Origin of the sequence: Mangrovibrevibacter kandeliae (assembly GCF_024519155.1) — a bacterium.
GTDB classification, from domain to species: Bacteria; Pseudomonadota; Alphaproteobacteria; order Rhizobiales; family Rhizobiaceae; genus Mangrovibrevibacter; species Mangrovibrevibacter kandeliae.
In genome coordinates this window covers 1-55691 of the sequence record NZ_JANIFJ010000009.1, presented here as the reverse complement: position 1 = coordinate 55691, position 55691 = coordinate 1, and the positions used below count along the sequence as shown (strand labels likewise).

General features: G+C 69.4%; 55 protein-coding genes and 1 tRNA gene (1 of these 56 running past the window's edge). 32 read left to right on the top strand and 24 right to left on the bottom strand.

Annotated elements, in window-relative coordinates:
* Together NPA30_RS18210 and NPA30_RS18205 are read left to right on the top strand one after the other, a co-directional pair.
* Positions 1 to 64 carry the end of a hypothetical protein gene (locus tag NPA30_RS18210; RefSeq protein ID WP_256804225.1) on the top strand. Its footprint begins 494 nt before the window's first position, so 64 of the gene's 558 nt are visible here — the last part of the coding sequence; its start codon lies beyond the left edge, outside the window; it ends in the stop codon at positions 62 to 64.
* Positions 65 to 227: 163 nt separating this feature from the next.
* A tRNA-Ile gene (locus tag NPA30_RS18205) sits at positions 228 to 303 on the top strand.
* 381 nt (positions 304 to 684) lie between these two features.
* Here the strand turns inward: NPA30_RS18205 and NPA30_RS18200 are convergent.
* Positions 685 to 1683: a bile acid:sodium symporter family protein gene (locus NPA30_RS18200; RefSeq protein WP_256804224.1), complete on the bottom strand. Its 999-nt coding sequence runs from the start codon at positions 1681 to 1683 to the stop codon at positions 685 to 687.
* A 65-nt stretch (positions 1684 to 1748) separates the two neighbouring features.
* Positions 1749 to 2735 carry a threo-3-hydroxy-L-aspartate ammonia-lyase gene (locus NPA30_RS18195; RefSeq protein ID WP_256804222.1) on the bottom strand — a complete coding sequence of 329 codons (987 nt, stop codon included), beginning with the start codon at positions 2733 to 2735 and terminating at the stop codon, positions 1749 to 1751.
* 197 nt (positions 2736 to 2932) lie between these two features.
* Here NPA30_RS18195 and NPA30_RS18190 point away from each other — a divergent pair, with 197 nt between their 5' ends.
* The 6 genes from NPA30_RS18190 to dgcN all read left to right on the top strand — a co-directional run bounded on the left by NPA30_RS18190 (position 2933) and on the right by dgcN (position 9132).
* The gene (locus tag NPA30_RS18190; RefSeq protein WP_256804221.1) at positions 2933 to 4039 is read left to right on the top strand and encodes an ABC transporter ATP-binding protein; all 1107 of its coding nucleotides are present in this window, start codon (positions 2933 to 2935) and stop codon (positions 4037 to 4039) included.
* 61 nt (positions 4040 to 4100) lie between these two features.
* A complete protein-coding gene (locus NPA30_RS18185; RefSeq protein ID WP_256804220.1) occupies positions 4101 to 5231 on the top strand; it encodes an ABC transporter substrate-binding protein in 1131 nt (376 codons plus the stop codon).
* A gap of 61 nt (positions 5232 to 5292) precedes the next feature.
* The gene (locus tag NPA30_RS18180; protein WP_256804219.1) at positions 5293 to 6117 is read left to right on the top strand and encodes an ABC transporter permease; all 825 of its coding nucleotides are present in this window, start codon (positions 5293 to 5295) and stop codon (positions 6115 to 6117) included.
* A complete protein-coding gene (locus NPA30_RS18175; protein ID WP_256804217.1) occupies positions 6114 to 6962 on the top strand; it encodes an ABC transporter permease in 849 nt (282 codons plus the stop codon). The genes NPA30_RS18180 and NPA30_RS18175 overlap by 4 nt, the downstream gene beginning before the upstream one ends.
* Positions 6962 to 7975: a LacI family DNA-binding transcriptional regulator gene (locus NPA30_RS18170; protein ID WP_256804216.1), complete on the top strand. Its 1014-nt coding sequence runs from the start codon at positions 6962 to 6964 to the stop codon at positions 7973 to 7975. Before NPA30_RS18175 ends, NPA30_RS18170 begins: the two co-directional genes overlap by 1 nt.
* Before the next feature lie 143 nt (positions 7976 to 8118).
* Entirely contained in the window at positions 8119 to 9132 is a 1014-nt protein-coding gene (gene dgcN / locus NPA30_RS18165) for an N-acetyltransferase DgcN (RefSeq protein WP_256804215.1), read from the top strand.
* 94 nt (positions 9133 to 9226) lie between these two features.
* Here dgcN and NPA30_RS18160 read toward each other — a convergent pair whose 3' ends face one another.
* From NPA30_RS18160 to rbsK, 10 genes are all read right to left on the bottom strand, one after another.
* On the bottom strand, positions 9227 to 10207 hold the full coding sequence (locus tag NPA30_RS18160; protein WP_256804214.1) for a type II secretion system F family protein: 981 nt from the start codon (positions 10205 to 10207) through the stop codon (positions 9227 to 9229).
* Positions 10208 to 10216: 9 nt separating this feature from the next.
* Positions 10217 to 11218 (bottom strand): type II secretion system F family protein, encoded by a 1002-nt coding sequence (locus NPA30_RS18155; RefSeq protein WP_256804213.1) that lies wholly within the window; start codon positions 11216 to 11218, stop codon positions 10217 to 10219.
* A 35-nt stretch (positions 11219 to 11253) separates the two neighbouring features.
* Positions 11254 to 12672 carry a CpaF family protein gene (locus NPA30_RS18150; RefSeq protein WP_256804212.1) on the bottom strand — a complete coding sequence of 473 codons (1419 nt, stop codon included), beginning with the start codon at positions 12670 to 12672 and terminating at the stop codon, positions 11254 to 11256.
* A 265-nt stretch (positions 12673 to 12937) separates the two neighbouring features.
* Positions 12938 to 14185: an AAA family ATPase gene (locus tag NPA30_RS18145; protein WP_256804210.1), complete on the bottom strand. Its 1248-nt coding sequence runs from the start codon at positions 14183 to 14185 to the stop codon at positions 12938 to 12940.
* 14 nt (positions 14186 to 14199) lie between these two features.
* Positions 14200 to 14994, bottom strand: coding sequence for a Flp pilus assembly protein CpaB (gene cpaB, locus NPA30_RS18140; RefSeq protein ID WP_256804209.1), 795 nt, complete (start codon positions 14992 to 14994; stop codon positions 14200 to 14202).
* Positions 14995 to 15007: 13 nt separating this feature from the next.
* Entirely contained in the window at positions 15008 to 15286 is a 279-nt protein-coding gene (locus NPA30_RS18135; RefSeq protein ID WP_256804208.1) for a hypothetical protein, read from the bottom strand.
* Positions 15267 to 16757: a type II and III secretion system protein family protein gene (locus tag NPA30_RS18130; protein WP_256804299.1), complete on the bottom strand. Its 1491-nt coding sequence runs from the start codon at positions 16755 to 16757 to the stop codon at positions 15267 to 15269. The genes NPA30_RS18135 and NPA30_RS18130 overlap by 20 nt, the downstream gene beginning before the upstream one ends.
* Positions 16758 to 16900: 143 nt before the next feature.
* Positions 16901 to 17491, bottom strand: coding sequence for a hypothetical protein (locus NPA30_RS18125; RefSeq protein WP_256804207.1), 591 nt, complete (start codon positions 17489 to 17491; stop codon positions 16901 to 16903).
* 12 nt (positions 17492 to 17503) lie between these two features.
* Entirely contained in the window at positions 17504 to 17992 is a 489-nt protein-coding gene (locus NPA30_RS18120; protein WP_256804206.1) for a tetratricopeptide repeat protein, read from the bottom strand.
* Between the two features lie 160 nt (positions 17993 to 18152).
* Positions 18153 to 19076, bottom strand: coding sequence for a ribokinase (rbsK, locus tag NPA30_RS18115; protein ID WP_256804205.1), 924 nt, complete (start codon positions 19074 to 19076; stop codon positions 18153 to 18155).
* A 164-nt stretch (positions 19077 to 19240) separates the two neighbouring features.
* Here rbsK and NPA30_RS18110 point away from each other — a divergent pair, with 164 nt between their 5' ends.
* Positions 19241 to 20479: a flavin monoamine oxidase family protein gene (locus NPA30_RS18110; protein WP_256804204.1), complete on the top strand. Its 1239-nt coding sequence runs from the start codon at positions 19241 to 19243 to the stop codon at positions 20477 to 20479.
* Between the two features lie 198 nt (positions 20480 to 20677).
* Entirely contained in the window at positions 20678 to 22321 is a 1644-nt protein-coding gene (locus tag NPA30_RS18105; RefSeq protein WP_256804203.1) for an inorganic phosphate transporter, read from the top strand.
* 83 nt (positions 22322 to 22404) lie between these two features.
* On the opposite strand, the gene NPA30_RS18100 is transcribed toward NPA30_RS18105, so the two are convergent.
* Entirely contained in the window at positions 22405 to 23235 is an 831-nt protein-coding gene (locus NPA30_RS18100) for a metallophosphoesterase family protein (RefSeq protein WP_256804202.1), read from the bottom strand.
* The gene (locus NPA30_RS18095) at positions 23235 to 24197 is read right to left on the bottom strand and encodes a diacylglycerol/lipid kinase family protein (RefSeq protein WP_256804201.1); all 963 of its coding nucleotides are present in this window, start codon (positions 24195 to 24197) and stop codon (positions 23235 to 23237) included. The genes NPA30_RS18100 and NPA30_RS18095 overlap by 1 nt, the downstream gene beginning before the upstream one ends.
* Before the next feature lie 179 nt (positions 24198 to 24376).
* Between NPA30_RS18095 and NPA30_RS18090 the strand changes: the two genes are divergently transcribed.
* The 5 genes from NPA30_RS18090 to NPA30_RS18070 all read left to right on the top strand — a co-directional run bounded on the left by NPA30_RS18090 (position 24377) and on the right by NPA30_RS18070 (position 31168).
* Positions 24377 to 24898, top strand: a complete 522-nt coding sequence (locus NPA30_RS18090; RefSeq protein ID WP_256804200.1) for a GbsR/MarR family transcriptional regulator — start codon at positions 24377 to 24379, stop codon at positions 24896 to 24898.
* Positions 24899 to 24907: 9 nt separating this feature from the next.
* Positions 24908 to 26044, top strand: coding sequence for an efflux RND transporter periplasmic adaptor subunit (locus tag NPA30_RS18085; RefSeq protein WP_256804198.1), 1137 nt, complete (start codon positions 24908 to 24910; stop codon positions 26042 to 26044).
* Positions 26045 to 26048: 4 nt separating this feature from the next.
* Positions 26049 to 29192, top strand: a complete 3144-nt coding sequence (locus NPA30_RS18080) for an efflux RND transporter permease subunit (protein WP_256804197.1) — start codon at positions 26049 to 26051, stop codon at positions 29190 to 29192.
* An 89-nt stretch (positions 29193 to 29281) separates the two neighbouring features.
* On the top strand, positions 29282 to 30616 hold the full coding sequence (locus NPA30_RS18075) for an FAD-binding oxidoreductase (protein ID WP_256804196.1): 1335 nt from the start codon (positions 29282 to 29284) through the stop codon (positions 30614 to 30616).
* A gap of 204 nt (positions 30617 to 30820) precedes the next feature.
* Positions 30821 to 31168, top strand: a complete 348-nt coding sequence (locus tag NPA30_RS18070; protein WP_256804195.1) for a hypothetical protein — start codon at positions 30821 to 30823, stop codon at positions 31166 to 31168.
* Positions 31169 to 31254: 86 nt separating this feature from the next.
* On the opposite strand, the gene NPA30_RS18065 is transcribed toward NPA30_RS18070, so the two are convergent.
* Positions 31255 to 32037, bottom strand: coding sequence for an SDR family NAD(P)-dependent oxidoreductase (locus NPA30_RS18065; protein WP_256804194.1), 783 nt, complete (start codon positions 32035 to 32037; stop codon positions 31255 to 31257).
* A 122-nt stretch (positions 32038 to 32159) separates the two neighbouring features.
* Here NPA30_RS18065 and NPA30_RS18060 point away from each other — a divergent pair, with 122 nt between their 5' ends.
* On the top strand, positions 32160 to 32768 hold the full coding sequence (locus NPA30_RS18060) for a TetR/AcrR family transcriptional regulator (RefSeq protein WP_256804193.1): 609 nt from the start codon (positions 32160 to 32162) through the stop codon (positions 32766 to 32768).
* A gap of 4 nt (positions 32769 to 32772) precedes the next feature.
* Here the strand turns inward: NPA30_RS18060 and NPA30_RS18055 are convergent, their stop codons facing one another.
* The 5 genes from NPA30_RS18055 to ilvD form a co-directional block, all read right to left on the bottom strand.
* Positions 32773 to 33735 (bottom strand): substrate-binding domain-containing protein, encoded by a 963-nt coding sequence (locus tag NPA30_RS18055; RefSeq protein ID WP_256804192.1) that lies wholly within the window; start codon positions 33733 to 33735, stop codon positions 32773 to 32775.
* 62 nt (positions 33736 to 33797) lie between these two features.
* Positions 33798 to 34802, bottom strand: a complete 1005-nt coding sequence (locus NPA30_RS18050; RefSeq protein WP_256804191.1) for an ABC transporter permease — start codon at positions 34800 to 34802, stop codon at positions 33798 to 33800.
* A gap of 4 nt (positions 34803 to 34806) precedes the next feature.
* Positions 34807 to 36342 (bottom strand): sugar ABC transporter ATP-binding protein, encoded by a 1536-nt coding sequence (locus NPA30_RS18045; RefSeq protein ID WP_372338857.1) that lies wholly within the window; start codon positions 36340 to 36342, stop codon positions 34807 to 34809.
* A gap of 359 nt (positions 36343 to 36701) precedes the next feature.
* Complete coding sequence (locus NPA30_RS18040; RefSeq protein WP_256804189.1) at positions 36702 to 36875, bottom strand: hypothetical protein; 174 nt, start codon at positions 36873 to 36875, stop codon at positions 36702 to 36704.
* A 23-nt stretch (positions 36876 to 36898) separates the two neighbouring features.
* Complete coding sequence (gene ilvD / locus NPA30_RS18035; RefSeq protein WP_256804188.1) at positions 36899 to 38728, bottom strand: dihydroxy-acid dehydratase; 1830 nt, start codon at positions 38726 to 38728, stop codon at positions 36899 to 36901.
* Positions 38729 to 38895: 167 nt separating this feature from the next.
* Between ilvD and trhO the strand changes: the two genes are divergently transcribed.
* Complete coding sequence (trhO, locus tag NPA30_RS18030; RefSeq protein ID WP_256804187.1) at positions 38896 to 39816, top strand: oxygen-dependent tRNA uridine(34) hydroxylase TrhO; 921 nt, start codon at positions 38896 to 38898, stop codon at positions 39814 to 39816.
* Positions 39817 to 39872: 56 nt separating this feature from the next.
* Positions 39873 to 40271 carry a (R)-mandelonitrile lyase gene (locus NPA30_RS18025; RefSeq protein WP_256804186.1) on the top strand — a complete coding sequence of 133 codons (399 nt, stop codon included), beginning with the start codon at positions 39873 to 39875 and terminating at the stop codon, positions 40269 to 40271.
* Between the two features lie 62 nt (positions 40272 to 40333).
* Here NPA30_RS18025 and NPA30_RS18020 read toward each other — a convergent pair whose 3' ends face one another.
* Positions 40334 to 40981 carry a DUF2161 domain-containing phosphodiesterase gene (locus NPA30_RS18020; protein WP_256804185.1) on the bottom strand — a complete coding sequence of 216 codons (648 nt, stop codon included), beginning with the start codon at positions 40979 to 40981 and terminating at the stop codon, positions 40334 to 40336.
* Positions 40982 to 41443: 462 nt separating this feature from the next.
* Between NPA30_RS18020 and NPA30_RS18015 the strand changes: the two genes are divergently transcribed.
* The 6 genes from NPA30_RS18015 (at position 41444) to NPA30_RS19575 (ending at position 44854) form a co-directional block, all read left to right on the top strand.
* Positions 41444 to 41749 carry an STAS domain-containing protein gene (locus NPA30_RS18015; RefSeq protein WP_256804184.1) on the top strand — a complete coding sequence of 102 codons (306 nt, stop codon included), beginning with the start codon at positions 41444 to 41446 and terminating at the stop codon, positions 41747 to 41749.
* Positions 41746 to 42111, top strand: coding sequence for a response regulator (locus NPA30_RS18010; RefSeq protein WP_256804183.1), 366 nt, complete (start codon positions 41746 to 41748; stop codon positions 42109 to 42111). Before NPA30_RS18015 ends, NPA30_RS18010 begins: the two co-directional genes overlap by 4 nt.
* A gap of 109 nt (positions 42112 to 42220) precedes the next feature.
* Entirely contained in the window at positions 42221 to 43060 is an 840-nt protein-coding gene (locus NPA30_RS18005; RefSeq protein WP_256804181.1) for an Hpt domain-containing protein, read from the top strand.
* A 22-nt stretch (positions 43061 to 43082) separates the two neighbouring features.
* Positions 43083 to 43547 carry a chemotaxis protein CheW gene (locus NPA30_RS18000; RefSeq protein WP_256804180.1) on the top strand — a complete coding sequence of 155 codons (465 nt, stop codon included), beginning with the start codon at positions 43083 to 43085 and terminating at the stop codon, positions 43545 to 43547.
* A gap of 94 nt (positions 43548 to 43641) precedes the next feature.
* Positions 43642 to 44031, top strand: a complete 390-nt coding sequence (locus NPA30_RS17995; RefSeq protein WP_256804177.1) for a response regulator — start codon at positions 43642 to 43644, stop codon at positions 44029 to 44031.
* 160 nt (positions 44032 to 44191) lie between these two features.
* Positions 44192 to 44854, top strand: a complete 663-nt coding sequence (locus NPA30_RS19575; RefSeq protein ID WP_306228997.1) for a cold-shock protein — start codon at positions 44192 to 44194, stop codon at positions 44852 to 44854.
* A 51-nt stretch (positions 44855 to 44905) separates the two neighbouring features.
* On the opposite strand, the gene NPA30_RS17980 is transcribed toward NPA30_RS19575, so the two are convergent.
* Positions 44906 to 45898, bottom strand: a complete 993-nt coding sequence (locus tag NPA30_RS17980) for a ring-cleaving dioxygenase (RefSeq protein ID WP_256804175.1) — start codon at positions 45896 to 45898, stop codon at positions 44906 to 44908.
* Between the two features lie 165 nt (positions 45899 to 46063).
* Here NPA30_RS17980 and NPA30_RS17975 point away from each other — a divergent pair, with 165 nt between their 5' ends.
* Both NPA30_RS17975 and eutC read left to right on the top strand, forming a co-directional pair.
* Positions 46064 to 47425, top strand: coding sequence for an ethanolamine ammonia-lyase subunit EutB (locus tag NPA30_RS17975; protein WP_256804173.1), 1362 nt, complete (start codon positions 46064 to 46066; stop codon positions 47423 to 47425).
* 3 nt (positions 47426 to 47428) lie between these two features.
* On the top strand, positions 47429 to 48229 hold the full coding sequence (gene eutC / locus NPA30_RS17970) for an ethanolamine ammonia-lyase subunit EutC (RefSeq protein ID WP_256804170.1): 801 nt from the start codon (positions 47429 to 47431) through the stop codon (positions 48227 to 48229).
* 31 nt (positions 48230 to 48260) lie between these two features.
* On the opposite strand, the gene NPA30_RS17965 is transcribed toward eutC, so the two are convergent.
* Entirely contained in the window at positions 48261 to 49160 is a 900-nt protein-coding gene (locus NPA30_RS17965) for a sugar kinase (RefSeq protein WP_256804168.1), read from the bottom strand.
* Positions 49161 to 49331: 171 nt separating this feature from the next.
* On the opposite strand from NPA30_RS17965, the gene NPA30_RS17960 reads away from it, so the two are divergent.
* The gene (locus tag NPA30_RS17960) at positions 49332 to 50153 is read left to right on the top strand and encodes a VOC family protein (RefSeq protein ID WP_256804166.1); all 822 of its coding nucleotides are present in this window, start codon (positions 49332 to 49334) and stop codon (positions 50151 to 50153) included.
* A 201-nt stretch (positions 50154 to 50354) separates the two neighbouring features.
* A complete protein-coding gene (locus tag NPA30_RS17955) occupies positions 50355 to 51101 on the top strand; it encodes a cell wall hydrolase (RefSeq protein WP_372338856.1) in 747 nt (248 codons plus the stop codon).
* A 233-nt stretch (positions 51102 to 51334) separates the two neighbouring features.
* Here the strand turns inward: NPA30_RS17955 and NPA30_RS17950 are convergent, their stop codons facing one another.
* Positions 51335 to 52252 (bottom strand): zinc ABC transporter substrate-binding protein, encoded by a 918-nt coding sequence (locus NPA30_RS17950; RefSeq protein WP_256804165.1) that lies wholly within the window; start codon positions 52250 to 52252, stop codon positions 51335 to 51337.
* Between the two features lie 100 nt (positions 52253 to 52352).
* Here NPA30_RS17950 and NPA30_RS17945 point away from each other — a divergent pair, with 100 nt between their 5' ends.
* The 4 genes from NPA30_RS17945 to NPA30_RS17930 all read left to right on the top strand — a co-directional run.
* Positions 52353 to 53243 carry an ATP-binding cassette domain-containing protein gene (locus tag NPA30_RS17945; RefSeq protein ID WP_306228996.1) on the top strand — a complete coding sequence of 297 codons (891 nt, stop codon included), beginning with the start codon at positions 52353 to 52355 and terminating at the stop codon, positions 53241 to 53243.
* Complete coding sequence (locus NPA30_RS17940) at positions 53236 to 54045, top strand: metal ABC transporter permease (RefSeq protein ID WP_256804164.1); 810 nt, start codon at positions 53236 to 53238, stop codon at positions 54043 to 54045. Before NPA30_RS17945 ends, NPA30_RS17940 begins: the two co-directional genes overlap by 8 nt.
* Positions 54042 to 54446 carry a Fur family transcriptional regulator gene (locus NPA30_RS17935; protein WP_256804163.1) on the top strand — a complete coding sequence of 135 codons (405 nt, stop codon included), beginning with the start codon at positions 54042 to 54044 and terminating at the stop codon, positions 54444 to 54446. The genes NPA30_RS17940 and NPA30_RS17935 overlap by 4 nt, the downstream gene beginning before the upstream one ends.
* A gap of 330 nt (positions 54447 to 54776) precedes the next feature.
* A partial coding sequence (locus NPA30_RS17930) for a CHASE3 domain-containing protein (RefSeq protein ID WP_256804162.1) occupies positions 54777 to 55691 on the top strand: 915 nt, incomplete at its 3' end.

Genomic DNA, 55691 nt, shown 5'->3' with positions numbered 1-55691 from the left:
CGCCGAGATCCGCTTCGCCCAGCGCGGGGGCTGCCCGGTGATCAGCGTGCGCGAGCGTCGATAGCGGATCGAGCCGAAGCGGCGATGACCTCCGGGAGCGGGCGGGGTATCGACCGCTCCCGATCGCCTGCTCCGGGGCGACGGTCCACATCGTGTGGCGAGCCCCGGCGCCGCGCCCGCCGTCCGCCCTTGAGGCCCTGTCGCAATTCGGCTACGCGGGAAGAGTGGGGCCTGTAGCTCAATGGTTAGAGCCGGCGGCTCATAACCGCTTGGTTGCAGGTTCGAGTCCTGCCGGGCCCACCAGCTTTGCCCGCTCTTGCACGAGCGCGACCACCGCCGGGCGCGCCCAAGGCATCCCGCACTGCGCGCCGTTGTCGATGCCCCGGTGTCGCGCGCGATGTCGGCCGCAGGCGGGTCATCAGCCTCCCGAGGCGATCGACCGGGGCGGGTTCGATCACCGGGCTTGAGCCCCGCCGCCGCCCCACCCCCTGGAAGGGTCTGCGGACGCGTGAGATCGACAGGCGAAGGCGGCCCAGCGAGAGCGCTGTGCGCGCCAAAGTCTGGTTCATGCAGGCACGAGGGTGAACCGGAAGCAAACGCGCCGCGGTCGACGACAGACGACGCGGCAGCGGTCCGACCGTCGCTGCTCGCGATACGGTCGACAGTGTCGGCCGAATCGCCGCCTCAGGCCTCCGACGGCCGCGCCGCGGCGACGTCGTCCGCCTCCCGCGCGTAGCGGGCGGCGATGAACGAGACGATCAAGAGCTGGAAGAAGTGGAACAGCATGATCGGCAGGATGATCAGGCCGACATCCGGCCGGCCGGCGAAGATCACCGGCGCCAGCGGCACGCCCGTCGCCAGCGACTTCTTGGAGCCGCAGAACTGCACCGCGATCCGGTCTTCACGCGGCAGTCCGAACAGCCGCGTGCCGACCGTCACGAGGGCATAGACGACGAAGAAGAGCAGGATCACGCCGACCGCGATCTCGACCACCACGACGGGATCGTTCTGCGTCCACACGCCTTCAGCCACGGAATCGCAGAAGGCGCCGTAGACGATGGCGAGGATGATCGCCCGGTCGGCGAGCTTGATCCAGCGGCCGTTGCGCTGCGCCCAGCCGGCGAGCCAGCGCCGGCCGATCTGGCCGAGAAGGATCGGCACCAGCACCAGGAGGACGACCTTGGTGATGGTCGGCAGGAGCGGGAAGGGCGCTCCGCTCGACTGGAGATACCAGGCCATCAGCAGCGGGGTGAGGAAGACGCCGAGCAGGCTCGACAGCGTGGCGTTGAAGATCGCGACGGGAATGTTGCCGCGGGCGAGCGACACCATGGCGACGGAGGAGGAGACGGTCGACGGCAGGGCGGCGACGTAGAAGAAGCCGATGATGGCCGCATCCGGCAGCGCCTCCGGCAGGACCGCTTCGATCGCCAGCACCACCAGCGGAAAGACCGCGAAGGTCGTGACGACGATGGCCAGATGCGCCTTCCATCGCCACAGGCCGGCCCGCATGCGCTCGGGCGCCAGCGTCAGCCCGTAGAGGAAGAAGACGCCGCAGACCCCGTAGGTGGTGATCCACTCCCAGTGCAGCAGGCCGCCGGTCTCGCCCGGCGCGGGCCAGGCGAGGGCCAGCAGCACGGCCGCCGCGAGAGCGAGCACGAACGGGTCCAGCTTGGGCAGGCGCATCGGGGTCCTCATGTACACAAAAGCGATTGCGGCGCCGCGCCGGCGCCGGTTCGAGAAGAGCCGCGTCAGCCGGCGAGCAGGCGGGCGTAGCTCGCGACGTCGACGTTGCCGCCGCTGACGATGATGCCGACGCGCTTGCCGCGGCAGTCGACGGCGCCGGAGAGCGCAGCGCTCGCGGCGAGGCATCCGGTCGGCTCGACGACGAGCTTCATCCGCTCGGCAAAGACCCGCATGGTCTCGACGAGGGCGGAATCGGGCACGGCGACGATGTCGGAGACGAGCCGCTGGATCAGCGCGAAGGTGAGCTTGCCGAGATGGGTCGTCAGCGCCCCGTCCGCGATCGAGCGCGGGACGGGAATGGTGACGATCTCGCCCTTCTGGAAGGACTGGCGCCCGTCGTCGCCGGCTTCCGGCTCGACGCCGATGACCCGGCAGCCCGGCGAGAGTTCGGCTGCGCTGAGTGCGCTGCCGGCCAAAAGCCCGCCGCCGCCGACACAGACGAGCAGCAGATCCAGCGCGCCGACCTCCTCGAAGAGCTCGGCCGCGGCGGTGCCCTGGCCGGCGATCACGTCAGGATGGTCGAAGGGCGGGATCAGCGTCAGCCCGCGTTCGCTGGCGAGGCGCGCCGACAGCGCCTCGCGGTCCTCGCTGTAGCGGTCGAAGGTGACGACCTCGGCGCCGTAGTCGCGCGTGGCGGTGAGCTTCACGGCCGGAGCGTCCAGCGGCATCAGGATGGTCGCCGGCGTTTCCAGTATACGCGCAGCGAGCGCGATCGCCTGCGCATGGTTGCCGGACGAGAAGGCGAGGACGCCGCGCCTGCGCGTGGCAGGGTCGAGTGAGGCGATCGCATTGTATGCACCGCGAAACTTGAAGGCTCCGGCACGCTGCAGGTTCTCGCACTTGAAGAACAGCGTGCCGCCCACGCGCTCGTTCACGAGCCGCGAGGACAGGACGGGCGTTCGATGCGCTACGCCCTCGAGGCGCGCGCGAGCGGCCGCGACGTCTGCAAACTCGGGGAGCGAAACGGCTGGCGAAGGCTGGATCGATGTCATGGCAGCGTCCATCGGGTGCGGCGGGCCGCGAGGCGGCTGGACCGGCAGTGTATACCGTTCAGCCCTTACGCCGACTGGAAGCGCGCGACAACCGTGGCCGCTCCCCATTCTGTCATACGATCGTTGAACAGCGCCGCTAGAGAAGCACCGCCGCCCACAGGCACCGGAGCAAACTGCACAGCTGTGCAATCACCAGCATGAGCGACCCTGCCTTTCTTCAGATTCGCGACCTGACCGTCGGCTACGGCGGGAACCGGGTGCTCGACGCGCTGAGCCTCGAGGTGTGCGAGGGCGAGTTCGTCGCGCTGCTCGGCGCGTCGGGCTGCGGCAAGACCACCCTGCTGCGCACGATCGCCGGCTTCGCGGATCCCAGCGAGGGCGAGGTGGTGCTGGCCGGCTCGGACATCACGCGCCGCCCGCCCGACCGGCGCGGCATGGCCCTGGTGTTCCAGTCCTACGCGCTCTGGCCGCACATGACGGTGGCGCAGACCATCGGCTATGGATTGAAGCTGCGGCGCGTGGCGAAGCCGGAGATCGCGCGGAGAGTCGCCGAGATGCAGGCGCTGCTCGGGCTCGAAGGGCTGCAGGAGCGCAAGCCGGCGCAACTGTCCGGCGGCCAGCGCCAGCGCGTCGCGCTCGGCCGGGCGCTGGCGATCGAGCCGCAGGTCCTGCTTCTCGACGAGCCGCTGTCCAATCTCGACGCGCGCGTGCGGCTCACCTTGCGGCACGAGATCCGCGCGCTCCAGTCACGGCTCGGCATCACCGCCGTCCACGTCACCCATGACCGCGAGGAGGCGATGGTGATGGCCGACCGCATCGTCCTCATCGACCGGGGGCGGATCGCGCAGGCGGGCACGCCCGACCGTGTCTACAATCATCCGGCCTCGGCCTTCGTGGCGGCCTTCATGGGGGCCGAGAACGTCCTCGAGCTGCGCGGTACCGTGACCGGTCAGGACGTCCACCTCGCCGCCGGCGCGGCCAATGCCCCGGCCGCGGTGCCGGTTCACGGCCGCAACCTGACATCGGGGCGCTTCGAGGCTCGCTTCCGCAGCGAGGCGGCGGTGCTGCTGCCGGCCGATGCCGCGCCCGTCGATGGCGCGCTCGACCTCGTCGGGGTGGTGCGGACGGTGAGCTATCCCGGCGGCCTGTGGCGTCATCTGGTCGTCATCGGCGACCGCGACATTCACGTCGACGCTGCGGTCGCGCACCCGCCCGGAACCCCGGTCACCGTTCGCGTGCCGTCGAGCGCGCTCTTCCTGTTCGATGCGGCGCCGACCGCATCTCCTCCTCCCAGCTCGCCGTGACCAGCGGGATCAGCCGGGAACAAGCGTCCGCGTTCCAATCCAGACAATCCGGAGCATGTCGATGAAGATTGCACTGAAGGCCGTCCTGATGCTCGGAGCGATGTCGCTCCCGGCTCCCGCCGCCGAACTCACGGTCATCACCGCCGGCGACCAGAACATGGTGGACTACGTCAACCAGTATCTCGGGCCGATGTTCGAAAAGGAAAACCCGGGCGACACGGTGCGCGCCGTCGGCACCGGTCCCGGCGATGCGGGGTCGCAGAAGATCCTCGAGCGCTTCGAGGCGCAGAAGGGCAACGACAGCTTCGACACCGACGTCGCGGTCGTGCACGAGAAGTTCGTCGGTCCGATGCTGAAGGAGAGCCTCCTCAAGGACTACCGCAGGGACATTCCGACCGGCGACCTCGTCACCAGCGACAAGGCCAGGATGGCGCTCGGCACCGACGTCGACGGCTACGTCATGCCGATGTTCTCGAGCCAGACCGCGATCGCCTACAACCCCGACCTCGTGCCGAATCCGCCGAAGACCTATGCCGAGATCGCGGACTGGGCGAAGGAGCATCCGGGGCAGTTCGGCTACAACGGCATCAAGGGCGGCGCCTCGGGCGTCAGCTTCGTGATGGGCTGGATCTATGCCTTCGGCGAGGGCGACGCCAAGACGCTGATGAACGGCCCATTCGAGGAGAGCGAAACCAGGAAGTGGGACAAGGCGCTCGCCTCGCTCAAGGACTTCAACACCTCGGCCACCCTGACGCCGGGCAATGCCGGCACGCTCGACATGCTGTCGCGCGGCGAGATCGCGATGGGTCCCGTCTGGGTCGACATGTTCTATTCCTGGCAGGCCGACGGAAAGCTGCCGCCGGGCTTCAAGCTCGTGCTGCCCGCGCCGGGGATGCCGGGCCAGCCGATGCACTACGTGATCCCGGCCAAGGCCGCCCATCCGGACCTCGCGGAAAAGTTCGTGGCGCTCGCCACCAGCCCGAAGGTGCAGGCGGAGGGGATCGTCAAGCGCTTCAACTGGTACCCCGGCATCGACGCCGACAAGGTGAAGGCCGAGCTCGACGAGAAGACCTGGAACAAGCTGTTCATCGACGTCACGCCCGAGGATCTCGCCAGGAACGGCAAGCCGTTCCCGATCGCGCCCTACAACAACGCGATTCTGGAAGCCTATGAGCGACAGGTCGCCAACTGACCGAGCCGATCCCGCGCCTCCGGCCCCTGTGGCCGGAGGCGAGGGACCCGTGCGCCCGCCGATGTCCCAACGTCTCCTCGCCCTCGCGCTCGTCCTGCCGGCGCTCCTCACCATCCTCCTGTTCTTCGTCGCGCCGCTCGGCGCCTCGGTCACCGGCGCCTTTTCGCTCGACGGCGACTTCACTCTGTCCAATTTCGGCAAGTCGTTCGAGCTCTACAGCTCCGACATCCTGTTCACCCTGTGCATCGCCGGGCTGTCGACCGGGGTCATCGGAGCCCTGGCGGTGTCGATCGGCGGTTACCTCACCTTGGGCGAAAATCCGCTCGCCGTCGCCGTGCTGCGTTGGCTCTATCGCTGGCCTCTGTTCATCCCCTTCATCGTGGTCGGACAGATCCTGAGGACCTTCCTCGCCAGGAACGGGCTCATGAACAACATCCTGATCGCCGGCGGGCTCCTGACCCCGCTGCAGACGACGAGCTTCCTCGACTGGCGCGGCATCGTCATCGCCTTCGTGTGGAAGCAGACGCCCTTCGTCGCCCTCCTCGTCGCCGGAGCGATGGCCTCGGTGGACAGGGGCACGCTGGAGGCGGCGCGCAATCTCGGCGCCTCGCGGCTGCGCATCCTGCTCGAGATCCTGCTGCCTCAGGTCTATACGACGCTCGCAGTGGGGCTGATCCTGTCCTTCGTCACGATGATGTCGGTGCTGTCGGTGCCGCTGATGATCAACGCCCAATCCCCGACCATGCTGACGGCCGACATCGCCTTCCGCATCAATGCCTATGGCGACTACGGCGTCGCCAATGCCCTCGGGCTGATCAGCCTCCTGATGACCGCCGGAGCGGCGGCGATCTATCTGCGTCACGCGGCGCGGGAGCGGGCGCGGTGACCGGCCTTTCCGCCAGAGGCGCGCGTGGCGCAGGACAGGTCGCGGATGCACTGCGCTGGGTGCCGCGCACGTTCGGCCTCGCGCTGCTGGCCTTCGTCATCTTCGGGCCGCTCGCGAACCTCGTGCTCTGGGCCTTCGCCGAGAAGTGGTATGTCCCGCACGTCTTGCCGCTCCAGTACGGGTTCGAGTTCTGGGGCCGGGTCTTTGCGCCGCGCGGCGGGGCGCTCGTCTCGCTCGGCAACAGCGTGACGATCGCCGTCCTGACCGTGATCGCGGCGCTGGCGCTGGCGGTCCCGGCCGGCTACGCGCTCGCCCGGCTGCGCCTGCCGCTCCGCGGGCTGGTCCTCGTCGTGTTCCTGATCCCGCAGGCGTTTCCGAACCTGCCGGTCTACGTGAACATCGCCCGGGTGTTCTACGAGATCGGCCTGAACGGGACGATGACCGGCGTTGTGCTCGTCCACGTGACCCACAGCTCGGTCTATGCCGTCTGGATCGCCACGGCCGCCTTCGCGGCCGTCGATCCGGAACTCGAGCAGGCGGCGCGCACGGTCGGCGCCTCGGCGCTGCGGGCCTTCGTCGACGTGACGCTGCCGCTCGCGCTGCCGGGCCTGGCGGCGGCCGGCATCTTCGTCTTCCTGGAATCGCTGGACGAATTCACCGGCAGCTACTTCGTCGGCGCGCCCGATGTCATGACGCTGCCGCTGCTCCTCTACACGGCGGGTGCCGGCGGCAACTACCAGATCGCCTCGATCACGGCGCTGCTGCTGATGATCCCGTCGATCCTGTTCATGTTGTGTGTCGAGCGCTTCCTGCGCGCCGACGTCCTGGCGCGGGTGGGACGGTGATGAGCGACGACAGCGACAGGGCCCGGACCGGTGGCTACGTGAGTGCCCAGCAGGTGGCCAGGCGCGCCGGAGTCTCGCGCTCGGCCGTGTCGCGCGCCTTCACCCCCGGCGCCAGCATCGGCAAGGAGACCCGCGACCGGGTGCTGCAGGCGGCGCAGGAGCTCGGCTACCAGGTCAACGACCTCGCGCGCGGCCTGCTCGCCAAACGCTCGACCATCGTCGGCCTCGTCGGCACCAAGCCCGAGGCCGGCTTCCGGGCGCATCTCGTCGCCGCACTTGCCAAGGCGCTCATCGCACGCGGCTCGGTGCCGGTGCTGGTCAACACCGGCGACACGCCGCCCGAGGTCGAGGCAGCCCAGCGCATCCTGCTCGGCTACCGGGCGGAGGCGACGATCGTCATGTCCGGCTCGCCGCCGGCGCCGCTGATCGCCGATGCCCGGCGCAACGGCCAGCCGGTGGTCTTGATCGGCCGCTCCGATCCGGAGGTCGACGGCATCCTCGTCGACAACGCCGCCTGCGCCGCGCGCGCCGCCACCCATCTGGCGCAGCGCGGTGCAAAGCGCCTCGGCCTCCTCGGTTCGGCCTCCGGCACGCAGAGCATCGTCGAGCGGGAGACGGCGTTCCGCGAGGCGGCGGCCGGCCTCGGTCTCGAGGTCGTCACCGCGCGCGGCACCGACACCGACTATGCCGGCGGGCGCCAGGCGATGGCCGAGCTCCTCGCCGGGCCGCGGCCGGACGCGGTGTTCTGCGTCAACGATCTCCTGGCGCTCGGCGCGGTCGATGCCGTGCGCATCGGCGCCGGCCTGCGGGTGCCCGAGGACGTCGCGATCATCGGCTTCGACGATATACCGGAGGCGTCCTGGGACGCCTATCGCCTCACCACCTTCGCGCAGCCGCCGGAGTTCGTCGCCGCCGAGGCGGTCCGACTGCTCGACCGGCGTCGGGCCGACCCTCATGCCGCGCCGCTGACCCTGCGGATCGACGCGGACCTGAGACTGCGGGCGACCGCCTGATCTCTCGGCAGGAGGTCGGCTGAGCGCCGGGGTGCGGCGGATGCGTCTGCCGCCCGTCGCGGCGTGGCGCCCTTATCGACAGCCGCCGTGTTTCATGTACGGTTTTGCGGAAGACCCCACGTCGATCTGCCGGAGTGCCACTCGTGATCCTGAAGACGCCCTACCTCATGTTCCTCGGCGACGTGCCCGACGCGCTGGCCGCCAAGACGGCGCAGGGCGTCGTCGACTGGCGGCGCGAGCAGTGCCTGGCGCAGTTGCGCCTGCCCGGCTGCGGCGCCGATCTCGGCCTGCCGGAGATGGGTGTCGCCGAGGCAGTGGCGGCCGGCGCGAAGACGCTGGTCGTCGGCGTCGTCAATGCCGGCGGCGTCCTGCCGGACCACTGGATCGCCACCATCGTCGAGGCGCTGGAGGCGGGGATGGACGTCGCGAGCGGCCTGCACGTGCGGCTGCGCTCGCTACCGGCCGTCGCCGCGGCCGCCGACCGCACCGGCGGACAGCTCGTCGACATCCGCGAGCCGGGCCGCAGCTTTCCGACCGGCAAGGGCGTCAAGCGCACCGGCAAGCGGCTGCTTGCGGTCGGCACCGACTGCTCGGTCGGCAAGAAATATGCCGCCCTCTGCCTCGAGCGCGACATGCGCGCCGCCGGCTTCGACGCCGACTTCCGTGCGACGGGCCAGACCGGCATCCTGATCTCCGGCCGCGGCGTACCGCTCGACGCGGTCGTCGCCGACTTCATCGCGGGGGCCGCCGAGTGGCTGACGCCGGATGCGGCGGCCGATCACTGGGATGTCGTCGAGGGGCAGGGCTCGCTGTTCCACCCGTCCTTTGCGGGCGTCACCCTCGGTCTCCTGCACGGCACGCAGCCGGACGCCTTCGTCGTCTGCCACGAACCGACCCGCACGAAGATGCGCGGCGTCGAGACGCCGCTGCCGACGATCCGTCAGGTCATGGACGCGACGGTCCTGCTCGGCCGGCTGACCAATCCCGACATCCGCTGCGTCGGAATCTGCATCAACACCGCCAAGCTCGGCGAGGACGAGGCGCGCGCCTGCCTCGAGGCGGCTTCAGCCGAGCACGGCCTGCCGGCGAGCGACCCGATCCGCTACGGCACGCGGCCGATCGTCGAGGAGGTCGGGCGGGTCTTCGCCCGTCCCTGATCCGACCCGGCGAGGCCGGCAGGCTGGAACGCGGTTCGGCGTGACCCTGAACCGCTCCAGCGCCTGATCGCTCGAGGACCGCTATCCCGCCGGATCAATGGTGCTGCGAGTGCATCACCTGGATGACGGCCGGGGTGATGACGACCGCGAACAGGACCGGCAGGAAGAAGACGATCATCGGCACCGTCAGCTTCGGCGGCAGCGCCGCGGCCTTCTTCTCGGCCTCGGCCATGCGCTGGTCGCGATTCTCCTGGGCGAGAACGCGCAGCGCCTGGCCGATCGGCGTGCCGTAGCGCTCGGCTTGGATGAGGCTGGTGACGACGCCCTTCACCCCGTCGAGCCCGGTGCGGGTCGACAGGTTCTCGAAGGCCTTGCGGCGGTCCTGCAGGTAGGAGAGCTCGGCGGTGGTCAGCACCAGCTCCTCTGCGAGCTCGGGCGACTGGACGCCGATCTCCTCCGAGACGCGGCGGAAGGCGGCCTCGATGCTCATGCCGGACTCGACGCAGATCAGCATCAGGTCGAGCGCCTCCGGCCAGGCCCGGCGGATCGAGGTCTGGCGTTTCTTGGTGCGGTTGGCGAGCAGGATCACCGGCAGGTAGTAGCCGAAGGCGGTGGCGGCGAGGATGGCGACCAGCTTGGGCAGCAGCGAGATCTGGCCGCCGAGGATGCCGACCGTGTAGATCGTCGATGCGACGAGGAAGACGCCCGGCACGATGACGCGTGCCGCAAGATACCGCACCACCGGGCTGCGGCCGCGATAGCCGGCGCGGCGCAGCAGTTGCGCCGTCTCGGTGTCCTCCACCTGGCCGGCCATGTTGAAGCGCTCGACGATCACCTGATAGAGCTTCTTCGGGGGCTCGCGCAGCAGGAACTGCTCCTTGGCGCGATCGAGGCCGGCGCGCTCGCGCACGCGGATGCGCTCGCGCTCCGCGTCCAGCTGCCGCATGCGCTCGGTGAGGCGGTCGCGGCCGAGATAGGGCCAGGCGACGATCAGCGCGGCGCCGATGCAGGCGAGCGCGGCGAACAGCGAGACGAGTCGCTGCGGTTCGAGGGCGGCGAGAGCGGACGGGAGCATCGGTCGGCCTCAGAAGTCGAAATTGATCATCTTGCGCATCACCAGGATGCCGATCGTCATCCAGACCGCGCAGCAGCCGAGCACGATGTGGCCAAGCGTCTCGGTGCCGAGGAGCTCGATGTAGGCGGGGCTGGTCAGCCAGACGAGCGAGGCGACCACCACCGGCAGGGCGCCGATGATGCCGCCGGAGGTCTTCGCCTCGGTGCTCATCGCCTTGATCTTGGCCTCCATCTTCTTGCGCTCGCGCAGCACCTTGGAGAGGTTGCCGAGCGCTTCCGACAGCGAGCCGCCGGTGCGCGACTGGATGCCGACGACGATGGCGAAGAAGTTCGCTTCCGGCAGCGGTACCCGTTCGGCGAGACGCGCGACCGCCTCGTCCATCGGCATGCCGAGCGTCTGGTCTTCGACCATCGTCTTGAACTCGCCGCGCACCGGTTCGGCGGCCTCGTTGGCAACGATCTTGATGCAGTCGACCAGCGGCAGCCCGGACTTGATGCCGCGGGAGATGACGTCGATCGCCGTCGGGAACTCCTTTGTGAAGCGCTTGAAGCGGCGGCCGCGCCGCATGCCGACGAAGAGATGCGGCAGGAGCAGGCCGCCTGCGATGCCGAAGCCGAGACAGGCGAGCGCCTGCAGCCCGCCGACAGCCGCGATCGCGGCGCTGACCACGCCAGCCATCGCACTGATCCCCACATAGGTCTGCTTCGACCAGTCGAGCTGCGCCTGGCGCAGGCGGATCACCAGGCTCGGCTTGCCGCGCTGGCGCGCCTTCGACTTCTGCTTCTCGTCGAGCTCCTTCAGCGTCTCCTGGATGGTCCGCTTGCGGGTCTTCTCGCCGGCGCGGGCGGGTGCGGCAGCGGCGCCGCCGAGCGTGCCGGCCTGAGCGATCGCCGAGAACCGGCTGTCGAAGGCCTTCGGCCGCGCGAAGAGCGGGGGCGCCACGACACCGAAGGTGCAGAGCACGCCGATGCCGATCAGGACCGAGAGGAGGAGCGTTGGGTTCAGGGCCATGTCAGCGGCTCTCCCGCGTCCGGTGCCGGGCGTCGTCAGGCCGCATTGTCGACATCCTCGGCGGCATCGATGGCTGCGGCGAGGCGCTGCTCCTCGCCATAGTAGCGGGCGCGGTCCCAGAAGGCGGGACGGCCGATGCCGGTGGAGCGGTGGCGGCCGACGATCTTGCCGTTCGCGTCCTCGCCGAGGATGTCGTAGACGAAGAGGTCTTGGGTGGTGATGACGTCGCCTTCCATGCCGACCACCTCGGTGACGTGGGTGATGCGGCGCGAGCCGTCGCGCAGGCGCGCCGCCTGGATGATGACGTCGACCGAGCCGACGATGATCTCGCGCACCGTCTGGGCCGGCAGGGTGAAGCCGCCCATGGCGATCATCGATTCCATGCGCTTCAGGCACTCGCGCGGCGAGTTGGCGTGGATCGTGCCCATCGAGCCGTCGTGGCCGGTGTTCATCGCCTGCAGGAGGTCGAACACCTCGGGGCCGCGAACCTCGCCGACGATGATCCGCTCGGGCCGCATGCGCAGGCAGTTCTTGACGAGCGCCCGCATGGTGATCTCGCCTTCGCCCTCGATGTTCGGCGGGCGGGTCTCGAGGCGGACCACGTGCGGCTGCTGCAGCTGGAGTTCGGCCGAGTCCTCGCAGGTGATGATGCGTTCGTCGCGGTCGATGTAGCGCGTGAGGCAGTTGAGCAGCGTCGTCTTGCCCGAGCCGGTGCCGCCGGACACCACGACGTTGCAGCGCACCCGCCCGATGATGCGCAGGATCTCCGCGCCCTCCGGCGAGATCGAGCCGAACTTGACGAGCTGATCGAGGGTCAGCTTGTCCTTCTTGAACTTGCGGATGGTGAGCGTCGGCCCGTCGATGGCGAGCGGCGGGGCGATGACGTTGACGCGGCTGCCGTCGGCCAGGCGGGCGTCGCAGATCGGCGAGGATTCGTCGACGCGCCGGCCGACCTGGCTGACGATGCGCTGGCAGATGTTGAGGAGCTGTTGGTTGTCCTCGAAGTGGATGTCGGTCTCCTCGACCTTGCCGCCCACCTCGATGAAGACGTTGTCGCAGCCGTTGACCATGATGTCGGCGATGTCGTCACGGGCGAGCAGCGGCTCGAGCGGGCCGTAGCCGAGCACGTCGTTGCAGATGTCGTTGACGAGCGCTTCCTGCTCGGCGACCGAGATCTGCAGCTTCTTGGCGCCGATGATGTCGTTGGCGACCTGCACGATCTCCTCGCGCGCCCGCTCGATGGGCATCGTCGACAGGAGCGCGACGTCGATCGAATCGACCAGCGCGTCGAAGATCGAGCGCTTGATCTCGTAGTGCTTGTCGGTGCGACCGGAGCGTTCGCTGCGCGGCGCGCGCGAGACGGCGAGATCGGCAACGGCGGGTTCGACGGGCGGCGCATCGGCCAGCTGGCGCACCGGGCACGGGACGGTGTCATCGGGCTTCTTGCCGAACATGCAAAACTCCACATCACGTCGTCGGGGCGGCGGGGGCCGGCCCCGTCCGGGGGCGCAACATCGGTCGAACGCCGATCCGGCCGAGACGATCGCAATGTAACGAATCGGTCCCAATACCGGCTGAAGCCGAACGCTCGGATTTTATGGAGTTACAAGATGATAGCGCGGGATGCCGAAGCGCTGTCGCGCATCGGGCACGAAGCGGCCGACGGGTGCGGTTGATCCCTGCGCGCCGACCGGCGGTCGTATCGCGCCCTTGCCCGTCTCAGCGCTTGAGAAGGCGCTTCAGTCCACGCCGCTCCACCTTGGCCTCGCGCGCCACGACGAGGCCGAGGCCGAGCTCGGCGAAGGCGCGGGCGGGACTGGAGCGCGGTGCGACTTCGCCGATCATCTGGCCGTTGTTGGCGGCACCGCCGAACAGCTTCGCGTCGAAGGCGATCTCGGCCTGCAGCTGCAGTCCCACGGCTTCGGCGAAGGCGGCGGGCTTGATCTCGGCCCGCTTCGGCAGCCCGATCTGGTTCAGGACCAGCTTCGGCGGGGCGTCGTGCGGCCGGGCGTTCTTCAGGAACTCAAGGATGCCCTTGAGATTGCGCATGCTCGCAAGGTCGGGCGTCGCCGTGATCACCACCTCGTCGGCGTCGATCAGCCGCCGTCGCACCCAGGACGTCCACATGTGCGGAAGGTCCAGTACGGTCAGCCGCGCGCTGGACCGTGCCAGTTCGGCGAGTTCGTCGAACTCGGTCTCCCTGAGATCGTAGGCCCCGCCGAGCGCCAGAGGCGGTGTCAGGAGGTTGAGCCGCTCGGTGCGCATCGTCATCAGGCGGTCGAGCAGAACGTCGTCGAGGCGGCCGGCCTCGTGGATCGCGTCCAGGATGCCGTGCGGCGCCTCGATGTTGAAGTCGAGCCCGACAGTGCCGAAGGGCAGGTCGAGATCGGCGAGCAGGACGTCGCGGCCGACCTCGCCGGCGATCGCGAAGGCGGTGTTGTGGGCGACGGTCGAGGAACCGGCGCCGCCGCGCGTGCCGATGAAGGCGCAGAGCTTGCCGAGCCGCTGCGCGCCCGACTCGCGATAGAGACGGGCGATGGTCCCGACAAGGCCGACCACGTCGACGGGGGCGACGACGTAGTCGCTGACGCCGCGCTCCAGGAGATCGCGAAACAGGGTCACGTCGTTGCGGTGGCCGACGACGAGGACGCGCGTGCTGGTGAGGCAGTGCTCGGCGAGGGCCTCCAACTGCCCGAACAGCGTCGCCTCGTCGGCAGAGGACTCGGCGATGATGAGATTGGGAGTCGGCGAGGAGCGGTAGAGTTCGATCGCCGCCGGCAGGCCGCCCATCTGCACGCTCATGCGGGTGCGCTGCATCCGCCGGTCCGACGCGGCCGCACCGGCTGCGTTGGCGACGCCGGAGGTCTCGCAGAAGGCGCCGATGGTGATCTGCGGAATGACGATGGAGCCCGGTGCGGTCTCGCTCGGGCGGCTGGCGGGCGTGCTGTCCTCAGGCTTCGGCGACATCTCGTTCTCCGCCCTCACGGGGCCGCAGGCGCGCCGTGCCGGCCGACGGTCACGGTCTCGACGGCGCCGTTGCGGTGAACCCGCACCGTGCGGGGCGCTCCAGTCGGCCCGGAACCGTCGGCGAGCGAGCGCAGCGACAACGACAGATTTCCGGCCGCCTCGGCCGCGGTGACCACCTCGACCTGGCGCGGGTCGAGCTCGAGCGTCGCCGTCTTGCCGAGCACCACCTTCTCCGGATTGGCCGGATCGAAGTGCTGGGTCTGGTCGACGGCGAGCACCTTCACGTTGCTGAGCACGGTGCGGCTGACCGGCCCGCTGGTGGCGACGTCCCCGCGGGTCTCGGTCAGAACGACGTCCACCCGGTCGTTGGGCAGGACGAAGCCGCCGGCGGTGTTCTCGGCGGAGATGCGGACCGCCGTCGCGCGCATGCCGGCGGGCAGGATCGCCGACATGAAGCCGGAGCCGACGGGCGCGAGCTTGTCCTCCCGGATCGGCTCGCCGTCCTGGAACTGACTGCGCACGATCGATCCGGTCAGCTCGGCCATCGCTTCCGGCTTGTTGGTGCGCGTGATGAAGCCGGCCGGGACGGAGTCGGCCGGCCAGGCCTTCCACTGCAGGTTCGCCGTGCCGAGCGCGGTGCCGGCGGCCAGCGCGCCCGAGGCGACGAGGACGTCGGCCATCGGCGGCGGCGGCGCCGGTTCGGTCACCACCACGGTCTCCGGCTGCGGAGCGGGCGAGGGGCTCAGCGTGAACCAGATGGCGAGGCCCGCTGCGGAGAGGGCGACGATGAGGAAGACGAGGCGCATCATCGGCGTGTCACCCTCACTGGTCCGGCGCCGATGCAGCCGCCGCGGCGGCCGGGGCGGCGCTTCCGCTGCCGGCCGTGTAGCCGGAATAGACGCGGGCGGCGACCTTGCCATCGGTGCGGATCGTCGTGGCGTCGCGGTAGGGCGGGAAGGCGTTCGTCGTGTGGATCGCGAGGTTGGCCGCAGGGGCGTCGCCCGCCGACAGCGCGATGCTGTCGCGCTCGCTCATGTAGTCCGAACAACCCGTCAGCAGCCCGGACGCGAGGACGGCGAAGCTAAGGCTTGACCACCGCATAGGGGCCGGCTCCTTCCAGGTCGAGAATGTGGCCGAACGGGCCGGTGATGCCGGCGCCGGTGCGAATTTTCTTCGCCATGTCCTTGTCGACCTCGAGCAGGCCCAGCGCGAACAGCTCGACGTCGTTGGAGGGGCGCGTCGCGTCGAGCGGCGAGTGCAGCTCCTCGCCGGGCCGGGCCGGCCGCACGAGATGCGGCGTCACCACCACGACGAGGTCGCTCTCCTCCTTCTGGAAGCTCGTCGAGCGGAACAGCGCGCCGAGCACGGGCACGTTGCCGAGCCAGGGCATCTGCTCGATCGTCTTGGCGTTCACCGTCTGCAGCAGTCCCGCCATCGCGAAACTCTGCCCGTCGCGCAGCTCGATGACCGTCTGTGCCTTGCGCGAGGTGAAGCCGGGATTGCCGTTTACGGTCACGGCGGTGTCGATCTCGCTGACCTCCGTCATGACGCGGAGGTTGATCAGGTCGCCGTCGAGCACGGTCGGCTGGAAGTCGAGGCGCACGCCGTAGGGGCGATAGTCCGTCTGGGTGCCGGAGGAGCCGTTCGACGCGGTGACCACGGTCTGGATCGGCACCTCGCCGCCGGCGTGGAACTCGGCCTTCTCGCCGCTCACCGTCGTCAGGTTCGGCTGCGCCAGCCGGCGCACGAGACCCTTCTTCTCCAGCGCGTCGATGATGATGTCGAGCCGGTAGCCCGCGGTCTCCAGCACCTGGGCGACCAGCGTGCCGAAGGGCGTGCCCTGCGAGTTGCGGGGCGCGTTCTGGCCGTAGGTCGAGACCAGCTGGCCGGAGTCCTCGTCGACGTTCACCGACAGGCGCGAACCGATCGTGGAAGGGCCCGGCACGCCGCCGGAGACGCGGAAGTTGACCCCGAGATCGCGCCCGGCGGTCCGGCGGGCTTCCAGCACCCGCACTTCCAGCGACACCTGCTGCGAGCTGGAGACGGAGAGGGCGTTGATCACCGGATCGTTGGAGAACTGCTGGGCGATCTCGATCGCCCGTGCGACGTCCGGCGCATCGCGCACGAGGCCGCTGAGATGGATGCGGTTGTTCAGGTTGCGCACGGTGACCTGGGACCCGGGCACGGCGGCGCGGATGGCGGCCGCGACGTCGCTCATGTCGACGCTGACGCGGGTGTCCACCACCCCGAGCAGGGTGTCGCCCCCGTCGAAGATCGAGACGTTGGTGACGCCGTTCGCCTTGCCCTGGATGTAGAAGGCGCGGTCCGACAACGGCACCACGTCCGCGATGTTCATGTCGCCGACGACGAGGTTGGCGAAGGGATGGTCGGTCTGGATGGTGATGGTGGTGCTCGGCCGCAGCACGACGTTCGACACCGCGGCATTGCCGAGGGCGATGACGCGTTCCTGCGCGAATGCGGGAGCGCAGAGGACCGGCAGGAGGGTGAGTGCGGCCGCGGCGAGGGCGCCGCGCAGGCGGCGCCTCGTCTGGTTTGCCTCGCGCTGCCCCATCGATCGCACGCTCGCATTCCTCGGCTGGCGGCCCGAATCCCGGCAGGGAGGCCGCGTCGAACCCTGAGACAGGTTCGACATCTTGCTCCCATACCTGCCGGAACTTGGTTAAGGTCCCGTCAATGCTCGGCTTTTACCCGCGGCTACCTGACCTTACGGTAGGCGACGGAGCCGTTCGGCAACTCCCGGCGCTCGAAGCGGGGGGCGGTGTCGGGTTCCGGCGCGGCGTCCGACGCTGCGGGCGCGGCGATCGAAGCGGTGTGCGTGGGGTCCGGCTGCCCGACCTCCGCCATGGTGACGATGGCCGCCGACAGCGACTCGTCCATCCGGGCGCTGGTGTCCTGGAGGATGCCGACGCTGTCGTCGACCGAGCTGCGCAGCGCCCCGAGGGTCTGCGACAGGCCGCCGATGTGGTCGTCCATCCGGTCGATGCGGATGCGCAGGCCCGTGTCGACGCGGTCGAGCTGGCCGGTGACGTGGTCGCCGAGCCGCTTCTCGATCCCGTCAAGGGTTGCCAGGCGCCCGTCGATCTCGCGCAGTTCGTGCAGCGGACGCCAGGCGAGGAAGAGCATGACGACGGCGGTGACGCTGGCGGCGAGGCACGCGCCGCTCGCCACCATCAGCATCTGCGGCCCCAACGATCCGGCGGGCGCCTTCGGCGTCTCGACCCGCGCCTCCACCGTCGGCGCCGAATAGACCGCGACGGCATCCATCCACATCGGCTTGGCGTTCATTCGGCTGTCTCCTCAGCTCCGCCCCGTGAAGGAGGCGGTGTTGCGCAAGAGCTGCATGTTGTTGGCGATGGTGACGTTGTCCGGCGCGAGGTCGAAGGCCCTCATGAAGTAGCCGCGTGCGCCGACGAGATCGCCGCGCAGCATGTGCGAATAGCCGAGATTGTTGTAGTATTCGGGCCGGTTGCCGATCATCGTGCCGAGCGCCTTGTAGGCGGTGTCGGCGGTGTCGAACCGGCCGAGCTGATCGGCGGAGGCGGCAAGGCCGAGCCAGGCCGTCGGCTCCTTCGGGTAGACCTCGGCTGCCTTCTTGAACAGGGCGTAGGACTTCCCGTAGTTGCCGGAGCGGTATTGCAGCTTGCCTTCGGAGACGAGGTCGCCGGTCCTGACCGAGCCGACGGTGGTGTCGGTGTCGATGGCGAGAGCACCGATCGTGTCGGACGACTGGCATCCCGACAGGGCGACGAGGCCGGCGAGCGCCAGCAGCATGCGTGACTTCGGCATAAGCGGTCCCCGGGTGAGAAGACGAACGCGAGACTGGGTCCCTCTCACGCGTGCCGCAGGTCCTGCCGGAGCAGGGCGCGCGGCTCACAGTCCAGCAGTTTCGCACCCAGCCGTTAAAGCCGCGTTGATGTTAACGGCGTCTTGAACGCACGATCGTAAGTCATTGCGACGAAAGGAAACGCCCGAAGTCGTCGCGCGTCGGATAGGCGCTCTGCGCGCCACGGCGCGTGACCGAACACGCCGCGTAGGCGCAGGCGCGGGCGAGCGCCTGCGTGTCATCGAGGCCGGCAATGCGGAAGTGGGCGAGGGCGCCGATGAAGGCGTCGCCGGCGCCGGTGGTGTCGACGGCGCGGACGGCGACGGGCGCGACCGGCCGGCTTCCGTTTCTGCCGACCTCCAGCGCGCCGCGCGCGCCGAGCGTGACGACGACGACCTTCGCGCCGCTCTCGACGAGGTGGCGGGCGGCGGCTTCGATCTCCGTGTCGGTCTGGGTCGGGAGGCCGGTGAGGAGCGCGAGCTCGCCTTCGTTCGGGGCGACGATGTCGGCGAGGGCGATCAGCGCCGGGTCGAGGCGATCCACGGCCGGTGCGGGGTTGAGGATGGTCGGGATCGCGTGCCTGCGGCCGAACGCCAGGGCGTGGCGCACGGTGTCCAGCGGGATCTCCAGCTGCAGCAGGATCAGGCGGCATCGGGCGAGTTCGTTCGCCGCGGCGTCGATGTCGGCCGGCGCCACGCGCCCGTTGGCACCCGCGACGATCGAAATCGCGTTCTCACCCTCTGCGTCGACGAAGATCGAGGCGACGCCGGACGAGCAGCCGGGGGTGACGGTGACGTGGCGGGTGTCGACGCCTGCTGCGTCGAGCGCCGTCCGGTTCGCCCTGCCGAAGGCGTCGTCGCCGACGCGGCCGAGCATCAGCACCTTCGAGCCGAGCCGCGCGGCCGCCACCGCCTGGTTGGCGCCCTTGCCGCCCTGGCCGATGGCGAAGTCGTCCGCGGCGAGCGTCTCGCCGGAGGCCGGACGCCGCCGGCCATAGGTGACGAGATCGGTGGTGATCGAGCCGATGACGGCGATGTCGGCGGTCATGGACAGTCCTCGTGGCGTGCCATCATGGGCTGCGGTGGACGATGGCGACAAGGCGGCCGACCGCCCACGCGCCACCGCGGGGCTCGACATGGCCACGCGGAGGGCGAGATAGACGCGCTCGGCGGCTGCCTCGGCGGCGCGAACGCAGGGTGGCGAGGACGGACATGACACAGAGGGCGGTGGTGGTCATCGGCGCCGGCGCGGCGGGCATCGCGGCGGGCCGCCGGCTGCAGGAGGCGGGGATCGAGCCGCTGGTGCTGGAGGCGCGCGACCGCCTCGGCGGGCGCGGCTGGACGGTCGATCTCGCCAGTTCGCCCTTCGACCTCGGCTGCGGCTGGCTGCATTCGGCCGAGGAGAATCCCTGGCGGGAGATCGCGATCGCGCAAGGGCGGCGCATCGATCGCAGCGTCGCACCCTGGGAGCGGCCGGCCGTGACGGTCGGCTTCCCGGCCGAACGGCAGACGGCGCTCGGCGCGGCGATGGGCGCGTTCTACGAGCGGCTGGAGACATTGGCCGAGGCGCCGGGGCCCGACCCTTCGGCCGAAGCGGCGCTCGTGCCGGACGGGCCGATGAACCCGCTGATCGATGCGATCCACACCTATATCAGCGGGGCCCGGCTCGCGGCGATCTCGCTGCGCGATCTCGACGCCTATCACGACACCCACACCAACTGGCGCGTTGCGGACGGCTACGGCACGACCATCGCCGCCCATGCCCAAGGGCTGGACGTCCGGCTCGGCTGCCCGGTGACGCGCATCGACCATTCGGGCCGGCGGCTGCGGCTGGAGACGCCGGCCGGCGTCGTCGAGGCGGAGCGCGTGATCGTCACGCTGCCGTCGACCGTCATCGCCGAGGAGCCCGATCTCTTTCATCCGGCTCTGCCGATGAAGGTGGAGGCGGCCGCCGGCCTGCCGCTCGGCGTCGCCGACAAGCTCTTCATCGCGCTGGAGGATGCGCAGGAGTTCGAGCCGGACACGCGGGCCTTCGGGCGCACCGACCGCGTCGAGACGGCCACCTATCACCTGCGTCCCTTCGGGCGGCCGCTCATCGAGGCGTATTTCGGCGGCGACTTTGCCCGGGCCCTGGAAGCCGAAGGTGAGGCGGGATTCTTCGCCGTCGCCCGCGAGGAGCTCGGCGACGTGTTCGGCAGCGCCTTCGCTCGCCGCATCCGGCCGCTCGCGGCCTCCGCCTGGGCGCGCGACCCGCATGCGCGCGGGTCCTACTCCTTCGCTCGACCCGGCCAGGCGGCGGGGCGGGCGGTGCTCGCCGCGCCTGTCGACGGGCGGATCTTCTTTGCCGGCGAAGCCTGCTCGACCCACGACTTCTCGACCGCCCACGGCGCCTACAGGACCGGCATCGCCGCCGCCGACGCTGCCGTGGAGGCCGCAAGAGCCGCCGTCTGACCGGAGGCGAGGCGGCATACGCACAGCCTCGTCATGATAATTTCACAGACGAGGCGATCGCTCTGAGCGTGCTTTGCGATCGTACCGGCCGCTGATCATCGCCATCTTGCCGAGCCGCCGCTCACGGCAATCTCACGCGCTCGGGAGGCTCAAGCGCCTCCTCGCCGGAGCGCGCGTTGGTGCTCGGAGTGCTCGTTCATGGCCGATACCATCGCCACCGGCGCGGACTTCGCGCCCGAAGCTGCGCCGAAGCCGCGCAACCTCGACCACGCGGTCCATCCCGGGCTGCGGATCCTGTTCTTCGTCGTGCTGGTCGGCGCCTTCGCCTTCGCCGGCTACAACATCTTCACCGAGACCCAGGACATCGGCGAGCCGCTCGCCTTCGGTCCGTTCCTGTTTCTCGGCATCGCGCTGATCATCGCGCTCGCCTTCGAGTTCGTGAACGGCTTCCACGACACGGCCAATGCGGTCGCAACGGTGATCTACACCAACTCGCTGAGCCCGCTGATCGCCGTCGTGTGGTCCGGCTTCTGGAACTTCGTCGGTGTGATCGTCTCGTCCGGCGCCGTCGCCTACGCCATCGTGACGCTGTTGCCCGTGGAGTTGATCCTGAACGTCGGATCGGTCGCCGGCTACGGCATGATCTTCGCGCTCCTGATCGCTGCGCTCCTGTGGAACCTCGCCACCTGGTATGTTGGCATCCCGAACTCCTCCTCGCACGCGCTGATCGGCTCGATCCTCGGCGTCGGCCTCGCCAACCAGCTCCTGTCGGGCGGCAGCGGCGGCACGTCGGGCGTCGACTGGGGGCAGGCGACGGACGTTCTCTCGGCGCTCCTGTTCAGTCCGCTCGTCGGCTTCGTCGGGGCGCTCGTGCTGTTCTTCGTGCTGCGCCACTTCGTGAAGAACGAGACGCTCTACAGGGAGCCGGAGGGCGACCAGCCGCCGCCACGCGGCATCCGCGCACTGCTGATCTTCACCTGCACCGCCGTCTCCTTCGCGCATGGCGGCAATGACGGGCAGAAGGGCATGGGCCTCATCATGCTCATCCTGATCGGCGTCGCGCCGACCGCCTACGCGCTCAACCGCTCCGTGTCGGACGCCGCAACACCCGCCTTCGTCGAGAGCGCGGACGGGGCGGTCGAGGTGATGCATGCCTATGCGCAGGGGCGGAACGCGATGGCGCCGGACGAAGCGCGCACCACGCTGAAGCAGGCGTTGCAGGCCCGCCAGGTGATCACCCCGGACGGCATGGGCGCGATGGCGCGCCTGACGCAAGACGTCGCCGGCCGCGTCCAGTCCTACGGCTCGGTCGCCAAGGTGCCCGCCGCCGAGACGCAGAACGTGCGCAACGACATGTACATGATCATGGACGGGCTCCACATCGCGACCGGCGACGAGGACGCGCTGCCCAAGGAGCAGATGGACGCGCTGAAGGCCTTCGACGACAAGCTCGGGGACGGCATCCGCTTCATCCCGCTCTGGGTGAAGATCGTCGTCGCCATCGCGCTGGGGCTCGGCACCATGGTCGGGTGGAAGCGCATCGTGGTCACCGTCGGCGAGCGGATCGGGCGCAAGCACCTGACCTATGGCATGGGCGCCTCGGCCGAGCTGGTCGCGGCGGCGACGATCCTGCTCGCCGAGTTCGGCGGCATGCCGGTGTCGACGACGCACATCCTGTCGTCCGGCGTTGCGGGAGCGGCCGTCGCCAACAAGCAGGGTCTGCAGCGCGACACGGTGTTGCGCATCGCCTCGGCCTGGGTGGTGACCCTGCCTGCCGCAATGGCGCTCTCGGGCCTGCTCTACTGGGCCTTCATCCTCGTCAGCGGCCAGTCGCTGTCGTAAGCGAAACACGCCTGTGCCACGCTAGGGAGGCGCGGCATCCAGAGCCTCAAATTCCACTCCAGAGAAAGTGGAGGCGTCCGTCGTCAGGCCCGCTCGGACGCCTTTTCCCGCGTGGTCCAGCCGTCCTCGCCGCGCCATTCCCGCACCGTGACGGTGATGACGCGATCGACGATGTCGATGAGATTGTAGGCGTTCGGCTCGCCGCGCAGCCGGGTGGAAATCGTCGAGGAGGCTTGCGCGACGAGGATCGGTGCGGCCGCCGCGTGGCGCGGACCCTTCGGCACCGCCTCGCCGATCTCGCCGGGATGATCGTGCCGGCGCACGTAGCTCATGTGGAAGTGGCCGCTGAGGACCAGCCGCACGCCGAGCCGGGCGAAGGTCTGGAGCGCGAGGTCGGCCCGCTTCACCGGCTGCATCGGATGCTCCATCGTCGTCTCGGGCTGCAGCAGCGGGTGGTGGGCGACGACCACACGCACCGAGTCCGGCGAGGCGGCGGCGAAGCGGTGCTTGAGGTCGGCGAGCTGCTCGCGGTTGATCGAGCCGAGGGCCCAGTTCAGCCCGAGCCGCAGACGGCGGGCGGTGTTGATGCCGGCGATGGCGACGCCGTCGATCTCGGTGAAGGGCTCGAGCTCCTCCGCGATGAAGCGGCGATAGTAGCCGTAGGGATCGAGGAAGCGCCGGAGGACGTTGCGTGCCGGGACGTCGTGATTGCCCGGCACGGCGAACACCGGCGTGGACAGCTGGTCGAGGAAGGCGCGCGCGTCGGCAAACTCCCGGCGACTGCCGATCTGCGCGAAGTCGCCGCTGACGACCACCAGATCCGGCGCCTGGCTGGCGATGTCCGCGGCCAGGCCCTCGGCGAGGACGGGATCGTGATGACCGAAATGCAGGTCGGACAGGTGGATGATGCGCATCAGGCTCGGGCCTCTTCCAGGCGCTCGTCGGGCTCGTTCACCGGATTCGGCACCTCGTCCGCCGCTGCCGGCGCGAGGACGGCGAGGGCCAGCGGCCGAATGGCGAAGCGCAGCGGCACGTCGAGCGTTTCAACCTCGCCGTCGATCATCACGTTCGTCTGCCGCTTGTGGCTGCGGATCGTCACGGCCGGCACCGCCTCGATCGCCAGCGCATCGTGCTCGCGCCAGTGGCCGAGCACCATGCCGGCGGTGAGTCGAAACAGGTCGCTGAGGTTCAGCCGCTTCAGGACATAGAGGTTGAGCGTCCCGGCATCGAGCCGCGAGCGCGAGAAGAACCGGGCGAAGCCCTCGTCATAGGCGTTGTTGGCGACGGCGACGGCCTGCGCCCGCACGACACGCGGCGCCTCGCCCTCGGCGTCGATCTCGACCGCGATCTTGCGGCTGCGCGACAGCCGCCTGAAGAAGTAGCGCACGAAGCCGAGCTTGGCCGAGACGTCGCTGCGCCCGCGCAGCGCCTCGCGTCCGGCGGCGACGCCGGGGACGAAGCCGATCACCACCTTGTGGAGGAAGACCCGGCCGTTGACCTCGCCGGCATCGATCCAGCGCCGCTCCATCGTCGCCAGCGCGCCGATCGCCTCGTCGAGGTCGAGCGGCATCTTCAGGTCGCGGGCGAGGAGGTTGGCGGTGCCGAGCGGCAGCACCGCCAGCGTCTTGTCGCTGCCGATGATGGCGCTTGCGAGCGCCGTCGCCGTGCCGTCGCCGCCGGCCGAGACCAGCACGCCGGCTGGGCTCTGCATCGCCTTTTCGATCCGCTCGGGGAAGGGGGTGTCGGCGTCGGCATCCACGTCGGCCTGCAGGCCCGCCGCCTCGAACTTTTCCCGCAGTCCATCCGGCGTCAAGTCCATCCCCTGAACGGTGCCGGAATTGGGGTTCATGACGATGTGAAAGCGTTGACCGGGCATGGGCGGGAGGCCTGAGAAGGATGGCGACCCCCGCACAACGAGTGAGACGGTCAGTTCGTTTCTGGCTTACCAAGCCGTCGATCGACCGGCTGGCGCGGATCTCAAGATCGATCCGACCAACTCATTAAGCTCGTTTGTTCAGTCTTGATTGAACGTTCTGGACATACTATCTGCCGATCATGCTGGACCGCAGTCACGACATCGAAGCCACCTTCGTCGAGGAGATGGGCATCCTCGCCCAGGCCGACGACCTGCCCCGCATCGCCGGGCGGATCATCGGACTGCTGACGCTGAGCGAGGCGCCTCTGAGCTTCGGCGCCATCGCCGAGCGGCTGCGCGTCAGCCGCGGCAGCGTCAGCACCAACACGCGGCTTCTCATCGAGGCGGGGATGATCGAGAAGGCCGCCATGCCGGGCGACCGGCAGGACTATTTCAGGCTTGCCGCGGACGCACACCAGATGCAGCTGCAGCGCATGGTCGCCCGGCTCGACCGCCTCCGCCATGCGGTGGCCACCGTGGCGGAACGCTCGGGCACCAGCGCCACGGCGCACGAGCGGCTGACGCGTGCCGCCGGGTTCTATGCCGACGTGTCGGCGACCATCCGCGCGCTTGCGGAGCGGGAGGCGGCGCGGCCGCAGGACGATCAGCGGCCTGAGATTTCGGGCCGAGCCGCCCGTAGTGACGCGGCGGAAGCGACGTAGAGACGAAGCATGAAGAGACGCTACAAACTCATCGCCGTTCTGGCGCTCGCCGCGCTTGGCTCGGGGGTCGTGCTCGAGACGCGCGAAAGCGAGCCGGTGGCGCAGGTCAACCCTGCCGCCTCGGCCGACGTCGCTTCGACCGAGCCGAAGACCGTCGAGCTCGCCGACGTCGAGCTGACGGAGCTGCAGCCGCAGACGCTGTCGGAGGAGATCCGCATCAGCGGCAGCCTCGAGCCGGTGCGCTCGACCTCGCTGAACTCGAAGATCGCCGGCACGCTCGAAGCGGTGAACGTCGATGTCGGCGACGCCGTGAAGGCGGGGCAGGTGCTGGCTCGCTTCGACACCTCGACCATCGAGATGACGCTCGAGGAGCGCTCCGCGTCGCTGCAGGCGCTGCAGGCGCAGCTCTCGCTCGCCCAGTCCACCCTGACGCGCACCAAGCAGCTGCAGGGCAGCGGGATCACCGGCAAGGCCAATCTCGACGAGGCGCAGAGCCAGGTGCAGCAGCTCGAGGCACAGCTGCGCGGCGCGCAGGCGCAGATCGACCAGGCCAAGCGCGATCTCGACGATGCGACCGTGACGGCGAAGTTCGACGGCGTGATCTCCGAACGCTCGGTCGACCCCGGCCAGACGGTCGGGCAGAACACGGCGCTCTTCGGACTCGTCGACATTTCCGAGCTCGACGTGGATGCCGGCGTGCCGACGACGCGGGTGTCCCAGGTGGAGGTCGGCCAGACCGCGCGGCTGACGGTCGACGGCGTGTCCGGCCGCGAGATCACCGCGACGGTCAAGCGCATCAGTCCGGTGGCCGAAGCCAACACCCGCACGGTCCATGTCTTCCTGTCGATCGACAATGCGGCCGGCGACCTGCGCGGCGGCATGTTCGCCATCGGCAGCATCACCGTGCGCCAGAGCAAGGACACCGTGGCGGTGCCGGTCGCGGCGCTGCGCCAGGACGGCACGACGCAGTATGTCCTGAAGACGCAGGGCGGGCGGCTGGTGCGCCAGGACGTGACGGTCGGCGCGCGCTGGGACGACGGCGCGCTCGTCGAGATCTCGGACGGGCTCGCGGGCGGCGACCGGATCGTTTCCGCGCCGCTGCCCGACCTGAAGCCTCAGACGCCCATCCGCATCACGCGGAGCTGACGCCATGTTCCTGACCCGCATCTCCGTCGGCCATCCGGTCTTCGCGACCATGATGATGGCGGCGATCGTCGTGATCGGCCTGTTCTCGTTCCGCCAGCTCGGGGTGGACCAGTTCCCCGACGTCGACCTTCCCGTCGTGGTCGTCTCGACCGCCTATACCGGCGCGGCGCCGGAGACGGTCGAAAACGAGGTGACGCGCAAGGTCGAGAGCGCCGTCAACACCATTGGCGGCATCGACGAGATCACTTCCGATTCCTACGAGGGCCGTTCGGTCGTCGTCATCCAGTTCACGCTCGACATCGACGCGCAGGATGCCGCGCAGGAAGTGCGCGACCGCGTCTCGCGCATCGAGGCGAGCCTGCCGGACGACGTCGACACGCCGCAGATCACCCGCTTCAATCCGGACGAGGCGCCGATCCTGTCGCTGGCGGTGTCTTCGAAGACCCGCAGCCTGCCGGACATCACCTCCGTCGCCGACCAGATCATCACCAAGCGGCTGAACATCGTGCCGGGCGTCGGCCAGACGACGATCGTCGGCGGCTCGGAGCGGCAGGTCGCGGTGCTGATCGATCCCCAGCGCATGGAGGCGCTCGGCATCGGCGTCGGCGACATCTCCGCGGCCATCCGGCGCGACAACCAGGACCTTTCGGCCGGCGACATCTCGCAGGGCATCCGCCAGCGGGTCGTCACGGTGAAGGGCCGGCTGGAGTCGCCCGAGGACTTTCGCCAGATCATCGTCGCCACCCGCGGCGGCCGGCCGATCTACCTGTCCGAGGTGGCCGAGGTGCTCGACGAGGGGGCCGAACAGACCAACCGGGCGCTCTACAACGGCCAGACCGCGCTCGGCATCGACGTCGTCAAGGTGCAGGGCTCGAACACCGTCGAGGTGGCGCGCGACCTGCGTGCGGAGGTCGCCAAGCTGCGCACGGAGCTGCAGCCGCAGGGCATCGACATCGAGATCTCGCGCGACAACTCGACGGCGATCACCGCGTCGGTCGACGACGTGCAGGCGACGCTGGTCGAAGGCGCGCTCCTGACCGTCGCGATCGTCTTCCTGTTCCTCAACTCCTGGCGCTCGACGGTGATCACGGGCCTGACGCTGCCGATCTCGGTGATCGGCACCTTCGCGGTGATCCACGCGCTCGGCTTCACGCTGAACACCATGACGCTGATGGCGCTGTCTTTGGCGATCGGCATCCTGATCGACGACGCGATCGTGGTTCGCGAGAACATCACGCGCCATCTCCACATGGGCAAGACGCACGTGCAGGCGGCACTCGACGGCACCAACGAGATCGGCCTCGCGGTGCTGGCGACGACGCTCTCGATCATCGCCGTGTTCCTGCCGGTCGCCTTCATGGGCGGCATCATCGGCCGCTTCTTCCTGCAGTTCGGCATCACCGTCTCGGTCGCGGTGCTGATCTCGCTCTTCGTGTCGTTCACGCTCGACCCGATGCTGTCGAGCGTCTGGTACGACCCGGCGGCGCAGCCGAACGCGAAGCGCGGCGTCGTCGGCCGGCTGGTCGCGCGCTTCGACCGCGGGTTCGAGCGCCTCGCCCACGGCTATCGGCACGTCATCCGCTGGAGCCTCAGGCACCGCATCGTCACCGTGATCGCCGCGATCCTGATCTTTGCCGGCAGCCTCAGCCTCGTGCCGCGCATCGGGACCGAGTTCGTGCCGCCCGCCGACAACGGCGAGTTCCTGGTGTCGCTTAAAGCGGCAGAGGGCTCCTCGCTCGATTACACCGAAGCGAAGGTGCGACAGGTCGAGGCGGCGCTGCACGAATTTCCCGAGGTGAGCGACCTCTACTCGACGATCAACACCGGCGGCGCGCGCGGCGCCAACCAGGCGACGATCCACGTCCAGATGGTGCCGCTGGATCGGCGCGAACGCTCCCCGACCGACCTCTCGGCGCCGCTGCGCCAGCGCCTCTCGCAGATCGCGGGTCTCGAAATCTCGATCAGCGAGCCCGGCATTGGCGGCGGCGGCGGCGGGTCCAACAAGCCGCTGCAGCTGTCGATCCTCGGCGACGGCCAGGACGAGCTCCAGGCTCTTTCGGACGAGGTGATGGCCAAGCTGAAGGCGATCCCCGGTGCGGTGGAGGTCACCTCGAGCCTCGAGGACGAGCAGCCGACGCTCGGCGTGAAGGTGCGGCGCGAGGCGGCGAACGATCTCGGCGTGACGCTGCAGCAGATCGGCGACACGCTCGACCCGCTGGTGTCGGGGGATGCGATCTCGACCTGGAACGCGCCGGACGGAGAGACCTACGACGTCACCGTGCGCCTGCCCAAGGACCTGCGCGAAAGCGCGGCCGACCTCGAGCGCCTGCCGATCGCCACCGGCCGCAACGACGCCAACGGGCGGCCGGTGACCGTCAGCCTCGATCAGGTGGCCGACATCGTGCAGTCGACGACGCCGAACTCGATCACCCGCAAGGACCTGTCGCGCCAGGTGCTGATCACCGCCAATGTCGACGGCCGTTCGCTCGGCGACGTCACCGCCGACCTCAATACGGTCCTGGCCGGGATCGACCTGCCGCCGGGCTACCGCTTCTCCTTCGGCGGCGACACGCAGAACATGCAGGAGTCGATGGGCTATGCGATCCAGGCGCTGTCGCTGGCCGTGATCTTCATCTACCTGATCCTCGCCTCGCAGTTCGGCTCGTTCCTGCAGCCGATCGCCATCATGATGACGCTGCCGCTGTCGCTGATCGGCGTGCTGCTGGGCCTGCTCGTCGCCGGCTCGACGCTGAACATCTTCTCGATCATCGGCTTCATCATGCTGATGGGCCTCGTCACCAAGAACGCGATCCTCCTCGTCGACTTCTCCAACCACGAGCGGGCCCGCGGCGCCACGCTTGCCGACAGCCTGGTCGAGGCCGGCGCGGTGCGCCTGCGGCCGATCGTGATGACGACGCTGGCGATGATCTTCGGCATGCTGCCGCTGGCGCTCGGTCTCGGCGAGGGCGGGGCGCAGCGCGCACCGATGGCGCACGCGGTCATTGGCGGCCTGATCTCGTCGACGCTGCTGACGCTGCTCTTCGTACCGGTCATCCTCAGCTTCCTCGACGGCTTCGGCCGCTTCGTGGGGCGGTTCATGCCGAAGGCGCCGGCCGAGCACGAGGCGGCCCCGCAGCCGGGCGAGTGAGGGGCGGGAATTTCGCGTCGGCTTCACTCGACATCAAGGCATAGGCGCTAAGGCTCGTCGACGATTGGCTCGAACGTCGAGGGGCGTCGATGCAGGATGAGAGACGGATCCTGACCGGCTGGGGCCGGACGTCGCATGCCCGCACCCGCGCGGTTTCGCCGGCGTCGGAGGCCGAGGTCGCCGGTGCCCTCGCGGCGCCCGCCGGTCGCCTGATCGCCTTTGGCGGCGGGCGCAGCTATGGCGACGCCGCGCTCAACGACGGCGGCGACACTCTCCTGACCGGCGCGCTGAACCGGATCCTGTCCGTCGACGAGGCGAGTGGCGTGCTCGTCTGCGAGCCGGGCGTTACCTTCCGCGAGTTGATCGACCGCTTCCTCGACCGCGGCTGGGTCGCGCCGGTCTCGCCGGGCACCGCCTTCGCCACGATCGGCGGCGCGGTCGCCAACGATGTGCACGGCAAGAACCACGACCGCGCGGGCAGCTTCGGCGATCACGTGCTCTGGCTCGATCTCCTGGCGCCGGACGGCCGCCTGCTGCGCCTGTCGTCACGCGAGAACGTCGAGCTCTTCCGGGCCACCATCGGCGGCATCGGCCTCACCGGCGTCATCCTGAAGATCGCCTTCGCGATGAAGCGGGTCAGTTCCTCGTTCGTGACGGTGCGCGAGGCGCGTGCGGGCAATCTCGATGCGCTGATGGCTGCGCTGCGCGCGGCGCGGGCGCAGAGCACCTACACCGTCGCCTGGATCGATGCCACGGCGACCGGCCGCAGCCTCGGGCGGGGCATTCTCGAAGCCGCCGAGCACGCCGAAGCCGGCTTTCCCGCGCGGCCGGCCAGACGCGCGCTGCGCCTTCCGGTCGACTTTCCGGACTTTGCCCTCAACCCGCTCAGCATCGGCCTGTTCAACCAGCTTTATTACCGCAGGGTGCCGGCGGCCGGCCGCGCGCGCACGCTGCCCTTCGACGCCTTCCTCTATCCGCTCGATGCGCTTCTCGACTGGAACCGGATGTATGGACGGCGCGGCTTCTACCAGTTCCAGTGCGTGATCCCGGAGGCAGAGGCCGACCGTGGCATCCGCGCGCTCCTCGAGACGATCGCGGCCAGCCGCTCGGCCTCCTTCCTCGCCGTCCTGAAGACCCTCGGCTCGGCCGGGCGCGGCTTCCTGTCCTTTCCGTTCCCCGGCTTCACCCTGGCGCTCGACTTCCCGGCGCGGGCGAAGACACCCGAGCTGATGGCGCGGCTGGAGCGCCTGACACTCGATCACGGCGGGCGGGTCTATCTCGCCAAGGACGCGTGCCTGTCGTCGGAAGGGTTTCGCCGGATGTATCCGCAGCTGCCGCACTACGAGGCCGTGCTGCATGAGATCGATCCCATGGGGCGGCTGCGGTCCGACATGGCGCGGCGGCTTCGCATCGGCGACGCCTGATTCTCGCCGCATTTGATTTCCGGCGTGGTTATCAAAGCCTTTCCGTAAGGGGCTTGGTTCTGGCTAAGCCTTCGGCAACGCTCTGCCTTCTTCCGTTGCAAAGCCTTCATGTGGCCGAGCCAATTCGGTCACGGTCGGAGGCTATTTCCACGGCGCTGCCGGCAGCGGCGGCTTGATCCGAAACCTACAACGAGGAGGAACGCTGTGGCGGACGTTCCGAACATCGCGGGCGAAATCCGGCGCAACGGGCTTGCGCCGCCAACGATCGGCGGCCCGGCGCCGCAGGAGCGGCTGCTGCCGCCGCGTGCCGGGCTGGAGGATGGCGCGCATGCCGCCTTTCGCGTCGCACGTGCCGGCTCTGGCTGGGTGGTGCACCCCCTGACGGTTGCGGCGCGATCGTTTGCGCAGACGCACGACGATCTGCGTCCATCCGCCAGCGAGAGGGACGAGTTCCTCACCAACCACAAGGGCATCAACGGCTTCGTTGCGGAGGCGCGGGCGGCGGGGTTCTTGACGGAATATCGCGGGCCCCTCGGCCCGATCTACCTCTGACAACGGGCAGGGCCGCCACGCTGTGACGACCCTGCGACCGTTCTCCAGCTCGACGGCCGGCCGCACGCCGACGTCGGCGCGGCGGCTCAGGTGCGGTAGCGCGTCGCCGGCTTCGAGGCCCGGAACTGCGAGAGCAGCGCCTTGCGCGCCGTCTCGTAGGTGTCGAAGAGCGCTGCGTCCTCGAAGGGCGGGATGGTGACGGCCTCGCGGCGGTCGAAGCCGACCAGCGCCGCATCGACGAGGTCGTCGACATCCATCATCCAGTCGTCCGTGGCTCGGCCCGAGCGCTCCCAGATCTCGGTCTTGGTGCCCGATGGCAGGACGGCCTGGACATAGATGTTCTTCCCGGCGAGTTCGGCGTTCATCGCCTGTGAGAGCGCAAGGACGTAGGCCTTGGTGGCGCCGTAGACGCCGGCGAAGAGCTCCGGCGCGAAGCCGACCACCGAGCCGAGATTGACGATCGCGCCCCCGCGGCCATGCGCGAGGAAGCCCTGGACAGCCGCGCCGGCAAGGCGGGTGAGCGCCGTCACGTTGAGATCGACGAGCGTGTAGAGCGGCTGCAGGTCCTCCGCCGCGAAGCCACCGGGCGAGACCGCGCCGGCATTGTTGACGAGCAGCCCGATCCGCCCGTCCTGCCGCAGCCGCTCCTCCAGGGCAGCGAGGTCAGCGGGCTTGGTCAGGTCGGCGGGCAGGATGTCGACGGCCGCGCCCGTCTCGCTGCGCAGCCGGGCAGCGAGCGTCTGCAGCCGGGCCGCATCCCGCGCGACGAGGACGAGGTCGTGGCCGCGACGTGCGAGACGGTCGGCATAGGCGGCGCCGATGCCGGAGGACGCGCCGGTGACGAGAGCGGTGGAACGGGACTGCGACATAGGTGGTCTCCATCGTGGAACGCCAGCCGACCGACTGCGGTTGAGCGATCGGCTGGTGAGGATTATGATCGAACTCTATATGGAGTATGATCGTAATCCATATTTGTCAACGGGAGGTCCGAATGGCACGCTCACAAGTGGAGAAGGCGGAGACGCATCGACGGATCGTCGAGGTCGCGTCGCGGCGGTTCCGCGAGCGCGGCCTTGATGGGATCGGCGTCGCGGACGTGATGAAGGAGGCGGGACTGACCGTCGGGGGGTTCTACAAGCACTTCGCCTCGCGCGACGAGCTGGTGCGCGAGGCCCTCGGCGAGGCCTATGGCGTCTGGTCGGCGCGTCTGGCGGAGGCTGAATCTGCCGGGCGGTGCGTGACCTTTACCGACATCGCGGGCGACTACCTGAGCGAGCGGCACCGGGAAGGGGTCGGCGGGGGCTGTCCGTTCGCCGCCCTCGCACCGGACATCGCGCGCTGCGATGAGAAGACGCGCGGCGAGGCGACCGCCGAGCTCGAGCGTTCGATCGAGGTGCTGACGGATGTGAGGGGCGGCGAGGGGGACGGAGCCTCGCGCCGCAAGGCTGCGATCGTCGCCTATGCGACGCTGGTCGGTGCCATGACGCTGGCGCGTATCCCGGAGGGCGGAACGCTCGGCGAAGAGATTCTGTCGGCGGCCCGCGAGACTCTGCTCGAGCCGGACGGGAAAGCGGAGGGGCGCGGCAGCCCCTCCGCCTGATCGATCAGAAGGGCGACTCGGGGAAGTAGAACTCCTTGGCGTTGTCCTTCGTCACCAGCGTCGCGTCGAGGATGTAGCTGCCGCTGACCGGCGTCTGGTCATAGAGATGGGCGACCGTCAGCTCCATTGCGGTGCCGACCATTGCCGGCGGATACAGGACGTCGACCGGGATCATCTTGTCGCCGTCCATGACGCGCTTGATCATGTCCTTCGAGCCGGCGCCGGCGACCACGTACTGGATGTCGCTGCGGTTCGCCTGTTCGATCGCCTCGAGGACGCCGACAGCCATGTCGTCGTCCTGGCACCACACGACGTCGATCTTCGGGTACTTGGTCAGGTAGTCCTGCATCACCCGGAAGGCATCGTCGCGGTTCCAGTTGCCGTACTGCCGGTCGAGCACCTTGACGTTCGAGCCCTTGATGCCCTCGTCGAAGCCGTCCTGGCGCTGCTGGTCGATCGGGATCGGCAGGCCTCTGACCACGACCACCTGTGCGTCCGGCGTCGTCTTGGCGATGTACTCGCCGGCGACCCGGCCGAGCGCCGGATTGTTGCCGGCGACGTAGAGGTCGCGCACCGAATCGTCGTTGTCGGACGGCGCCCGGTCGACGAGCGCGACGAAGGCGCCGCCGTCCTTGACCTGCTGGATCGCGTTGACCAGGGGATCGGGATCGGTCGGCAGGATCACCAGCGCGTCGAGGCCCTGCACGGCGAGATCCTGCACGGCATTCGCCTGGCTCGCCGGGTCCGGCGAGGTCTTGACCACGACGTTCAGCCCCGGGTGCTCCTCCATCAGGAGCTTGGCGACGCGCTGCGCGTGGAAGACGACGCCCGCCGTCCAGCCGTGATCGGCCGCCGGAATCGACACGCCGACGGTGTATTTCTTGCCCTCCTGCGCGCTGGCCGGCTGGGCCAGGGCGGCGAAGGCGGCGACGGCCGCGACCGCCAGCCCGAAGAACTGCTGTCTCATGATCCTCCTCCCAAATCGGGTCTCGTGGTCCTGCCGGGCGCGACCCGTCCGCCCGGCTCGGTTCAGCTTCGGCGCGCGAGCGAGCGCTGCACCAGCATGGCGACGATGATGATCGCCCCCTGGATCGCGGCGATCAGGTACTCGCTGACGAAGTTCGACAGCAGCATGATGTTGCCGACGATCTCGAGGATGAAGGCGCCGCAGACGGTGCCCCAGATGCGCCCGACGCCGCCGCGCAGCGCGGTGCCGCCGACGACGACGGCGGTGATTGCCTGCAGCTCCCACAGCGTGCCGGTGGTCGCGGTCGTCGATCCGAGCCGCGGCACGTAGAGGAGGACGGCGACGGCGACGCAGAGCCCCTGTACGACATAGGCAAGGGTCCGCACCCGCCCCACCGGCAGGCCGGAATAGCGCGCCACGTCCTCGTTCGAGCCGACCGCCAGCAGATGCCGGCCGTAGCGCGTGCGGTAGAGCACGAAGGCGGCGAGCGCGGCCGTCGCGGCGATGAACAGGATCGGGATCGGCACGCCCAGGATCTCGCCGAAATAGACAGGGCGGTAGAGCGACTGCACGTCGCGGTCGCGCAGCGTGATCGCGCCGCCCTGGCTGAGCCAGGTGGTGAGGCCGCGGAAGATCCCCATCGTGCCGAGCGTCACGATGAACGGCTCGATGCGGCCGAGCGTGACGATCAGGCCGTTGGCAAGGCCGCACAGCGCGCCGATGACGATCGCCAGCACGACGCCGGCGAGGAGATTGGTCGTCGGGTCGGCGATGGTGCCCGAATTGAGGAACAGGATCATCAGGCTGGCCACGAAGGCCACCATCGAGCCGACGGAAAGGTCGAGCCCGCCCGAGGAGATCACGTAGGTGGCGCCGACCGCGATGATCGCGATGAAGGCGCTGCGGGTGATGACGTTGGTCAGGTTGGCGATCGACAGGAAGTTGTCGTTCGCCAGCGTGCCCAGGACGAGAAGCAGCGCGAGCGCCAGAAACGGTGCGACGGCGCGCAGGTCGATCTCACGCGCCACGCGCGGGCGGGCAGGGGCTGTCGGGGCGGCGGTGCTCACGGTGTCAGGCGGCCTCTCTCGTTTCGACCCCGGTCGCGAGAACCACGATCTCGTCCTCGGTCATGCGTTCGCCCGCGACCTCGCCGACGATGCGGCCCGATCGCATGACGAGGATGCGATCGCAGATGCCGATCAGCTCGGGCATCTCGGAGGACACCACGATGATCGAGCGGCCCTCGGCGGCGAGCCCGGCGATGAAGCTGTAGATCTGCTGCTTGGTGCCGATGTCGATGCCGCGCGTCGGCTCGTCGATGATGACGATCCGCGGATCGAGCAGCATCATCTTGGCGATGAGCAGCTTCTGCTGGTTCCCGCCCGACAGCTGGCCGGCCAGGAGGTCAGTTCGCCCGGTGCGGATGTCGAAGTCGCGGATGGCGGTGTCGAGCGCGGCGCGCTCGCGCCTGCGGTCGATGCCGATGCCGCGCCGAAAGCGCTCCACCGCCGCAAGCGTCAGGTTGGTGGCGAGATCCTTGGCGAGCAGCAGGCCTTTGCCCTTCCGGTCCTCGCTCAGATAGGCGATGCCGGCCTTGAGGCTGGCATGGACGCTGGGAAAGCGCGCCGACGCGCCGTTCAGATGGATCGAGCCGTGGCCCGGCCGCAGCCCGACGATCCCTTCCATCAGCTCCGTCCGGCCGGCGCCGATCAACCCGGCGAAGCCGAGGATCTCGCCCTTGTTCAAGGTGAAGCTCGCGGCCTCGGCGTGGCCGGGCACGGTGAACTCCTCGACCCTCAGCACCGGCTCCGGGGCGCGCTCGGCATGGCGTTCCGGATAGAGCTTGGCGACGTCGCGCCCGACCATCAGCCGCGCCATGTCGGCCGGCTGCAACTCGGCGGACGCGTGCGTGGCGACGAGGCGGCCGTCGCGCAGCACCGTCACCCGGTCGGCGATCTCTTTGACCTCCGGCAGGCGGTGCGAGATGTAGAGGACGCCGACGCCCTTCGCCCGGATGTCCCCGATCACGCGCAGCAGCGCCTCGGTCTCGTGCGGCGTCAGTGACGCCGTCGGCTCGTCGAAGATCACGACGCGATGCGGCACGAGCAGGCTGCGGGCGATCTGGACGATCTGGCGCTGGGCGATCGACAGGCGCGCGACGGTGGCCCGGGGATCGAGCGCGGCGCCGAGGCTGCGCACGGCCTCCGCCGCGCCCTCGTTCATGGCCCGGTCGTTCATCGTGAGGCCGCGCGAGACCTCGCGGCCGAGATAGATGTTCTGCGCGACCGTCAGGTCCGGCGCGAGCAGGATCTCCTGGTGCACGAGCACGATGCCGCGCGCTTCCGCTTCCACGGGGCCGGAGAAGCGCACCGGCTCGCCGTCGAGCAGGATGTCGCCGCGCGTGGGCGCCAGATGACCCGACAGGATCTTCATCAGCGTCGATTTGCCGGCGCCGTTTTCCCCGATGATCGCGTGGATCTCGCCGGCCTTCAGGCCGAAGCCGATGTTGCCGAGCACCTCGACCGGGCCGAAGCTGCGCGACAGCCCACGCGCCTCGAGCACCGGGGCGCTGTCCGAACCGCTCCCCCGGCTCTGCACGTCAGACATCGATGTAGAACGGCACGGCCTTGGCCGTGCACCTGATCTTCGGCATCGAACGCGCCTCCCAACGCGACGAAATGGCCGAAGTCATCCTCCGCGTCGGCCGCTGGAAAGGCTAGCATCGGGTCCGGTAAGGCGCAATGAGCCATTGCGGTGCAAAAGAGGGTCAGCGCGCCGACCGTCTCACTTGCGCTTGCGCGCCTCGCGGTCCGACTGCCAGCTCGTGACAAGCAGGACGCTGACGCCGACGATGGTCAAGCTGACCGCTGGAAACAACATGAGCCACATCTTTGCGTCGCTCATTTGCGCAACTCCCTTCGAAGGCAGGCTCTTGCTCCCAAGTGTAGAGACAGGGCCGCTCCAATTCAAAGGCAGCTCGCCACGAGGAGCCAAACGAGATCCGTGGCCGTCGACGTGAGGTTCAGCGCGTTCCCGACCGGTCCTACTCCGCCGACGATCGCAAGACCGGCGGCTATGGAGTTGACGAACGTCGCGGTGAGCTTGGCAAGTTCCGTCGCGACGGGATCAATCAGGTTCACCGCACTCGCCTCGATGACGGCTCTCAGACCTGGCGCACGGCGCCCCGCGCGGCGCTGGTGGTGAGCTTGGCATAGGCCTTCAGCGCGGTCGACACCTGGCGCTTGCGCTCCTCGGCCGGGTGCCAGCCCTTCTGATCCTGCGCCTCGCGGCGGCGGGCGATCTCGGCGTCGTCGACGGCGAGGTGGATGCGCCGGTTCGGGATGTCGATCTCGATCCGGTCGCCCTCCTCGACGAGGCCGATCGCGCCGCCCTCGGCCGCTTCCGGCGAGACGTGGCCGATGGAGAGGCCCGACGAGCCGCCCGAGAAGCGTCCGTCGGTGACGAGGGCGCAGGCCTTCCCGAGGCCCTTCGACTTCAGGTAGCTCGTCGGATAAAGCATCTCCTGCATGCCGGGACCGCCGCGTGGTCCCTCGTAGCGGATCAGCACGATGTCGCCGGGGTTGATCTGGTTCGACAGGATCGCCTTCACCGAGGCGTCCTGGCTCTCAAAGATCCGGGCCGGCCCGGCGAAGGTGAGGATCGAGGCGTCGACGCCGGCGGTCTTCACGATGCAGCCGTCCTCGGCGAGGTTGCCGTAGAGGACGGCGAGCCCGCCGTCTCTGGAATAGGCGTGCTCGAGGTCACGGATGACGCCGGCCTCGCGGTCTGTGTCGAGCGCGTCGAAGCGGCGCTCCTGGCTGAAGGCGACCTGGGTCGGCACGCCGCCCGGCGCCGCGCGGTAGAAGTCGGCGACCGACTGGCTGCCGGTGCGCATCACGTCCCAGCGCTCCAGCGCGTCGCCGATGCTCTCGGCGTGGACGCAGCCGACGGAGGTGTCGAGGAGGCCGGCGCGGTCGAGCTCCCCGAGGATCGCCATGATGCCGCCGGCGCGGTGGACGTCCTCCATGTGCACGTTGGCGACGGCCGGAGCGACCTTGCACAGCACCGGCACGCGGCGGGACAGCCGGTCGATGTCGGCCATGGTGAAGTCGACCTCGCCCTCGTGCGCGGCAGCGAGGAGGTGCAGCACCGTGTTGGTCGAGCCGCCCATCGCGATGTCGAGCGTCATGGCGTTCTCGAAGGAGGCAAAGCTCGCGATCGAGCGCGGCAGCACGGACGCATCGTCCTGTTCGTAGTAGCGCCGGGCGAGGTCGACGATCAGGTGGCCGGCCTCGACGAACAGGCGCTTGCGATCGGCATGGGTGGCGAGTGTCGAGCCGTTGCCGGGCAGCGACAGACCGAGCGCCTCGGTCAGGCAGTTCATCGAGTTGGCGGTGAACATGCCCGAGCAGGAGCCGCAGGTCGGGCAGGCCGAGCGCTCGATCACCTGCACCTCTTCGTCCGACACGCGGTCGTCGGCGGCGGCGACCATCGCGTCGACGAGGTCGAGCTTCTTCTCCTGGTCGGCCCAGACGACCTTGCCGGCCTCCATCGGACCGCCCGAGACGAAGACGACGGGAATGTTGAGACGCAGCGACGCCATCAGCATGCCGGGCGTGATCTTGTCGCAGTTGGAGATGCAGACCATGGCGTCGGCACAGTGTGCATTGACCATGTACTCGACCGAGTCGGCGATGATCTCGCGCGACGGCAGCGAATAGAGCATGCCGTCGTGACCCATCGCGATGCCGTCGTCCACCGCGATGGTGTTGAACTCCTTGGCGACGCCGCCCGCCGCCTCGATCTCGCGCGCGACCAGCTGGCCGAGATCCTTCAGGTGGACGTGGCCCGGCACGAACTGGGTGAAGGAGTTGACCACCGCAATGATCGGCTTGCCGAAGTCGTCGTCCTTCATGCCGGTGGCGCGCCACAGGCCGCGGGCGCCGGCCATGTTGCGGCCGTGGGTGGTGGTGCGGGAGCGGTAGGCGGGCATGAGCAGTTTCCTGAACGCTGGCGGGCTCGCTCCGGCGGCTTGCAAGGGCGGTGCCGGGACGTCTCGCGCTTCTCCTTGACGTTAACCGAAGGGACATACGCCCATTTGTCCGGCCCGTCGACAGGGGCGCCTTGCAGGCGCGACCGCGTGCGTTACAAGCGCGTGCCATGAGCTACACGGTCGCCGCCCTCTATCGCTTCGTCCGCCTGTCCGATCTGGCCTCGCTGCGCCGGGACCTGCTCGAGCTGTGCGAGGCGCACGGGGTCTGCGGCACGCTCCTGATCGCCGAGGAGGGGATCAACGGCACGATCGCGGCGGCCGGAGCGGATCTCGACCCGGTGATCGAGACGCTCGACCGGCGGCTCGGCATTCGCCAGGGCGAGCTGAAGTTCTCGCGCGCCGACGATAGGCCGTTCGGCCGGCTGAAGGTGCGCATCCGGCCGGAGATCATCACCATGCGCGCGCCCGAGGCCGACCCGGCGGTGCGCGTCGGTACGCATGTCGCGCCGGCGGACTGGAACGCGCTGATCGCCGACCCGGAGGTGTTGGTTCTCGACACGCGCAACGCCTACGAGACGCTGGTCGGCTCCTTCCGCGGCGCGGTGGACCCGTGCATCGGCTCCTTCACCGAGTTCAAGGACTATGTCGACCGCGCGCTCGATCCGGCCAGACACCGCAAGGTCGCCATGTTCTGCACCGGCGGCATCCGCTGCGAGAAGGCCTCGGCCTTCATGCTCGCCAGAGGCTTCGAGAGCGTCTTTCACCTCAAGGGCGGCATCCTGCAGTATCTGGAGGACGTCCCGGCCGAGGAGAGTCTGTGGGAGGGCGACTGCTTCGTCTTCGACAACCGCGTCGCGGTCGGACACGGGCTGGAGGAGGGCGCCTGGGACCGCTGCTTCGGCTGCGGGTACCCGCTGACCGCCGAGGATCTGTCGCAGCCCTCCTTCGAGGCGGGGGTGTCCTGCCGCCACTGCATCGACCGGCTGACGCCGGACAAGGCCCGCAGCCTGCGCGCACGTCACCGGCAGATCGAGGCGCGGGAGGCCGGGGACGACGCGTCGGAGCTGGACGGAGAGGCAGCGGCATAGACCACCGACCGCGCTCGTTGCTCTGCTGAAGCGTGAAGGAAACAAGGGAGGATGCGATGACGATCACGCGCTGTGGAGAGACGCCGACGGTGCGTGCCTCGGCCGACTGGTTCACCGGCGAGGTGCTGCGCACGGCGATCAACGACGCGCCGGCGCCAGCCCGGGTCCAGTCGGCGCTGGTGCAATTCGCGCCGGGCGCGCGCACCAACTGGCACACCCACCCGCTCGGCCAGACGTTGTATGTGACGAGCGGCTGCGGCCGCGTGCAGTTCTGGGGCGGGCCGGTCGAAACCATCCGCGCAGGCGACACGGTCTGGATCCCGCCGGGCGAGAAACATTGGCATGGCGCCGGCCCGAAGACGGCGATGTCGCATGTCGCGATCCAGGAGAGCGACGGCGGCCGCGCGATCGACTGGCTGGAGCCGGTGACCGACGCACAGTACGCGGCGGGGTGAGGCGGCCGCCATGGCTCCTCGGCGGGTTCGGCCGGGATGGCCGCCCGGGGCGCCTGCACGCTTCAGAGCTGCTCGGCGCCACCGGTGTCCGTCTGGCGCGGGACGCCACCGTCCCGTTGCGGCTGCGGCCAGCGCTCCAGGGCGGCGCGCCCTGCCGGCGTCAGCCCGTACCAGCCGCGCTCGATCCGCTCGAACCAGCCATAGACGTCGCGTTGCAGGATCTTCGCGGCGTCCGGCGCTTGCGGCTTCAGATCGCGCGGCCGCAGCGGCGCCTCGGCGAGCATCGCCGCGCATGCGAGTGCCTGCTGGCGGTAGGCGGTCATCACCGGTGACCGGTTGCCACCGCCGGCGGTCGGATCGCCGCGACGCCGGCGATGCTCTGCGACGAGGCGTGACCGTCGCTTCGGATCGCGTCGGGGCATCGGGGCGTCCGGCGACAACAGCACCTCGACCGCATCGGCGGCGGTGACGCCGAGGAGGCCGAAGCCGAGACGACGGCACAAGTTGCGAAAGCGCGCGTCGCTCTCGCGGCCCTTGCCGCGCTTCGACAGGCGCGCCGCCAGCCAGATCTCGTCCGCGGCGCTGGCCCGGTCGACACCCTGCAGCAGGAGCTCGAGGCTGAAGCTCTGCTTCAACTCGCAGATCACCACGACCGGCGGCTCACCCTCCGCCAGCCCGAGGAGGTCGCAGCCGCCGACCTCGCCCTTCACCGTGTAGCCGCAGCCCTCGAGGAAGCGTTTGACCGGCTCGTAGAGTAGATATTCCAGCGCCGCCGCCCCGCTCGGTTGCCCATCGCTGCCGACTTAGACCGATTCCACACCCGTTCGGAATGCCCGTGGGGCGCGGCGCTGGCGCTGCGGGCTCCGCCGGCCCGACCGGGCCGGCGCATGAGACAGTCTGCGGGGTGCCCGTCGACAAGACTTTGTTGAGGCTAAAGAAGCGTCTGAGCATCTATCAATTCAATCTTCACTTGATGCGGCGATGGTCGTGGATGTGACGTGTAACGACAACTGCAGTCGTCAGTATCGCTGACCGTTTCCTTCGATGTCTGCCTCTTCGGGAGGCCGGCTGGACGGATACGCGCGGCGGCACGGCCGGCCGCTGCCGACGGTGCGCGTCCCGAGCCAGAAGTTTTGAACCGGTAGAGCAGCCGTCGAGGCTGGAGGAACTGGATGTCTGAAGCGATGTCTCCATCCGAGGGTGTGGCGGTCGAGCTGCCCGCCGTTCTGGATATCAAGGCGGCAACGCCTTTGGCCGAGCAACTGTCGTCGCTGCGCGGCGAGGCGGTGGCGCTCGACGCCTCCAAGGTCGAGCAGGTCGGCGGCCTCTGCCTGCAGGTGCTCCTGTCGGCGGTGGCGACGTGGAAGGCCGATGGCCAGCCGCTCGAGCTCGCCGCCCCCTCGGATGCCTTCGAGGATGGCCTGAAGCTTCTCGGTCTGTCGGTGGAGCAGCTGCTCGAGAAGGAAGTCCTGCAATGAGCAAGACCATTCTGACGGTGGACGACAGCCGGACGATGCGCGAGATGCTGAAGCGGGCGCTGCATGACGCCGGGTTCAACGTGATCCAGGCGGAAGACGGGGTGCACGGGATCGAAGTCCTGCAGGGCTGCGAGCCGGACGTGATCATCACGGACGTGAACATGCCGCGGATGGACGGTCTGACGTTCATCGAGGAGATCCGCAAGGACGGGACGAAGCGTGCGATCCCGATCCTGGTGCTGACGACCGAGAGCGACGCGGAGAAGAAGGCGCGGGCGCGCCGCGCCGGCGCCACCGGCTGGATCGTCAAGCCCTTCGATCCGACCAAGCTGGTCGCCGCGATCATGCGGGTCGCGGCCTGAGCCCTGGCGAACGAGGCCGGGCGGCACGCCCGGCCGCCCGTCAATCGAACCGACGCTGGCGCCGCGGCGATCGCGCGCCTCTCCTGAGCCATGACGGCGGAGGATATGCATGGACACGATGGCTGAAATCCGCGCGACCTTCTTCGAGGAGTGCGACGAGCAGCTGAAGGAACTCGGCGACGCCCTCGCGCTGATCGAGCGCGACGAAGGGGACGCCGAGACGGTCAACACCGCTTACCGCGCAGTGCATTCGATCAAGGGTGGCGCCGCCGCCTTCGATCTCCACGAACTCTCGGGATACGCCAAGACCTTCGAGGGCCTGCTCGGCGAGATCCGCGCCGAACGCCAGCAGATGACGGCGGACGCGGTGTCGCTGATCCGCCGATCCGCCGATGCGCTGGCACGGCTCTCGGCGGCCTCGCGCGAGACCAGCGGCCTCACCGACGAACTGAAGACGATGACCGCCCTGACCAAGCCGGAAGCGGCGGCCGAGCCGGTCCGACCCGCCGGCGCCGACGAGGGCGCCGACCTGATGGCCGAGTTCGGCTTCACGCCGGTCGCCATCGATCTCGACGATCTCGGCGGCGAGAAGCATTTTCGGGTGACCTTCCGTCCCCAGGCAGAGCTCTACCAGCGCGCCAATGAGAGCGCGCGGCTGTTGCGCGATCTCTGCGAACTCGGGCGCGCGGAGGTCCGCTGCGACGCTGCCGCCATCCCGCTGCTCGGCGAGCTGAAGCCGGAGGAGTCCTACCTCTCCTGGAGCATCGACCTGCACACCGAGGCTGGCGAGGCGGGGATCCGTCAGGTGTTCGAATTCGCCGAATGGGACTGCGACCTCGACGTCGAGGAGATCGTCGAGGCCGGGGACGCGGCCGACGCGCTCGGCGGCGTCGAGGATCCGGAGATGGCGGCGCTGCTCGCCCGGATGCAGGCGGAAGCGGTGAACTGAGGTGGCGGCTGGCGAGGGAGCGATGAGCGAGATCGATCCGGGCGACGTGCGCGAGGTGCGCGAACTGATCGCCTTCTGCATCGGCGATCAGGACTTCTGCGTCGACATCATCCAGGTGCGCGAGATCCGCGGCTTCGCTTTCGCGACGCCGCTGCCGCACACGCCGTCCTTCGTCTGCGGCGTGATCAATCTGCGCGGCACGGTGCTGCCGATCGTCGATCTGGCGTCCCGGCTCGGCTTCGGCCGGACCGAGCCGACGGCCCGCTCGGTGATCATCGTGGTGATGGTGCAGGGCCAGATGATGGGGCTGCTCGTCGACGCGGTATCGGATATTTTAACGGTCACGGATGATCTAGTGCAGCCGACGCCCGAGGTGTCCTCGGAGCTCGCCCGCAGCTTCGTCCGCGGTGTGATGGCGATCGACGGACGGATGATCTCGCAGCTTTCGCTCGACGACGTCCTGCCGCGAACCGAGATGGCAGCCTGAGTGGGTTGAGCTAAAACGGTACACGACGTTGCCCGGAGAGCAGGGACCGCATGCGGGCCTGTCTCTGCGGCAACCCCAGAAAAGGAAACCCGAGATGTCCTTCAAGCAGCATCTGAAGGTGTTGATCGTGGATGACCAGCGTACGAGCCGCATGCTGATCCGCGACGCGCTGCAGCAGATCGGTGTCGAGAACGTGGTGTTCGCCGTTGACGGCGAGGAGGCGCTGAAGTCGATGATGACGACGCCGTGCCACATCATCATCTCGGACTTCAACATGCCGAAGCTGGACGGGCTGCAGCTCCTGAAGGCGATCCGCAGCTATCCGCCGACGAAGAAGACGCCGTTCATCATCCTGACGGGCAAGGGCGACAAGGAGCTGGTCCAGAAGGCGGCGGCGCTCGGGGTCAACAACTTCCTCGTCAAGCCGGTCAACGTGCCGGTGCTGCAGAAGACCATCGAGGCCGTCGTCGGGAAGCTCGGCTGACGGCCGCGCGCCGGCCCGACGCGTGCGCGCCATGGGGCACCTGGTGCGGCGCACAAGGGGCAGGGCCAAGATAATCGCTTTCTTGGCCTTCACCACCATTGAGGAAAACCGTTATTGCGGGTAAAAGGAGACTTCTGTAGGCCTTCCAACTGAGACATGCATGGGTAAGTACAAAGACTTTCGCGAGCCACGCCGCCGTGGATTTGACGATGACGACCGGTCGGCTCCGCGTGACCGTGACCGTTCCTCCGAGCCGAGCTACTTCCAGCAGCGGCCGGCGGCCCCGATGGCTCCGGCCAGTGGCGGCGGCAACACGCTACCCATCGACGTCAAGGTGATGTGGTTCAACCCCGACAAGGGGTTCGGCTTCGTGCAGGCCGATGACGGATCGCAGGCCTTCCTTCACATCCGCGCGCTCGAGGCGGCCGGCAAGGCGACGGTGGGCGAGGGCGCCAAGATGTCGGTGCGGATCATCCAGGCGCAAAAGGGCCTGCAGGTGACCGAGATCCTCGACATCGACGAGACCGAAGCCGCGCCGACGCGGCCGGCCCGTGCCCCGATGGGCGCCGGCCCCCGCCAGGGTGGCGGCGGCGCAAGCGCAGCCGGCGGCCCGGAGGTCGAGGGCGAAGGCGCGGTGAAGTGGTACAACCCGGACAAGGGCTTCGGCTTCATCGGGCTCGACAGCGGCGAGAAGGACGTGTTCGTCCATGCCACGGCGCTGAACCGCTCGGGACTGACGTCTCTCGCCGAAGGCCAGCGTGTGTCGGTGCGCTACTTCGAGGGCGCCAAGGGCCGCGAAGCCCGCAGCCTGCGTCCGCTCTGAGAGCATAGCCCAGTGCCGTGAGTGGAGCCGGCTCGGCCGGCTCCGTGCGGCTCAGTCCGCCGAAGGCCCGGTCGCCGGGTCGGCCGAGATCGCAGGCTGGTCGTCCGAGAGGGCGGGCAGCCTTTTCTCGATGTCCGCCCGCCGGCCCTCCAGCGCGGCCGGCAGCTTCAGCGTCCGGCCGAGCGCGGCGGCTTCCTCGTCGACCGTGAAGCCCGGCGCGTCGGTGGCGATCTCGAACAGGATGTGACCGGGCTCGCGGAAATAGACCGACCGGAAGTAGCTGCGGTCCTTCTGCTCGGTCGTGACGATCCCGTGGTCGGTCTTCAGCCGCTGCACCATCTCCGCCTGAGCCGCGTCGTCGGCGGCGCGGAAGGCGAGGTGGTGCACCGTGCCGGCGCCCGGGCGCACCTTCAGGAAGTCGCCGGCGCCGCGCAGGTCGACGACGCTTCCCGGCCCGACACCCTCCACTCGATGGCGCGTGAGGCTTCCGTCCCTGTCTTCGGCACGGAACCCGAAGACGTTGGTCAGGATGGCGGCCGTGGGTGCCGCGTCGGCGACGAGCAGCGTGACGCCATGCAGGCCTTGTATCGCCTGGTCGGCCGCGATCGGGCGCCCCGTCCACGCGCCCTCGTCGCCGCGCCCGCCCGCCTCGGCGCTGGCGACCAGCGCCAGCCGCAGCCCGTCCGGATCATGGAAGGGCAGGACGGTGTCGCCGAAGCGCTTTTCGACGGGTTCGCAAACGACCCCGGTCTCGAGGAAGCGGTGCAGCCAGAAGCCGAGGGCGCCCGCGGCGACCCGAAAGGCCGTTTCATGCACCGCGCCGACGCCGGAGCGACCGGCATTCACGTGCTCCAGGGGGAAGTGCGTCAGAAGGCTGCCGGGGCTGCCTTCGGCGTCTCCGTAGTAGAAGTGATAGGCGCCGGGATCGTCGTAGTTGACCGTCTTCTTCACCAGCCGCAGCCCGAGCACGCGGGTGTAGAAGTCGAGATTGCGCCGCGCCTGGCCCGCGATCGCCGTCACGTGATGGATACCGCTGCCCTGCATGTCGCCGCTCCCGACCGCGCCGTGGATCTGCGGCGCCCTGCGCAAGAGATAGACGGGTTCGCGGCGATCTGGTCAATTGGGTGGACGCGGCCTGCATCCGGCTGCATCGACGGCGGCCGCCGTCGCACGCGGATGCAGGCCGGTGGCCGCTGAGGGAGACCCGCGATGATCGGCTGCGAGGATTTGCGCGCGCTTCTGGCCAAGGCGTCGCCGGCGCGCTCGGGCGACTTCCTCGCCGAACTCGCCGCGCAGACGCAGGAGGAGCGGGTGCGGGCGCAGCGCCGCCTGGCGGAGGTCACGCTCGACGAGATCCTCGCTGCGCCGATCGTGCCGCCCGAAGACGACGAGGTTTCGCGGCTGATCCTCGACCAGCACGATCGCGAGGCGTTCCGGCCGATCGCCGGCTGGAGCGTCGGCGAGCTGCGCGAATGGCTGCTGTCGGACGCGGCGACCGACGCGGGCATCGCAGCGCTGAAATGGGCGCTCACGCCCGAGATGGTGGCGGCCGTCTCGAAGCTGATGCGCAACCAGGATCTGATCGCGGTGGCGCGCAAGCGGCGGGTCGTCACCGGTTTCCGCACGACGATCGGGCTTGCGGGCCGGCTCTCGGTGCGGATCCAGCCGAACCACCCGACCGACGACCCGAAGGGTGTCGCCGCCTCGATCCTCGACGGGCTCCAGTTCGGCTGCGGCGACGCCGTCATCGGCATCAACCCCGCGACCGACAGCCCGGATGCGATGATTCGCCTGCTCGAGCTCATCGAGACGCTGCGGCTGAAGCTCGGCTGTCCCGTCCAGTCCTGCGTCCTCGCCCATGTCACGACGGCGCTGTCGGCGATCGAGCGCGGCGCACCGGTCGATCTCGTGTTCCAGTCGATCGCCGGGTCGGAGGCGGCGAACCGGTCCTTCGGCATCTCTCTCGCGATGCTGGCGGAGGCCCACCAGGCGGCACTCGGGCTGAACCGCGGCACGGTCGGACGCAACGTGATGTACTTCGAGACCGGACAGGGCTCCGCGCTCTCGGCGGACGCCCATCACGGCGTCGATCAGCAGACGATGGAAGCCCGCGCCTATGCCGTCGCCCGGGCCTTCGACCCGCTGCTCGTCAACACGGTGGTCGGCTTCATCGGCCCCGAATACCTCTATGACGGCAAGGAGATCACCCGCGCCGGGCTGGAGGACCACTTCTGCGGCAAGCTTCTCGGCCTGCCGATGGGCGTCGACGTCTGCTACACCAACCATGCCGAGGCCGACCAGGACGACATGGACAACCTGTTGACGCTGCTCGGCGTCGCCGGGGTCAACTTCGTGATGGGCGTGCCCGGCTCGGACGACATCATGCTGAACTATCAGTCCACCTCCTACCACGACGCGGCCTATGTCCGGGACGTGCTGTCCCTGCGTGCGGCACCGGAGTTCGAAGCCTGGCTCTCCGGGGAGGGGATCTTCGACGCCGCCGGACGCCTTGCCGCTCGGGACGACGCCGGCGCCCTGATCGCCCGTGCCGGCCTTCTGGCGGCGGCCTGAGCCATGGACGAGAAGCCGCCCGCTCCGGTTTCTCCGCTGCGCGCCCTGCGCCGCTTCACCGAGGCACGGATCGGGCTCGGCCGCTTCGGTGCGGGCCAGCCGACGGCGGTCCACCTCGACTTTGCCGAAGCTCATGCCAAGGCGCGCGATGCAGTGCACACCGGCTTCGATCTCGACGGGGTGGCCGGGGCGCTCACGGCAGCCGGACGGCGTAGCATCCGGATCGAAAGCCTGGCGGGCGACCGCGCGACCTATCTGCGGCGGCCCGACCTCGGCCGGCGGCTCAGCGCGGCGTCGCGCGACCGGCTCGCGCAAGAGCGCGCCGAGGGGGGATGCGACCTCGTGCTGATCGTCGCCGACGGCTTGTCGGCGACGGCCGTCAACCGCTGGGCGGTCGGCACCGCGCTCAGCGTCCTCGCGGCTGTCCCGCAGGACTGGCGCGTTGCGCCCGTGGTGCTTGCCGAGCAGGGGCGGGTGGCGCTGTCGGATCCCATCGGTGAGGCGCTCGGCGCCCGCCTGGCGCTGATGCTCGTCGGCGAGCGTCCGGGCCTCTCGGCGGCCGACAGCCTCGGCGCCTATCTCACCTTCGGGCCGCGACCGGGGCGGACCGACGCCGATCGCAACTGCGTCTCGAACATCCGGCCCGGCGGCATCGCGCCGGAGGCCGCCGGCCGCAAGCTCGGCCGGCTCGCCGGACGGGCCGCCAGCCTCGGCTTCGGCGGCACCCGGCTGAAGGATGACGAGACGCTGATCGAGGCAGCACAACCGGCGCCGCTTGTGGCGGGAGACGGCGGCTCGACGTGATGCGAGGAGCCTTGGGCCGGCTCCGTCGACCTCAGTCGCGCACGAGCGCCCCGTGGCGGCCGATCACCCGCGCTGCCAGCCGGTGTCCTGCGGCGGCGGCATCCACCGGAGCGGCCCCCTGCAGTCGCGCGGCGAGATAGGCCGCGTTGAAGGAGTCGCCGGCTCCTGTCGTGTCGACGACGGCCACGGCCCGTTCGGCCGGCACCGCGACGGTGCCTTCACCGGTATCGACGAGCGCGGCTTCAGCGCCGTCCTTGACGACGACCTCCGCGGCGCCGAGCGCCAGGTAGCGCCGGACGGTGGTGGCCGGATCGGGGTCGCCGAAAACGGTCGCCTCGTCCGAGAAGCTCGGCAGGCAGATCGTCGCGGCGCCGGCGCCGCGCTCGATCCAGCTGCGCATCTGTGCCGCGTCCGTCCAGAGGCGCGGCCGGATGTTCGGGTCGAAAGCGACCAGGCGTCCGTCGGCCTTGGCCGCCGCCATCCTGTCAACGATCGTCTGCCGCCCGGCATCGTCGAGAATGGCGAGGGTGATGCCTGAAAGGTAGAGCGCATCGGCCGCAGCCGTGATCCGTCCGAGGTGCGCCGCGTCGTCGGCGAGCCGTCGGGCGGCGCTGGCGCTGCGCCAGTAGGAGAAGCTGCGCTCGCCCCCCTCGAGATGGATCATGTAGAGGCCGGGCGCGAGGCCGGGCAGGCGCCGCACCAGCTCGGTGCCGATCCCTTCGTCCTGCATGAAGGCCAGCATCTCGTCCGACAGCGGATCGTCGCCGACCGCGCTCGCATAGCCGACGGTCCAGGCGGCCGGCAGCGACCGGCGCAGGTGCCAGGCGGTGTTGAAGGTGTCGCCGGCGAAGCCACGCCGGTACAGCCCGCCCTCGGCCGACGACAATTCGACCATGCACTCGCCGACAGCAACCACCGTTCCGCTCGTCATCGACCCCGCCCCGCCCGAGAAACTCCGTCGCCGCAGCCTCTATGCGCTTCGCTCGGGGTTGTCGCGGGGGCGGTCGCAAAAAGTGGCGACGGAGCGTCAAGCATTCTCGGCTTTCCATCCTGGGTGCGAACGGATCACTGTCAGCGGAAACCCTCATCCCGGAGGTCGTCCATGACACCGTCTCTGCGCATCGGCCGCGTCGTCCTCACCGTCCGCGATCTCGAGAAGGTCGCAGCCTTCTATCGCGACGTCGTGGGCCTGCAGAGGTTGGAAGGCGCGCCCGGACGCCAGGCCCTGGGGGCCGGCGGTGCGGTGCTGGTCGAGCTGCGGGAGGATCGATCCGCCGCGCCGGCGCGACCCGATGCGGCCGGCCTCTTCCACACGGCGTTTCTGCTGCCGCGCCGCGCCGACCTCGCCGCCTGGATGCTCCACGCCGTCGAAGGCGGCGTCGCGATCGAGGGCGCGTCGGACCACGCCGTCAGCGAGGCCGTCTACCTTTCGGATCCGGACGGCAACGGCGTCGAGATCTATGCCGATGCGCCGCGCGAGACGTGGCGATGGGAGGGCGGCAGTGTCCACATGACGACGCGGCCGCTCGACGTCCGCGCGCTCGTCGCGACCGCGACCGGTCCGTGGCGCGGGGCGCCGGATGGAACGAGCGTGGGCCACGCGCACCTCAAGGTCGGTGACACGGGCGAGGCCGAACGCTTTTACCGGGAGCGTCTGGGACTGGCGGTGACGCATCGCCGCTCCGGCGCCGTCTTCCTGTCGAGCGACGGCTATCACCATCATCTCGGCGCCAACAGCTGGGCGAGCCGCGGAGCCGGAAAGCGGACGGCTGGAGTGGCGGGGCTGGCCTGCGTCGAGGTCGTCGCATGCGACGCCGCATCCTGGGCGGCGCTGGCGGCGCGAAACAGCTTCGAAGAGGCCGCTGTCGAGGCGCGGATCGAGGATCCCTGGGGCACCGCGATCGTGCTGCGGTCGCACGCCTGACGGCGGAAGTGTCTCATCAGGTGAGGGCTTTGCTGCCGAAGCGCGAGGCCGAGGGCCGGTGCGGCGCGTCGGCGAGGCGGCTCGTCGTGCTGAACGCAATCTTAAGACGGAGAGCGCAATAAGGGGTGGTAACGCGTTGTTTCGGAAGCGGACATGGTCGCTCCACGGCATCTCTCGTTTTGCCTCCGCATGGCGGCCCTGGTGCTTCTCGCACTGCTCGGTGCCTGCGCCCACATGCCGGTGATGAGCGAGCGGGAGTGCATGGCGCGCGCCATGTATTTCGAATCGAACCGTTCGAGCGAAGACGGGATGCTGGCGGTCGGCACCGTGGTGATGAACCGGGTCAACTCGCCGAAATTTCCCAACGACGTCTGCTCCGTCGTCGGCCAGCCCAACCAGTTCGCTCCCGGAGTGATGACCCGCAGCATGGAGGCCGGCAAGGATCTGGCGTTCCGGATGGCGGCCGAGGTGCTGCGGGGCAAGCGGCATCCGGGAGTGCGCAAGGCCGCCTTCTTCCACACCGCCGGCTACAGCTATCCCTACACGAACATGCACTACGTGCTCGTCGCGGGCGGCAACGCGTTCTACGAGAAGCGCAAGGACGCGACGGCCAGCCAGGCCTCGGTGACGCCGGGAACGCGTGAATATGCGGCAGCGCACCGGCCGGCGCGGGAGTCGATCTTCGATGGCTGGTCGGATGCGGCCGTGCCCGTGGCCGTGGTGCCGGCTTCGGTGGCGCCGCAGTCCCGGGTGCTGGCGCGCCCGCCCGAGCCGCAGCTTCAGCCGGTTCTGGTCGCTGCGCCGCAGCCGGTGACGGTCTATCGCAGCGTGACGCCGGCACCGGCGACGCCCAGGGTGGCGCGCCTCGCGCCGCCGTCGGGCGCGCCCGCCGCGCGCCTGGCGCCGCTCAGCATCGAAGAGGTCATCGCCCGCAGCGGCGGGTACTGACCGCCTGGCACCGCGGCCGGCCGCGCGGTCGAACCCTCACCCGTCCGCTCGCTGGCGCTCGCGTCCACCCTCTCCCGCATGCGGGAGAGGAATGGCACCCGCCGGCAGGCGCCGCAGAGTCGGAGCGCTCTGGGAGGAGGGCACTGCGGCGACGCTTGGGTTTTGCCCCTTCCGGGGAGACGGTCGCGGCAGGCGGATGAGGGGCGTCGGCGTGGTCGCCGACGCCGCCCGTGTCAGCCTTCCGATGCGAGGCAGTCCCGCAGGTTGTCGGCAAGCCCCTGGATGAGCGTGGCGTAAAGGTCCGCACCCGGCTCGAGCGCCGTGCCTTCCGGATCGAGGATTCCGGTGCGGGCGGCGGTGCCGTCGACCACCGTGTCGATCAGCCGCGAGTGGAACTGCGGCTCGGCGAAGACGCAGGTGGCGCCGAGCTCCTGCACCTTCGCCCGGATCGCGGCCAGCCGCTGCGCTCCTGGCGTGACGTCCGGCTCGACGGTGATCGATCCGGCCGCGCGAACGCCGAACCGCTCCTCGAAGTAGTGATAGGCGTCGTGGAAGACGATGAAGGAGCGATCCGCCACCGGCGCCAACTCGGCGGCGACGCCGGCGATCAGCTGGTCGAGGCGGATCCGTAGCGCCGCAGCATTGGCGTGATACCGAGCCGCGTTCTCCGGGTCGGCGGCGGCGAGGCGCATCTCGATCGCGTCGACCATCGCCTTCGCGTTCTCCGGGTCGAGGAAGAGGTGGCCGTCCACCGGCCCCTCGTCGTCGTGGTCGCCATCCGCGTCCGGCTCGAAGGTGCCGCCCTTGCGCGGTGCCAGGAGATGGATCCCCGCCGCCCGTTCCAGCGCGACGGCGCCGGCGGTCGGCGCCAAAGTCTCCAGCGGCTTGACGAGGAAATGCTCGAAGTCCGGGCCGATCCAGAAGATGAGGTCCGCTTTCTGCAGCGTCGCCGCATCCGAGGGGCGCAGGCTGTATTCGTGCGGGGAGGCGGAGCCGGTGACGATGAGGCCGGGCTCGGCGATCCCCTGCATCACGGCGGCGACGAGCGAATGCAGCGGCTTGATCGACGCCACGACGTCGGGCGCGGCATGGGCGCTGCTTGCGACGAAGAGGGCGGCCGCACAGGCCGCCGACCGGAGGAAGTTCGACATTCGGATGCTCCAGATGTTTATGTTACAACGTAACGGCCGTTGTGTTACGCTATAACGTCTGGCATAAGCGGCGTGCAAGCCTGCCTTGGAGATTTTTTGGATGGAGCAGTTGATCACGCTGCAGGGCGTCGGCGTCCGGCGCGGCGGTCGGTGGCTGGTGCGCGACGTCGACCTGTCGGTCGCGCCCGGCGAGATCGTGACGCTGGTCGGGCCGAACGGAGCGGGCAAGACCACCACCGCCAAGGCCGCCATCGGCGTGCTGCGCGTTGATGCGGGGCGGGTGCTGCGGCGGCCAGACCTGACCGTCGGCTACGTGCCGCAGAAGCTCGCGATCGACTGGACGCTGCCGCTCACCGTTCGGCGGCTGATGACCCTGAGCGGGCGGCAGCCGGCCTCGGCCATCGCCACGGCCCTCGCCGAGGTCGGACTGTCCGGCCATCTCGAGGCGCAGGTCCAGCACCTGTCGGGCGGCGAGTTCCAGCGGGCGCTGCTCGCCCGCGCACTCGTGCGACGGCCGGACCTCCTCGTCCTCGACGAGCCGGCGCAGGGCGTCGACGTCGCCGGCGAGGCGGAATTCTACGCGCTGATCCGCGCGGCACGCGATCGCACCGGCTGCGGGGTGCTCCTGATTTCCCACGACCTCAACATGGTGATGGCCGCCACCGACACGGTGATCTGCCTCAACGGCCATGTCTGCTGCCGGGGCACGCCGGAGGCCGTGGCCGGCAGCGCGGACTATCTGCGCCTGTTCGGTCCGCGCGCCGCCGAGGGCCTCGCGCTCTACCGCCATCGCCACGACCACGAGCATCTGCCGGACGGTCGGGTGCGGCACGGCGACGGCAGCGTCACCGGCCATTGCCATGCCGGCGACGGGCATCACCATGAGCACGGCGCGGGGCAGGGCGGCCCGGGGGCCCCGCCGGCGCACCCAGAAGCGCGGGCGGGAGCCCGATCCGAAGACGCGCGTCAGGCGGAGGCGACCGATGCTTGACGACTTCTTCGTGCGCGCGCTCCTGGCCGGGATCGGCGTCGCAGCCACCGCCGGACCGCTCGGCTGTCTCGTGGTCTGGCGGCGGATGGCCTATCTCGGGGACACGATGTCCCATTCGGCGCTGCTCGGGATCGCGCTGGCGCTGTTCTTCGACACCGACACGATGTTCGGCGTCTTCTTCGTCGCGACGATGGTCTCGGTGCTGCTCCTGCTTCTGCAGCGGCGCCAGGCGCTTTCGACTGACGCGCTGCTCGGCATCCTGTCGCACGCGACGCTGGCGCTCGGCCTCGTCCTCGTCGGCTTCATGAGCTGGGTGCGCATCGACCTGATGGGCTTCCTGTTCGGCGACATCCTCGCGGTCTCGAAGGCTGATCTCGTCGCGATCTACGGCGGCGGTGCCGTGGTGCTCGCCGGTCTAGCGCTCCTGTGGCGACCGCTCCTCGCTTCGACGGTGAGCCCGGAGATCGCTGCCGCCGAGGGGCTTCGCCCGGAGCGGGCGCGCGTCCTCTTCATGCTGCTGATGGCGCTCGTCATCGCCATTGCCATGAAGATCGTGGGGATCCTCCTGATCACCTCGCTGCTCATCATCCCGGCTGCGGCGGCACGGCGGCTGGCGACGACGCCGGAGCAGATGGCCGTCGCCGCCGCGCTGATCGGGGCCGTCGCGGCGACCGGCGGCCTTTACGGCTCGCTGCACTACGACACGCCGTCGGGTCCCTCCATTGTGGTCGCTGCGCTCGGCCTGTTTCTCCTCAGCCTGCTGCCGCTCCCGGGCCTGCGCCGCGCGGAGGCGATGCGATGAGCGAGGTCAAGCTCACCCGCAACCAGGGCCTCGTCTTCGACGCGCTGCAGGCGGCCGAAGCGCCGCTCAGCGCCTACACCATCCTCGACCGCTTGCGCGGGGAGGGCTTCCGGGCGCCGCTGCAGGTCTATCGGGCGCTCGAGAAGCTTCTCGCCCTCGGCCTCGTGCATCGGCTGGAGAGCATCAACGCCTTCGTGGCCTGCTCTCACCCGCACCACGACCACGGCGAGAGCCTCGTGGCCTTCGCGATCTGTCAGACCTGCGGCGACGTGCGTGAATTCGCCGCGCCCGCGGCCGCTGCAGGCCTGCGGGATTGGGCCGCCGGTGCCGGGTTCAAGCCGGCGAAGACGACCATCGAGCTCAGCGGGCTCTGCCGGGCCTGCAGCGCGGCGGGCGCCTGACGCCGAGCCGCAGCCGGGCGCTCCGACCGTCTTGCCCCGCACGCGGCCCCCGCGGCGGGAGGCGAACGCACGTGCGCGTGCCTCGGCGCGGCGTTCACACGCGGAAGTCGCTAAAATGCGAGCAGTCGCGCTCTTAAGTAGAGTGATGGCTTGCTATGTAGATCTTACTTCCTCGGCGTCAAAAAAAGCTGCGATCACTGAGATCATGAGCGCACTGAATAAGAAGTGTTTAGAACTTCGGCCCTAAGGTCAGGGTGTGCCGGTCGGGATCGCAGCGCGATCGCGAGCGCCATCGTGTTCTCCCTCCTGTGCAGAGTAAGGGCCGCCAACATGAAATTCATGGATCTGCGGATCTCCAAGAAGATCGGCATTGCCTTCACGGCGCTCGTCGCGTTGTCCGGTGCCATGGGCGGCACGGTGTACTACTACAAGAAGAGCACGGAGGCCTACGAGGACATCAGCCGCAGGCACGCTGCGATGGCGACGGCCTCGATCGAGGCCCGTTTTGCGCTGGCCCGGCAGGAGAATTCGCTGCGCGGCTTCTTCATCACGCATGACGAGTACTTCTCGAGCCGCGTGAAGGGCAAGCATTACGATGCCATGCTGAAGAGCATGGACGAGATCGCCGCGACTTCGCAGAACGATCCGGCGATCGTCGCGCAGATGAAGGATCTGCGCACTGCCGTCGACGCATGGCAGAGCAACATCGCCGATCCGGTGATCCGCTACGCGTCGAGCGACGTGACGGTGCCGCAGGCGCTGGAAATCCTGACCTCGGGCGCCGCCGACAAGTTCATCGAGCCGGCCGAGAACATCCTCGACGGTCTTCTCGACAACGAGAAGAAGGCGGTGCAGGAGGCCTGGGACGCGCAGGAAAGCGCCAACCACATGGCCGACAGCATCCTCGTCATCGGCCTGTCGCTGATCCTTGCCATGGCCATCGGCTTCGGCTTCCTCCTCAGCCGCGGCATCGCTCGGCCGATCAACGGGCTCGCGGCCTCGATGCGGCGTCTCGCCGGCGGCGACAAGGCCGTCGCCATCGCCGGTGCCGACCGCAGGGACGAGATCGGCGCGATGGCCGGGGCGGTCGAGACCTTCAAGCAGGCGGCGATCGAGCGCGACCGCCTGGAGGCCGAAGCCAAGGCGGCGCGCGAGGCGCAGACGGCCGAGCGGGAGCGCCAGATGGCGGCCGAGCATGCCAAGGCGGAGGAGCTGTCGGCCTTCGTGCACGACATCGAGACGGGC

Coding starts and splice junctions, on each gene's coding strand:
- NPA30_RS18200 (WP_256804224.1), bottom strand. CDS start 1,683: ATGCGCCTGCCCAAGCTGGACCCGTTCGTGCTCGCTCTCGCGGCGGCC.
- NPA30_RS18195 (WP_256804222.1), bottom strand. CDS start 2,735: ATGACATCGATCCAGCCTTCGCCAGCCGTTTCGCTCCCCGAGTTTGCA.
- NPA30_RS18190 (WP_256804221.1), top strand. CDS start 2,933: ATGAGCGACCCTGCCTTTCTTCAGATTCGCGACCTGACCGTCGGCTAC.
- NPA30_RS18185 (WP_256804220.1), top strand. CDS start 4,101: ATGAAGATTGCACTGAAGGCCGTCCTGATGCTCGGAGCGATGTCGCTC.
- NPA30_RS18180 (WP_256804219.1), top strand. CDS start 5,293: ATGTCCCAACGTCTCCTCGCCCTCGCGCTCGTCCTGCCGGCGCTCCTC.
- NPA30_RS18170 (WP_256804216.1), top strand. CDS start 6,962: ATGAGCGACGACAGCGACAGGGCCCGGACCGGTGGCTACGTGAGTGCC.
- NPA30_RS18160 (WP_256804214.1), bottom strand. CDS start 10,207: ATGCTCCCGTCCGCTCTCGCCGCCCTCGAACCGCAGCGACTCGTCTCG.
- NPA30_RS18155 (WP_256804213.1), bottom strand. CDS start 11,218: ATGGCCCTGAACCCAACGCTCCTCCTCTCGGTCCTGATCGGCATCGGC.
- NPA30_RS18150 (WP_256804212.1), bottom strand. CDS start 12,672: ATGTTCGGCAAGAAGCCCGATGACACCGTCCCGTGCCCGGTGCGCCAG.
- NPA30_RS18145 (WP_256804210.1), bottom strand. CDS start 14,185: ATGTCGCCGAAGCCTGAGGACAGCACGCCCGCCAGCCGCCCGAGCGAG.
- cpaB (WP_256804209.1), bottom strand. CDS start 14,994: ATGATGCGCCTCGTCTTCCTCATCGTCGCCCTCTCCGCAGCGGGCCTC.
- NPA30_RS18135 (WP_256804208.1), bottom strand. CDS start 15,286: ATGCGGTGGTCAAGCCTTAGCTTCGCCGTCCTCGCGTCCGGGCTGCTG.
- NPA30_RS18130 (WP_256804299.1), bottom strand. CDS start 16,757: ATGGGGCAGCGCGAGGCAAACCAGACGAGGCGCCGCCTGCGCGGCGCC.
- NPA30_RS18125 (WP_256804207.1), bottom strand. CDS start 17,491: ATGAACGCCAAGCCGATGTGGATGGATGCCGTCGCGGTCTATTCGGCG.
- NPA30_RS18120 (WP_256804206.1), bottom strand. CDS start 17,992: ATGCCGAAGTCACGCATGCTGCTGGCGCTCGCCGGCCTCGTCGCCCTG.
- rbsK (WP_256804205.1), bottom strand. CDS start 19,076: ATGACCGCCGACATCGCCGTCATCGGCTCGATCACCACCGATCTCGTC.
- NPA30_RS18110 (WP_256804204.1), top strand. CDS start 19,241: ATGACACAGAGGGCGGTGGTGGTCATCGGCGCCGGCGCGGCGGGCATC.
- NPA30_RS18105 (WP_256804203.1), top strand. CDS start 20,678: ATGGCCGATACCATCGCCACCGGCGCGGACTTCGCGCCCGAAGCTGCG.
- NPA30_RS18100 (WP_256804202.1), bottom strand. CDS start 23,235: ATGCGCATCATCCACCTGTCCGACCTGCATTTCGGTCATCACGATCCC.
- NPA30_RS18095 (WP_256804201.1), bottom strand. CDS start 24,197: ATGCCCGGTCAACGCTTTCACATCGTCATGAACCCCAATTCCGGCACC.
- NPA30_RS18090 (WP_256804200.1), top strand. CDS start 24,377: ATGCTGGACCGCAGTCACGACATCGAAGCCACCTTCGTCGAGGAGATG.
- NPA30_RS18085 (WP_256804198.1), top strand. CDS start 24,908: ATGAAGAGACGCTACAAACTCATCGCCGTTCTGGCGCTCGCCGCGCTT.
- NPA30_RS18080 (WP_256804197.1), top strand. CDS start 26,049: ATGTTCCTGACCCGCATCTCCGTCGGCCATCCGGTCTTCGCGACCATG.
- NPA30_RS18075 (WP_256804196.1), top strand. CDS start 29,282: ATGCAGGATGAGAGACGGATCCTGACCGGCTGGGGCCGGACGTCGCAT.
- NPA30_RS18065 (WP_256804194.1), bottom strand. CDS start 32,037: ATGTCGCAGTCCCGTTCCACCGCTCTCGTCACCGGCGCGTCCTCCGGC.
- NPA30_RS18060 (WP_256804193.1), top strand. CDS start 32,160: ATGGCACGCTCACAAGTGGAGAAGGCGGAGACGCATCGACGGATCGTC.
- NPA30_RS18055 (WP_256804192.1), bottom strand. CDS start 33,735: ATGAGACAGCAGTTCTTCGGGCTGGCGGTCGCGGCCGTCGCCGCCTTC.
- NPA30_RS18045 (WP_372338857.1), bottom strand. CDS start 36,342: ATGTCTGACGTGCAGAGCCGGGGGAGCGGTTCGGACAGCGCCCCGGTG.
- ilvD (WP_256804188.1), bottom strand. CDS start 38,728: ATGCCCGCCTACCGCTCCCGCACCACCACCCACGGCCGCAACATGGCC.
- trhO (WP_256804187.1), top strand. CDS start 38,896: ATGAGCTACACGGTCGCCGCCCTCTATCGCTTCGTCCGCCTGTCCGAT.
- NPA30_RS18025 (WP_256804186.1), top strand. CDS start 39,873: ATGACGATCACGCGCTGTGGAGAGACGCCGACGGTGCGTGCCTCGGCC.
- NPA30_RS18015 (WP_256804184.1), top strand. CDS start 41,444: ATGTCTGAAGCGATGTCTCCATCCGAGGGTGTGGCGGTCGAGCTGCCC.
- NPA30_RS18010 (WP_256804183.1), top strand. CDS start 41,746: ATGAGCAAGACCATTCTGACGGTGGACGACAGCCGGACGATGCGCGAG.
- NPA30_RS18005 (WP_256804181.1), top strand. CDS start 42,221: ATGGACACGATGGCTGAAATCCGCGCGACCTTCTTCGAGGAGTGCGAC.
- NPA30_RS18000 (WP_256804180.1), top strand. CDS start 43,083: ATGAGCGAGATCGATCCGGGCGACGTGCGCGAGGTGCGCGAACTGATC.
- NPA30_RS17995 (WP_256804177.1), top strand. CDS start 43,642: ATGTCCTTCAAGCAGCATCTGAAGGTGTTGATCGTGGATGACCAGCGT.
- NPA30_RS19575 (WP_306228997.1), top strand. CDS start 44,192: ATGGGTAAGTACAAAGACTTTCGCGAGCCACGCCGCCGTGGATTTGAC.
- NPA30_RS17980 (WP_256804175.1), bottom strand. CDS start 45,898: ATGCAGGGCAGCGGTATCCATCACGTGACGGCGATCGCGGGCCAGGCG.
- NPA30_RS17975 (WP_256804173.1), top strand. CDS start 46,064: ATGATCGGCTGCGAGGATTTGCGCGCGCTTCTGGCCAAGGCGTCGCCG.
- eutC (WP_256804170.1), top strand. CDS start 47,429: ATGGACGAGAAGCCGCCCGCTCCGGTTTCTCCGCTGCGCGCCCTGCGC.
- NPA30_RS17965 (WP_256804168.1), bottom strand. CDS start 49,160: ATGACGAGCGGAACGGTGGTTGCTGTCGGCGAGTGCATGGTCGAATTG.
- NPA30_RS17960 (WP_256804166.1), top strand. CDS start 49,332: ATGACACCGTCTCTGCGCATCGGCCGCGTCGTCCTCACCGTCCGCGAT.
- NPA30_RS17950 (WP_256804165.1), bottom strand. CDS start 52,252: ATGTCGAACTTCCTCCGGTCGGCGGCCTGTGCGGCCGCCCTCTTCGTC.
- NPA30_RS17945 (WP_306228996.1), top strand. CDS start 52,353: ATGGAGCAGTTGATCACGCTGCAGGGCGTCGGCGTCCGGCGCGGCGGT.
- NPA30_RS17940 (WP_256804164.1), top strand. CDS start 53,236: ATGCTTGACGACTTCTTCGTGCGCGCGCTCCTGGCCGGGATCGGCGTC.
- NPA30_RS17935 (WP_256804163.1), top strand. CDS start 54,042: ATGAGCGAGGTCAAGCTCACCCGCAACCAGGGCCTCGTCTTCGACGCG.